The following is a 57397-nucleotide window of genomic DNA, read 5'->3' as shown; positions in this document are numbered from 1 at the left end:
CGGCTCGCGCGGGATGATCCCGAGGCTGTCGAGGGCGTGGCCGGACACCACGTCCACCACTTCGAGCAGCCACAACAGCGCGACCCAGCCCACCATCAGCTTGGCCGCGGCCTTCGCGCGGTCGCTCTGCGACCACTCCAACTCCGTACCGGACATGGCACCCCCCAGAGTCCACTCGTCCCCACAGAAGAACGCCCCGGCACCCTTGGCCGGTTCCCGTCCCGCGACGCCAGCTAGGCTCGGTGTCGTGAACCCAGTCAAGCCAGGAGAGACGCGGCGTACGCCTTGGATCGTAGGGGTGTCCGGCGCTTCCGGCACCCCATACGCGGCTGCCGTGCTGCGCGCGCTCCTCGACGCCGGCGAGAGTGTCGACCTCGTGGTGTCCCGCGCGTCCCGGCTCACGCTCCTCGACGAGACGGGGATCGCCTTCCGGGACGCGCACTGGCAGGACGACCTGCGGGAATGGCTGGCCCGCGGCGCCGACGGCAAGCCCGGCACCTTCCAGCCCGCCATCGACACCGATGCCGTACGGCACTGGAGCGCGGGCGACCTCGCGGCGGGGCCGTCCTCGGGGTCGTACCCCGCGAAGGGGATGATCGTCGTGCCCGCGTCGACCGCGTGTGTCGCCGGGATCGCCCTCGGGCTGAGCAAGGACCTGTTGCAGCGGGCGGCGAGCGTCACCCTCAAGGAGCGGCGCGCGCTGGTGGTCGCCGTACGCGAGACGCCGTTGAACGGGCAGACGCTGCGGCACCTCGTGACCCTGGACGACCTGGGCGCGGCCGTGGTGCCCGCCTCGCCCGGGTTCTACGCCGGGGCCACCCACATCCAGGACCTGGTGGACTTCGTCGCCGGGCGGGTCCTGGACTCGGCGGGTGTCGAGCACGACCTGTACCGGCGGTGGAAGGGCGACCTCGGCGCCGGCTTCCGCACCGCCGACACCACCAACTGACGTACGGCACCCGCTTATTCATCCATCCTCATCGGCATCACATTCTCGGCATCACCTTCATCGTCATCGTCATCACCGGAAGGCAATCGATCGCATGGACGCGGTGGACAGGCAGCTCATCCAGGCCCTGAGAGAGAACGGCCGGGCCTCCTACGCGGAGCTGGGGCGCCTCGTCGGCCTGTCGGGACCCAGTGTCACCGACCGCATCAACCGGCTGGAGGCGGCCGGTGTCATCACCGGCTACCGCGCGACCGTCGACTCGGCCTCCCTCGGCCTCGGCGTCATCGCCCTGATCGGCATCTCGCTCTCCGACGCCGCCGACCACGAGGACGTGGCGCGCCGTATGAAGGACCTCGGTGAGATCGAGGACTGCTGGTTCATCGCGGGCGAGGACTCGTACATGCTGAAGGTGCGGGCACCGGACGTGGACGGGCTGGAGAAGACCATCCGGCGGCTCAGCGGGACCAAGGGTGTGTCCCGGACCCGTACGACGATCGTGCTCTCCACGAAGTGGGAGAACCGGGTCGGAGAGCTGCCCGAAGAGGCGTGACGGCGTAGGCGTACGGTTTATCGAGACTGTCTTAGGAAGAGGTATGGGCATGGATGTCGGGCTCAAGCGCGAGCTGGAGCAGAAGGTCCGCTCCGGTGAGCGGCTGTCCCGTGAGGACGGCATCGCGCTGTACGAGTCGGACGACCTGGCCTGGCTGGGCGGACTCGCGCACGAGGTGCGGACGCGGAAGAACGGCGATGTCGTCCACTTCAACGTCAACCGCCACCTGAACATGACCAACGTGTGCACCGCGTCCTGCGCCTACTGCTCGTTCCAGCGCAAGCCGGGCGAGAAGGACGCGTACACGATGCGCATCGAGGAGGCCGTCCGGCTCGCGAAGGCGATGCAGGGCGAGAACCTCACCGAGCTACACATCGTCAACGGCCTGCACCCGAACCTCCCCTGGCGCTACTACCCCCGGTCGCTGAGCGAGCTGAAGAAGGCCCTCCCGGAGGTCTCCCTCAAGGCCTTCACGGCCACCGAGATCCACCACTTCGAGACCATCTCCGGGCTGAGCGCGAGCGAGATCCTCGACGAGCTCATCGACGCCGGCCTCGAATCCCTCACCGGCGGCGGCGCGGAGATCTTCGACTGGGAGGTCCGCCAGCACATCGTCGACCACCGGACGCATTGGGAAGACTGGTCGCGGATCCACCGGCTGGCGCACGAGAAGGGTCTGAAGACCCCGTGCACCATGCTCTACGGCCACATCGAGGAGCCGCGCCACCGCGTGGACCACGTGCTGCGGCTGCGTGAACTCCAGGACGAGACCGGCGGGTTCCAGGTCTTCATCCCGCTGCGCTACCAGCACGACTTCGTGGACATGAAGGACGGGAAGGTCCGCAACCGCCTTCAGGCGCGGACGCAGATGGCGACGGGTGCGGAGGCTCTCAAGACCTTCGCGGTGTCTCGTCTCCTCTTCGACAACGTTCCGCACGTCAAGGTCTTCTGGGTCATGCACGGCGTCCAGACCGCACAGCTCGCCCTCCAGCACGGCGCGGACGACATGGACGGCTCGGTCGTCGAGTACAAGATCACGCACGACGCCGACAACTACGGCACCCCGAACAAGCTCACCCGCGACGACCTCCTCGACCTGATCCGCGACGCCGGTTTCCAGCCGGTCGAGCGGAACACGCGCTACGAGATCATCCGCGAGTACGACGGCCCGGACCCGGCGCGGCGCGAGTCGCCGCAGCCGATGCGAGTGTGAAGAAAGCTCCATGGCACTGAGTTTTGAACTGGACCCCGCGATAACCCCCGCCCTGCGCGAGGAGATCCTCACCCTCTGGGCGGACGTCTCCAACGCGGGGGGCTCGGTCGGCTTCGTCGCACCGGTCGCGGTGGACGAGATACGGCCCGAACTGGTCCGGCACTTCGTCGCCATGGCGGAGGGCCGCACCCGGCTGCTGGTCGGCCGGGACGAGACGGGCACGGTCGCCGCGACCGTGTTCCTCGCGTTCAACACCCACCGCCTGATGCTGCACTGGCTGTGGCTCTACACGGTGATGGTCCACCCCCGCCACCAGGGCAGGGGCTACGGCCGCGACCTCCTCGCCGCCGCCGAGGAGGCCGCCCGCGGCATCGACGGCATCGAGGCGATCCGCCTCACCTGCCGGGGCGGCCACGGCCTGGAGCGGTTCTACGGCTCCTGCGGCTACAAGGAGGTCGGGCGGGTGCCCGGCGCGATCCGCGTCGCCCCCGGGGACGACCGGGACGACATCTTCCTGTTGCTGCCGCTGCTGTGACCCCCCTGCAAGATCCGTGCGGCATCGTGCTTCACTGATTGATGGCCTTGTCTTTGTTGCCCTTGTCCCGAATCGGAAGAGTGGATTGAGATGTTCCGCTACACACTGTGGCGTCTCGGAGTCTTCGCGGGCTGCCTCGGCGTCGTCTGGGGCCTCGTCTACCTCGGCGCCTTCCCGCGCGGCTTCGGCGAGTCCAACGGCATGTGGATCGTGCTGCTGGCGCTGGTGATCTCGGCGCCGATCAGCTTCGTGGTGCTGCGCGGGGTGCGGGACCGTGCCTCGGTGCAGATCGTCGAGCGGGTCGACCGGATGAAGGCCAACCTGGACGCCAACCGCAGCCAGGAGGACGAGACGGTGGACGCCGCCCAGCCGGCCTCCCATCCGCAGGGTCAGACTTCCTGACACCTGGGCCCAACTACCCTTGCCCCATGGGTGCCTTGAAGACCAAACGGATGCCGCGGGCGGTCCGTGAGCAGCAGATGCTCGACGCCGCCGTGCGGACCTTCGGGCAGCGCGGCTACATGGCCGCGTCGATGGACGAGATAGCCGAACTCGCGGGCGTGTCCAAGCCGTTGGTGTATCTCTACCTGAACTCGAAGGAAGACCTGTTCACCGCGTGCATCCGGCGCGAGGGCCAGGCGCTGACCGAGTCGGTACGGGCCGGTGTGGACACGGGGTCGCCCGCCGACCGCCAACTCTGGGACGGGCTGCGGGCGTTCTTCACCCACACCGCGCAACACCCGGACGGCTGGGCCGTGTTGCACCTCCAGGCCCGCACCCACGGCGAACCCTTCGCGGCCGAGGTGGCCGCGATGCGCGCCGAACTCGTCGCGTTCGTCACCGAGTTGATCGCGGTCGCCGCGCGCGAGGCGCACCGTGACCCGGACCTCCCCGAGCACGAGGTCGCCGGTCTGGCCGAGGCGCTGGTCGGCGCCGCCGAGTCCCTCGCGGCCTGGTCGAACGCGACCCCGGGCGTCACCGCCAAGCAGGCCGCCGCGACGCTGATGAACTTCGCGTGGGCGGGGCTGGGCCAGTTGATGGAGGGGCGGCCCTGGGCGCCGTAGCGCTCACAGGCTCTTGAGCTGGTGAGCGCTCGTCGGCTCATAAAGGGAGCGGTCGGACGAGCCCGTCCACGTGGGTCCGCTCGCCGCTCCGCAGGTGGAAACGGCCGCCTTCCGCCGCGTACTCCACCACCCCCGGCAACAGCACCGGCGCCCTGAACTCGGCCCGTACGTACGCCGATTCGGGCGTCCCGTGCGCGGCGAGGCACCGGGCCGCCGTCCACATGCCGTGCGCGATCGCGCGGGGGAAGCCGAAGAGGCGGGCGGTGAGGGGGGAGAGGTGGATGGGGTTGCGGTCGCCGGACGCGGCGCCGTAGCGCCGGCCGACGTCCTCGGCGAGGCGCCATTCCGCGAGGGTGGGCAACGGCTTCCGCGCTTCCCGTACTTCGCCCGCCTCCCGCTCCTCGGACGCCCGCGCGTCGGCGCGGTGGTGCCGGGCGAGATACGTGCTCCGCGACTCCCATACGACCCTGCCCGCGCCCCCGGACTCGCCGCCCACCCGCATCTCCGTCGTGACCGTCGCCTCCGTGCCACGCCGGTGCGGGGCCAACTCATCGACGTAGACGGTGAGTTCGTGGTCCCCTGTGGCCGGTACCGCCGCATGCCGGGTGATCTCCACCGACGTGTGGACCAGGCCGAGGAGGGGGAGCGGGAAGGCTCGGCAGCTCATCAGGCGCATGGCGAGCGGGAAGCCGAGGACGTGCGGGTACGTGATCGGGAGGGCGTCGTCGCCGGTCGCGAAGCCGCAGACGCGTTCGTAGGCGGCGAGTTTGGCCAGGTCGACGCGGACGCCGGGCAGGACCAGGCGGGTGCGGGGGAACTCGGCGTCGGAGCGGGGCCGTTTGAAGGGGGAGAGGAGGGCACCGCGGAGGAGGAGCGGGGTGAGTGCGGGGGTGTCGGTGAGGGGCGGATAGGGGTTGGCCATGTCCCACTCCCGGGTGGCGTCCTGGGCGGCTCTTTTCGGCTTACTTCGCAGTAAGGTTACCGCAGGTAAGGCCAAGTGGGGCGAGCCGGGCGGTCCATGGCGGGCGCATGGTCGACGCAGAGGTGACGCAGGGCTGACGTATGGCTGACAAAGCCGTGCGAACCCGCCGAGGTTGCACAGGCCCGGCTCCGTACCACCCCCGAACCAGCACGAAGTCCCCACGCGGGCCCCGTACGATCTTCGACCTAACCCGAGGTAACACCCCGGTCGCGGGCCGGGATGAACGCCTCGGTACGCACCATGCGTACCTAATGCAGCAGAGCGGTACAAGCTGCACGCCACAGGAGCTGCCATGTCCCTCGTCTATCCGTCCGGCTACGACTACGACGGCGCGCCCGTGCTCGTCGAGCCCGAGATCCGGCGGCTGGACGGCGTGGTGCGGGAGGTGTCCGTACCGCCGTTGGTGCCGCCGGCGACCCACGGCTCGCTCGCCGACCTGCCGTTCGAGAACGCGGCGGCGGCGCCGGAGCACGTGGTCCTCAGCAGGCAGGACGAGGACGGCAATTGGCGGGACGTGACGGCGACGGAGTTCGCCGAGCAGGTGAAGGCCGTCGCCAAGGGGATGATCGCGGAGGGGCTCGCGCCGGGCGACCGGATCGCGGTCATGGCGCGGACGTCGTACGAGTGGACGCTCCTCGACTTCGCCGCGTGGGCGGCCGGTCTGGTCACCGTCCCGGTGTACCCGACCTCCTCCCTCTTCCAGATCCGCTGGATCCTCCAGGACTCGGGCGCGGTGGCGATGGCCGCCGAGACGGTCGCGCAGGCGGCGGCGCTGGGTCCGGAGACGCCCCGGCTGCCCGACCTGCGCCACATGTGGGTCTTCGAGAAGGGACACCTGGACCGGCTGGCGGAACTCGGCCGGACCGTCCCGGACCAGGAAGTCTCCGTACGGCGTGGGGTGTTGCTGCCCGACACGCTCGCCACCGTCATCTACACCTCGGGCACCACGGGCCGCCCCAAGGGCTGCGCGATCACCCACGGCAACTTCCTCGCGGAGATCGACAACGCGATCGAACTCCTCTACGGCGTCTTCAAGAACAAGGCGGACGAAGAGCCCTCCACGCTCCTCTTCCTCCCCTACTCCCACGTCTTCGGCCGCATGGTCGCGGTCGCCTGCATCCGCGCCCGGGTCCGCCTCGGCCACGCCGCGAGCCTCAAGTCCGAGGACCTGCTGGCCGACCTGGCGAGTTTCCAGCCGACCTTCCTGCTGGCCATCCCGTACATGCTGGAGAAGGTCTTCAACAACGCCCGGGCGAAGGCCGAGAAGGGCGGCCGCGGCAAGGTCTTCGACCGCGCCACGAACGTCGCCCGCCGCTACGGCGAGGCACTGGAGGCCCGCCAGTCCGGCAAGGGGCCGGGCCCGACCCGCCCGTTGAAGACGGCCCGCGCCTTCTACGACCCGCTCGTCTACCGCAAGATCCGCAACGCCCTCGGCGGCAAGCTCCGTTACGTCATCTGCGGCGGCTCCCCGCTGGGCCGCCGCCTCGCCGCGTTCTACGCCGGCGCGGGCATCGAGATCTTCGAGGGCTACGGCCTGACCGAGACGACGGCGGCTGCCACCTGCACGCCGCCGCTCAAACCCCGGCTGGGGACGGTGGGTTGGCCGATGCCGGGCACCAAGGTCCGTATCGCGTCGGACGGCGAGATCCTGCTCGCCGGCGGCCAGGTCTTCCGGGGCTACTGGGACCCGCACGGCGACGGGGTGATCCCCGCGTCCCAGGACGGCTGGTTCGCGACCGGCGACATCGGGCGCCTCGACGACGAGGGCTACCTCACCATCACCGGCCGCAAGAAGGAGATCCTGATCACCGCGGGCGGCAAGAACGTGGCCCCGGCCCCGCTGGAGAACTGGCTCCGCTCCCACCCGTTGATCGCCCAGTGCATGGTCGTCGGCGACCGCCGCCCCTACGTCGCCGCCCTCATCACCCTCGACCTCGACGGCATCATCCACTGGCGCCAGATGAACGGCAAGCACCCGGTCCCCGCCGAACTCCTGGTCAACGACGAGGAGTTGATCGGGGTCCTGCAACGCGCGGTCGACGACGCGAACAAGCTGGTCTCCCGCCCCGAGTCCATCCGCCGCTTCAGCATCCTGCCGGTGGACTTCACGGAGGCGGCCGGCCATCTGACGCCGTCGATGAAGCTGCGGCGGGAGTTCGTCATGCAGGAGTTCGCGCGGGACATCGAGGCGCTGTACGCGAACTAGCCGTCTTTCAGGGTCATTTGGTGCGGACCTGGTCATTGACTTCCCAAGACCCCCGCGCGACATTCCCAGCCCATTCCCCGTCGGGCTGGAGCGGCCATGACCCCGAGCACGGACGGACAGGTACAACTCCCCGGTAGAAGACGTGTGTTGGCGGGTGGTGCGGTTGCGGCGCTCGGTGTCGCCGCCGGGGTGCGGCACGCGGCGCAGGCCGCCGATCTCCCTCTCCTCGGCACCTACGACGTCGTGGTGATCGGTGCGGGAGCGGCCGGGATGACGGCCGCGCTGACCGCCGCCAAGCAGGGCCTGAGCTGTGTGGTGGTCGAGAAGGCGCCGACGTTCGGGGGTTCGGCGGCGCGTTCCGGGGCCGGGATCTGGATCCCCAACAACCCGGTGATCCTGGCGGCCGGAGTCCCCGACACCCCCGCCAAAGCCGCCACTTACCTCTCCGCGGTCGTCGGCGCCGACGTCCCCGCCGACCGCCAGCAGTCGTTCCTCGCCCACGGCCCCGCCATGATCTCCTTCGTGATGGCGAACAGCCCGCTGCGCTTCCGCTGGATGGAGGGATACAGCGACTACTACCCGGAGTTGCCGGGCGGGCTCCCCAACGGCCGTTCCATAGAACCCGATCAGCTCGACGGCACCATCCTCGGCACCGAACTCGCCCACCTCAACCCGCCCTACCTGGCCGTCCCTTCGGGCATGGTCGTCTTCAGCGCCGACTACAAGTGGCTCGACCTGGCGGCGGTGAGCGTGAAGGGCGCGGCGGTCGCGACCGAGTGTCTGGCCCGGGGGACGAAGGCGGCGCTGCTCGGCCAGAAGCCGCTCACCATGGGCCAGTCCCTCGCCGCCGGCCTACGGGCCGGACTCCAGTCCGCGCAGGTGCCGGTGTGGCTCAACACCCCGCTCACCGACCTGTACTCGGAGGGCGGCGCCGTCACCGGGGCGGTCGTCACGCGCGCCGGAACCGCCGGGTTGGTGCGAGCCCGGCGCGGGGTCGTCGTCGGCTCCGGCGGCTTCGAGCACAACGCGGCGATGCGCGCCCAGTACCAGCGTCAGCCCATCGGCACGGACTGGACCGTCGGCGCGAAGGAGAACACCGGCGACGGCATCCAGGCGGGCCAACGGGCGGGCGCGGCCCTGGCGTTGATGGACGACGCCTGGTGGGGACCCACCATCCCGATCCCCGGCGACCCGTACTTCTGCCTCGCCGAACGCACCCTCCCCGGCGGCCTGTTGGTCAACCAGGCGGGTTCGCGCTTCGTCAACGAGGCCGCGCCGTACAGCGATGTCGTCCACATCATGTACGACCGCGACACCGCGGCCCCCGACATCCCGGCCTGGCTGATCGTCGACCAGAACTACCGCAACCGGTACCTCTTCAAGGACGTCCTGCCGACGTTCACGTTCCCGGACGACTGGTACAGCTCGGGCGCGGCGTACAAGGCATGGAGCCTGGACGCCCTGGCCACCTCGATCGGCGTCCCGGCGGCGGCCCTCCGCTCCACGGTGAGCCGCTTCAACTCCCTTGCGGCGAACGGCAAGGACACGGACTTCGGGCGCGGCGACAGTGCCTACGACCACTACTACACGGACCCGTCGATCCTCCCCAACTCCTGCCTCGCCCCCCTCTGGCTGCCCCCGTACTACGCCTTCCGCATCGTCCCCGGCGACCTTGGCACGAAGGGCGGCATGCGCACGGACGCACGGGCCCGGGTGCTGCGGGCGGACGGTTCGGTGATCCCCGGCCTGTACGCGGCCGGGAACGCGAGCGCGGCGGTGATGGGGCACAGCTACGCGGGCGCGGGCTCGACGATCGGGCCGGCGATGACGTTCGGGTATGTGGCGGGGATGGATCTGGCGGGGGCGCTGTAGGCGGCGGGTCGCAGCGGTCGTAGGGCTGCCGGTTCGGCCTGGTCATCACCCGGTCAAGGGATGGCCAGGTCGGTGTCAAGCGGCCGTATGCATTGCGCATGCAACGGGTCCGGAGGGCTGACATAGCCGGATTTGGGCCCTGGGTCGGTGGCTACTGTGATGGCGCGAATGTGTCCACAGCGACCATGACGACTCACGGGGAAGAGGAGACGGCGGTGGGGGAGCCGAACCGTTCACGCCTTCTTGACTACACGCAGGGGCCGGCGGCGGGGGTGCCCGAGGCGCGTCGGTCGCGTCTGCTCGACTATGCCGAGGCCGCGCCCCGGCCCGGTCCGGCAGCCGCCGGGCGGCCCGGACCCCGGCCCGGTGTCCCGCCGTACGAGACGCCCGTGTTCGTGCCCGCGCATCCCCGGTATGTCGACGCGGTGGACGAGGACGGGCGGGCGGTCCGGGTGCCGTTCGTCGTCTACGAGCTGTTCGAGCATCCGCCGCGGCGCACCGCGGCCTACGCCTTCAGTACGGTGGAGAAGCTGGTGGCCGCGTTCGGCGGGGCCCAGCCGTGGGTCGGGACCTCGATCGGACCGCTCGCCGAGGCGATGGGCGAGCGCGGCGGCACCGTCGTCCTCGACCCGAACGTCGCCCCGGGGCAGCCGAATTGGCGGCCCGCCGACCTGGCCGCCTTCGCGCGGGAGGTGCGCTGATGTCGGCCGACTTCAAGGCGGTGCTGAGCGACCTCACGTCGATGGCCACGACCCTCCACGACCAGGCCACCGACTACCGGAAGCTGCACCCCCAGGTCGCCCCGCCCGTGGTGAGCGGCGGGGACGCGGGGCTCGACGACGCCATCAAGGAGGTCGCCCATCTCATCCTCGGCCTGCACATCGGCTTCGCGGACCGGCTGGACGACCACGGCGACAAGGTCGCGTACGCGCGGGACTCCTTCCACCGGCACGACGTCGACGTCCACGGGGTGTTCGAGGACCTGATGGTCGGGGAGGACTGAGGACTCATGGGCGACAGCTGGGTCGGCGGTGACATCGGCGGGCTGCACACGATGGCCACGACGTACAAGAACGCGAAGGACCAACTCGACGACGTCGTCCGGCCGGTCACCAGTGCCGTCGAGACGCTCGTCGACGACGCGGGCTGGAAGGGCGACGCGGCGGAGGAGTTCCGCGCGAAGTGGAGCGAGGACGCGCTGACGGCGGGGGCGTTCGCCGGCATGGTGAGTGACGTGGGGGACATCCTCGGCACCCTGGCCGACGCGCTGTCCACGTGCGAGACGGCCTTGCAGAACGCGGAGCATGTCGCGACGGGCAAGGGCGTGTCCACGGACGACAAGGGCGTGCCGCTGCCCCTGGTCACGGCGAACCCGCCCGGTGCGGCGGACCAGAAGACGATCTCCGCGATGACCGAGTACGACACGGTCCGCAAGCAGGTCGCGCACACCGCACAGCACGCCCGGCTGGTCGCCGCGGACAAGCTGCGCGGGCTGTACGCCCAGGTCACCGCGCCGGTGTCGACCGGCGACAAGATCACCATCGCCGACGCGCTGCGCGGTCTGTACGCCTACGACGCGGAGGACGCGCGGGCCGGCGGCAAGAAGGCGCGCACCGAACTCGACGACGCGAAGGCCGCGGAGCAGACGGCGAAGAAAGAGATGCGGGCGGAACGCAAGGCATACCAGAAGGCGGGCCGCGGACTGCCCAAGGACCTGCCCGCCAAGGGCGCCTACCGTGACGCGGTCACGCAGGTCGACTCGCTGGAGGAGGCGATCGCCCGCGCGGACGTCGGTAGCGGCAAGCTTCCGTACGACCGGTTGCTGAACGTCAAACTCGCCGATGCGGCGGACGCGTTGAGGTTGGGCAGGGGGCTTGAGGCGCTGCCGGAGTTCCTCAAGGAGATTCCCGTGCTGGATGTTGCCGCGGCTGCTGCCTGTGGGCTGATCGAGGCGAAGGACGACCACGACAAGGGGTGGTCGTGGCAGCACTCGGTGACGGTGGATGTGGGTGCGGCCGCCGGTGGTGTGGTCGTCGGCGCTCTCGCGGTGGCCGCGGCGCCGGAAGTGGTGACCGCGGCCGGCGCGGCGCTGGTGGCGGGGGTCGGCGTCGGGTCGGCGATCCTCGCGACAGACATCCTCGACCACACCTTCCACGAGCACTGGAGCGAGGACATTCACGACCACGGGGTTGTCGGCGGCGTGCTGCACGGCGCCGGCAACGTCGCCTCGGACACCGTGGGCGACGTCGGACGACTCGGGAAGGACGTATGGCATGGCGTCACGAGCATCTTCTGAGGCTCATGCTCGCGGAACACCCACCGACATCCCGGCGCTGCCGAAGCTCGGCAGGACCTGGTACACGCGTGGCGCGCTCTACTGGCTGTGCCGCGCCCGCACGACCACCTTCCTGATCATCCTGATGGTCGTTGTCAGCGTTTTCGATGTCGTGCTCTACAACGGCTTCACCAGCGAGTGGCAGCCGACAGTGCGCGCGGTGTGGAACGGGGTGACGGCGGTCGCGTCCTGCGGGGCCCTCGTCTGGGGCTGGATGCAGCAGCGCCGGGAGCACCACAGGGCTCTCCTGGACCCGCCCACTCCCGCGCAGACCATCCGGGCCAAGCGCGACCACAACAGGCAGGCCCCCGGCAGGGCCTTCGCCAACCGTTGGATGGTGCTGCTCCTGGTGCCCGTCCTACCGGCCCTGGCCGCCTACACCATCGGCTGGCTCACCGCCTGGACCACCGTCCGCGAATACCCGAGCGAGGTCGGCGCCCGCCGCTGGATGCGGGAGCACCCGTCCGGAACATGACCCCCTCCGACATCCCGAACCTGCCCGGACTCGGCACCACCTGGTACGAGCGCGGCGCACGCTACTGGCTGCGCCGGGCTTCCGGAGCCCTCCTCTGGTCCGTCCTGCTGGCCTTCTTCTGCTACATCGCACTCGTCCTCTACGGCGGCTTCCGCACGAGGCTGCCGCCGACGGTGCGCACGGTGTGGGACTGGGCGCAGGTGGCCCTGTCCTTCGTCGCCCTGCTCTGGGGATGGCGGGTGCAGCGCCGGGACCATCACAAGAAGCTGCTCGACCCGCCCTCCCCCGACCAGGCCCACCAGGCCAAACGGGACGAGACCCGCCGCTCCACCGGGCCGGCCGTCGCGGGCCGCGCCCTCTGGCTGGTCGCGGCACCGGTCGCCCCGGCGCTGGCGGCGGGCTGCGTCGGCTGGGTGGCCGCCGCGTTCGCGGTCCGCGAGTACCCGAGCGAGGTCGGCGCCCGCCGAGCCCTAGAGCGCAACCGCAGCTCCAGCCACACCTTTGCGGGCCATCAGAAACGCCTGCGCTGACGACTCCCCGAGTTCCTCTTCCGCTTCCCGCACGGTCCGTGACCGCAGCGCGAACCCCGCGGCCTCCAGCAACTCGGCCATCGCTTCCGGTCGCCGGCGCTCGAAGTCCAGAGTCACCGGGTGACCGAAGGGACGGTCGAGGGTGAGGGGTCGGTCGCCGGCCTGGAAGGCGAGCAGCAGATACCCGCCCGGTGCGAGGATCCGGTGGAACTCCGCGAAGAGGAACGGGAGTCGGTCCACAGGCGTGTGGATGGACGAGTACCAGGAGACGGCCGCCGCCAGCGCCCCGTCGGGGATGTCCAGCTCCAGCATCGAACCCTGCCGGAAGCGCAACCCCGGGTTCTCGCGGCGCGCGATCCCAAGCATCGACTCGGACAGATCGAGCCCGAACACGTCCAGCCCCTGCGCGGCGAGGAACGCCGTGGACCGCCCCGGCCCGCACCCGAGATCGACCACCTGCCCACCCTCGCCCCCACCCCGACTCACCAACTCGGCGAAGCCCGCCATCACCGTCCAGTCCCGCGGCTTGGCGCTGCGCTCCCCGGCGAAATGCTCGGCGTAGTCCTCGGCGATGGCGTCGTAGAAGGTCCGGGTACTGGCCACGAAGTCGGCTTCGGATGAGGTGGAGTTGGAGGGCATCGATGTCATGGCCGCGGACCCTACCGACGCCCACTGACAACGGGCCGCCCTATCCACCCGCCCGGAGACAGCCGTCTGGACTTCCGCCGCCGGACGGCAACCCGCCGGGATCCCCGCGGCCCGCCCGACGACCCTCGACCGGGTTTTCCGCCACCCGCTCGGCGACCCCCGGCCGGGTTTTCCGCCACCCACCCCGCGACGACAAGCCCCGCCCAACCGCCGGAGGCAAAGGCAGGAGCCCCGTCGCCTTGCGGCGCGGGGCTCCTTGGGTCTTGCTATCCGTTCCGGATCAAAGCACCAGGCTCCGAGACCGAATGACTGCGATCAGGTGACTCAGACGGGGGTGACGTTCTCCGCCTGCGGGCCCTTCGGACCCTGGGTCACGTCGAAGGAGACCGCTTGGTTCTCCTCCAGCGAGCGGAAGCCGCTCGCGTTGATCGCGGAGTAGTGAACGAAGACGTCGGGGCCTCCGCCTTCTTGGGCGATGAAGCCAAAGCCCTTTTCGGCGTTGAACCACTTCACGGTTCCGGTAGCCATAAGCCCTCCTTGGGCCCAAAGGGTTGCCCTGCTCCAGAACCCTGCAAGTGTGAAAACAAGTCCCGCACTACTGCATACGTCTGAAAACGACAAGAGCCCGCGGTTACATGCTCCGCAGGCTCTGTACTGCAAGGGAAACCAAACTGCAACTTGCGGCGAGCCTAGCACTCGGGCAGCCGAAAGCAATAGAGGCCAAGATCACATCACTCGGACGTTTGAAGATCGCCGGAGGCTTGACTGTGGGGCCGAAGTATGGAGCGTACCTCATGAGGTCTAGCCTCACGTCGTGGACAATTCTCGCACCCGGCCGCGCGTCGGCCACATCCAGTTCCTGAACTGCCTGCCCCTGTACTGGGGGCTCGCGAGAACAGGCACGCTTCTCGACTTCGAGCTCACCAAGGACACCCCGGAGAAGCTCAGCGAGCAGCTGGTGCAGGGCGACCTCGACATCGGGCCCATCACGCTCGTCGAGTTCCTCCGCAACGCGGACGACCTGGTCGCCTTCCCCGACATCGCCGTCGGCTGCGACGGCCCGGTGATGTCCTGCGTGATCGTCTCGCAGGTCCCGCTGGACCAGCTCGACGGCCGCCGGGTCGCCCTCGGCTCGACCTCGCGGACCTCCGTACGCCTCGCGCAGCTCCTCCTCGCCGAGCGCTACGGCGTCCAGCCCGACTACTACACCTGCCCGCCCGACCTGAGCCTGATGATGCAGGAGGCCGACGCCGCCGTACTCATCGGTGACGCCGCCCTGCGCGCCAACCTGCTCGACGGGCCCCGCTTCGGCCTGGAGGTGCACGACCTCGGCTCGCTCTGGAAGGAGTGGACCGGGCTGCCGTTCGTCTTCGCCGTGTGGGCCGCCCGCCGCGACTACCTGGAGCGCGAGCCGGTCATCACCCGCAAGGTCCACGAGGCCTTCCTCGCCTCCCGCAACCTCTCCCTGGAGGAGGTCGGCAAGGTCGCCGAACAGGCCTCCCGCTGGGAGGACTTCGACGAGGAGGTTCTGGAGCGGTACTTCACCACCCTCGACTTCCGTTTCGGCGCGCCCCAGCTCGCCGCCGTCGCCGAGTTCGCCCGCCGCGTCGGACCCACGACCGGTTTCCCGGCCGACGTGAACGTGGAACTGCTCCAGCCGTAATAGCCGTATAGACAGAAGGTGGCGCACTACCCTGCTGGAAGTCGTACGGGGGAGGGGTGGACGGCATGCAGCCGCTCGGAGACGACGAACCCACGGTCGTGGGGCCCTACCGGCTGCTCGGCCGGCTCGGGTCCGGTGGGATGGGCCGGGTCTACCTCGGGCGCAGCGCGGGCGGTCGTACGGTCGCGGTCAAGATCGTGCATCCGCACTTCGCGCTCGACGAGGAGTTCCGCGCCCGCTTCCGCCGCGAGGTCGACGCCGCGCGGCGGGTGGGCGGTGCCTGGACGGCCCCCGTGCTGGACGCCGATCCCGAGGCCGCGGTGCCGTGGGTGGCTACGGCCTATGCCGCCGGGCCCTCCCTCTCCGCCGCCGTCGCGGACGGCGGGCCGCTGCCCACGGCCACCGTACGGGCGCTCGGCGCGGGGCTGGCCGAAGCGCTCACGGCAGTACATGAGTTGGGGCTCGTGCACCGGGACGTGAAGCCGTCCAACGTGCTTCTCACCCTCGACGGGCCGCTGTTGATCGACTTCGGGATCGCCCGCGCCACGGAGGGCACCGCCTCCCTCACCTCCACCGGCGTCTCCGTCGGCTCGCCCGGCTACATGGCCCCCGAGCAGATCCTCGGCAAGGGCGCGACAGGTGCGTCTGATGTCTTCTCGCTGGGGGCTGTGTTGGCTTACGCGGCCACGGGCACATCCCCCTTTCCCGGTGACTCCTCCGCCGCGCTCCTCTACAAGGTCGTCCACGAAGAGCCTCAACTCGGGGAGATGGACGGGGACTTGCGGGAGCTGGCGAGTGCCTGTCTGGCCAAGGACCCCGCCGCGCGGCCGACCCCGGGTGAGGTGGGGCGGTGGCTCGCTCCGGACGGGGCCGCCCGGCTGGTGGCCGGGGGGTGGCTGCCGGGGGCGTTGGTGGAACAGGTCAGCCGAAGTGCCGTACAGCTGCTGAATCTTGAGGCCGCGGGGGTGGCCGAGAGCGTGCCCTCGGGGCCGGTGGGGTTCAGCAGTCCGTCGGTGGGGGCGGGGGGCGGGGCCTTCGGGCCGGCGCCGGTGATGCCCAAGTCACCTGCGGGGCCGGCCGGGTTCGTACCCGAACCGCGTGACGCGGCCCCGTACGACACCGTCCCACCGGCCTCCGGGCGGCACCCCGGAAAGGTCTCCGTCTCCGTTGCCGCCACGGCGGCTCCCGGGCCCAACGGGCGTGGCCGCAGGGTCGGTTGTGCGGTGGCGCTCTCCATCGCCGGGGCGCTGGCGGTGGTGACGCTGGTGCCGGTGTTGTTGTACTGGATGCAGCCGGACGACAAGGGCAAGGACTCCTCGGCGGGCGCGATCCCGACCGCTTCCGCTACTTCCTCCGCCTCCGCCACGGCGAGCAGCGCGCCGAGCGCGGGCGACGGCTCCTCGCTCAAGTCCATCCCCGACCACTACCTGGGCACCTGGGAGGGCGAGGGCACCGCGCTGGGCGGCACGCTTCCCGACGGGACCTTCCGGATCACGATCGCCAAGGTGGGCGTGGGGCAGCGGTTGGGCATCCTCCGCCAGACCGACCAGCTCGGCGGGGTCTGCGACGACGTACTGACCCTGAAGCAGGTGACGAAGACCCGGCTCGTCGCCTCGGCGGCGGGCGCGACGTCGAACCGCGACGTCTGCAACCAGGCCGCCCACACCGTCACCCTCACCCCGGTCGGCGACGACCTCACGTACCTGTCGGACAGTTCCGCCGAGGGCTCCCCGACCGCGCGGTTGTCCAAGGTCAAGTAGCGGTCGGGGCCGCCGAGTGGACTACGACCAGCTGCTGATCGCCCTCGCGGGGGTGTGGGGCGCGGGTGCGGGAGCGGTGGTGGCGCGGGTCGGCCGGCGCGGCGCCGGTACCGCTCTCCTGGTCGTGCTGATGTGTGTCGCCCTCGCCGCCGCCACCGGGATCAGGCCCGAACTGGCGGTCTGGCTGCTGCTCGTGCCCGTCGCGGTCCTGTCCGCCGGTGCCGTCGGCCTGGCGCTTCCCCTCGCCGGTGCCACCCTCGCCCTCCTCGGTCTCGTCACCTTCCTGCCCGAGCACGCCGGGCACTGGACGACCGCGCTGCTCGGCGCCCTCGCGCTCGCCGGCGGGTACTTCGCGCTGAGCCGTATCGACTCCGGCAGTGGTGGTGGTCTGGGCATCGACGAGGTGAGGCTCGCGGTCGGGGCGGGGGTCGTGCTCGGGTGGTACGGGTGGCCGACGGTGATGCTGGGCGCGCTCGCGGGGTTCCTGCTGCGGGCGGTCTACGGCGGTTTCGCGGCCCGGAGACGCCGGGACGGCCGGGGGATCGTCGTCCCCTTTGGGCCGTTTCTGCTCGCCGGTGCCTTCCTCGGACTGCTGGTCGGCGCGTACACGGCCTGAGGTGCCTGAGGTCCGGGCGGAAAATCCGCTGGCGTAGGCTGGCGAGGTCCGTCAGCACCATCTGCCCGTCCGCAACCCTTGACGAAAGGGACCTCCCGGTGACCGAGAAGGCCGAGCTTCAGTCCGTCCTCGACCGTGCCGCCGAGGGCGGGCGCATCACCCCCGAAGAGGCGCTCGACCTCTACCGCGACGCCCCGCTGCACGCGCTCGGCGCCGCCGCCGACGCCGTACGCAAGCGTCGGTACGCGGGTACGGAGCACATCGCGACGTACATCATCGAGCGGAACATCAACTACACGAACGTGTGCGTCACGGCGTGCAAGTTCTGCGCGTTCTACGCCGCCCCCAAGGACACCGCGAAGGGCTGGACGCGGGACCTCGACGACATCCTGCGCCGGTGCGCCGAGACCGTCGAACTCGGCGGTACGCAGATCATGTTCCAGGGCGGACACCACCCGGACTTCGGCGTCGAGTACTACGAAGAGCACTTCGCCGCGATCAAGGGCGCGTACCCCCAGCTGGTCATCCACTCCCTCGGCGCGTCCGAGGTCGAGCACATGGCCCGCATCTCGAAGGTCACCGTCGAAGAGGCCATCACCCGCATCCACGCGGCCGGCCTCGACTCCTTCGCGGGCGCCGGTGCGGAGTTGCTCCCCGCGCGCCCCCGCAAGGCCATCGCGCCCCTCAAGGAGTCCGGCGAGCGCTGGCTGGAGATCATGGAGGCGGCGCACAACCTGGGCGTCGAGTCCACGTCGACGATGCTCATGGGCACCGGCGAGACCAACGCCGAGCGCATCGAGCACCTGCGGATGATCCGTGACGTGCAGGACCGCACCGGTGGCTTCCGCGCCTTCATCCCGTACACCTACCAGCCCGAGAACAACCACCTGAAGGGCCGCACGCAGGCCACGCTCTTCGAGTACCTGCGGATGATCGCCATCGCGCGTCTCTTCATGGACAACGTCGCCCACATCCAGGGCAGTTGGCTGACGACGGGCAAGGAGGTCGGCCAACTCTCCCTGCACTACGGCGCGGACGACCTCGGCTCGATCATGCTGGAGGAGAACGTCGTCTCCTCGGCCGGTGCCAAGCACCGCTCCAACCGCATGGAGATCATCGACCTCATCCGCAAGGCGGGCCGAGTCCCCGCCCAGCGGGCCACGACGTACGAGCACATCGTCGTCCACGACGACCCGGCGAACGACCCGGTCGACGAGCGCGTGATGTCCCACATCTCGTCCACCGCGATCGAAGGCGGCACGGCCCACCCGGAGTTGAAGCTCCTGTCGGCCAACTAGGCCTCCTGTGCTGACGATTCACACGGCGGACGAGGGCGGAGCCGTCGCCGTCGAGGGCGCCCGGGTGGTGGGTGTGGGGACGCTGGCGGAGATCCAGGACCGCTTTCCCGGCGCCCGGGTACGGAGTTGGCCGGGTGCGCTGGGTCCCGCCCGCGTCCACGAGGGCCCCCTCCCGGACGCCCCGAGCCCCCGCGAACGCATCCACGCCGTACTGAAAACGGGCGCGACCGCCGTCCTGGCACAACACGTCGACTCCCTCGAACTCCGGGCGGCGGCACAGCGGAACGACGTCATGGTCCTCGCCGCCCCACGCCCTACGACTCTTGTCGACTTGGGCCGAGCCGACCTCGCCGTATTCGACGAGGCCGGCACATGCATCGCAACGGTGTGTGCGGGCCGGTTGGTTCACCGACGCCGCTAAGGGCGTTTCTTTTAGGGGCGCGGGGCTGTGCCATTTTGCGGCTCCGCCGCGCAGTCCAACACCCCTTCTTTTAGGGGCGCGGGGAACTGCGCGACCAGCCACAACGCACCGTCACCCGACAACGCACCCGTCACCCGGCAAACGCTTCCCCGAACGCCCCCGCAGACTGCGTCACCCCACTGCAGTCCGTAGCCGCGTCGTCGTCCGAACTACCGCTCTCACACTGCTGATCCCGGAACGTCGACCACATCGACACCCACGCGATCTTCTTCGACTCGGCGAACGTCCGCACCTGCGCCGCGTCCGAGAGCGAGAACGTCTCCCCGGAGACATCGTTCACGCCCAGCATCGATGTGAGCGCCATCCCCTGCCAGGCCCCCGCGTCCGAGAGCCCGAACACCTTCTTCAACTGGGTGTGCGTGGCCGTAGCGGACGTGATCGCGTAGTCGCCCATGTCAGCGGTGTACGACTCGCCGTAGTTCATCGTCATGATGTTGACCGTGGAGACGGCCACCGCGTTGTCGTTGGCGGACTCCAGCAGCGCCAGGCTGTCGGAGTCGAGGCCGGACGGCATCACGGGCAGGGTGAAGGAGACCTTGAGGTCGGTGCGCTCCTTCTGGAGCAGGGCTATCGCCTTGGAGCGCAGGGCGACCGACGTGGAGTCGGTCAGCGCGTCACCCTCGATGTCGAAGTCCGCCTGCGTGGAGCCCGCCGCGTCCAGCGCCTCGCCGTACGCCTTCGCGAGGGCGGTCGCGCTGGTGCAGGTCTCCGCTAGCTCCTTGCCGGACGCCCCGCCGAAGGAGACCCGGACCGTGGCCCCGGAGGTCTTCAGCGCCGAAATCCTGGACTCCACCGCCGAGTTGTCGATCGCGGTCGTACCGTTCCACTCAGGCGTGCAGGTGCTGCCCTTGGCGATGGCGAAGGACAGGTTGTACGTCGACGGGGACCCCTTGCCGTCCATGTCCGAGGCCGTCGTGGCGCTGACGTACGGGGCGTAGGCCGTGCTCGACGACGAGCCCGACGAGGCGGACGACGACGGCGTCGACGACGGTGTGGACGTAGCGCTGTCCGTCCCTCCGGAGGACGAGTCCGACGAGTCACCGGAGCTGGAGGAGCATCCGGTGACCGCGAGGGCAAACAAGCAGGTGAGCCCGGCCGCCGGTTTCAGGAAACTCCTCATATGAGCATGCACCCTTTCCGTCTCGGGACGGTGATTTCTGTCTCAGGATGGAAACAGAGTCGGTTTCCGAAGGCTAAATGAAGCACATGGGGCTGTGTCTCACGAAGACAGAAAAAACATAGGAAACCCACGGGTATCGTTGCGCGAAACGGTCAAGCCGGGCGGCGAAGCGGAAAATTGGGGACACTACTGACACCGGCCGCTCATAAGGCTTTTCCTGGGTTCTCTAAGGGAAGGCACAGGTTGCGGCTTTTTTCTGGGCGGGCTCACAAGAGAATCAGAGTTTTGGTCACATAAAGGCGGCCTAATGTCTGGGGAATGCAATCCGAGTCCGCCATCGATAACCGCGCCTCTGCGCGGGGTCGCCGCCGCAAATCCGGCAACGGGTCCGCTGAAGGTCCCGTGTTCGTTGACAACTCCGGCCGCCGGTCAAAGGTGCTGCGCCGGATCGGCCTCCTCATGGGCACCGTCTGCCTCGGGTACGCGTTCGTACTCGGCATGGCGTTCATGGGCTGGGGCATCTCCGCCAACCCCTCCTCGCTGCTGCCCTTCGGCGGCGGCCAGGCCGGTTCCGCTCCCGGCGGCGGCAACGCCCCCGACGGAGGCAGAGGCGGTGTAGCGCCCTCCGGCGCTCCGTCCGGCGCTCCGACCGACATCCCCTCGGGCGCCCCCACCGGTGCGGCCCCGTCCGCCTCCGCCACCGCGAACTGACGGGAGTGCACGCGCAGTCATGACTACGACGACTCCCTCGCGCGGGCGCCGACGCGCCCCCACGCGGATGGCGCGGGCGCGCGGCAAGGCCTCCGCGCTCCAGCGGCCCCGAGTGATTCTCGCCCTGCTGCTTCTGCTCGGCCTCACCTGCGTGATGCTGCTCGACGGCTACCTGCGCGCGGAAGTCGGCGGCGACGAACGCGTCCGGGACGGCGCGAGCGCCAGCAAGGTTCCCGACAAGGTGCTCAACGGCGGCCCGATCCTGACCTTCCGGAACGGCAAGCCGGTCACCCAGACCGTCCCGAAGAAGACCATCGTCCTCACCTTCGACGACGGCCCGAACCCCACCTACACGCCCACGGTCCTGAAGATCCTCAAGAAGTACGACGTGCCCGCCACGTTCTTCCTGGTGGGCTCGATGGTCTCGCGCTACCCGGACATCGTGAAGCAGATGGTCGCGCAGGGCGAAGAGGTGGGCATCCACACCTTCACCCACGTCGACCTCTCCTACCAGAGCGACGCCCGCGTCAAGCGCGAGATGCAGCAGACGCAACTCGCGCTGGCGGGCGCGGCCGGCATCACGACGACGCTGTTCCGCGCGCCGTACTCCTCGGAGACGGACGCCATCGACAACTACAGCTACCCCGTCTACAAGAAGCTCGGCGCCGAGGGCTACACCAGCGTCTTCGTCGACACCGACAGCGACGACTGGAAGCAGCCCGGCGTCGCGAAGATCATCAAGTGGGCGACGCCGTCCGGGACTTCGGGTTCCTCGGTGCTGTTCCACGACGCCGGTGGTGTGCGTTCGCAGACCATGAAGGCGCTGCCCACGTACATCGCGAAGATGAAGGCGAAGGGCTACACGTTCACCACCGTGAGCGGCGCCATCGCCAAGAACAACTCCGCCGAGCGGGCGAACGGGGCCGGCGCGGGTGCCGGAGCGGGCGCGGCTGCCGGGACGAGCACCGGCAACGTCGAGGCCGGCGCCAAGCCGTCCGCGACACCTTCCGCCGCGCCGTCCGCCGCACCGGGCGGTACCGGTGGCACCGGCACGGGCAACGGCCAGACCCCGGTCGACTCGGCGGTCGGCGGCGCGGCGGCCGGCGGCACCGGGGGAGCGGGCGGCAACCGCTCCGGTACCGGCAACGGGCGGACCTCGGTCCTCCAGGGCGCCCACCGCGAGGCCACCGGCATGACCCTCTACGAGGGCAAGGCGCTCATCTACGCCGTCACCGTCGCCGAGTGGGTGGTGCCGGGACTCGCGGCGGGCCTCACCGTCGTCGGCGTCGCCGTCATGAGCCGCTTCGGGATGATGCTGATCCTCGCCCGGCGCCACTACAGACAGCGCAACAAACGCCGGTTCAGCTGGGGACCCACGGTCACCCGCCCGGTGACGGTGATCGTCCCTGCGTACAACGAGAAGGAGTGCATCGCCAACACCCTTGAGTCGCTGGCGAAGAGCACCCACCCGATCGAGGTCATCGTCGTCGACGACGGCTCCTCGGACGGCACCTCCGAGATCGCGCGCGAAGCCGCCCGTTCCTTCGGCATGACGAACGTCCGGGTCATCCGCCAGGAGAACGCGGGCAAGCCCGCCGCCCTCAACAACGGTGTGCGCAGCGCGAGTTACGACATCGTCGTGATGATGGACGGCGACACCGTCTTCGAACCCGACACCGTACGGCAGTTGGTGCAGCCCTTCGCGGACCCCGAGGTCGGCGCGGTCGCGGGCAACGCCAAGGTCGGCAACCGCAACACGATCATCGGCGCCTGGCAGCACATCGAGTACGTGATGGGCTTCAACCTCGACCGCCGCATGTACGACCTGCTGCGCTGCATGCCCACCATCCCGGGCGCGATCGGCGCGTTCCGCCGCGAGGCGGTCCTCCAGGTCGGCGGCATGAGCGAGGACACGCTCGCCGAGGACACGGACATCACCATCGCCATGCACCGCGAGGGCTGGCGGGTCGTCTACCAGGAGCACGCCAGGGCCTGGACCGAGGCCCCGGCCTCCCTCAAGCAGCTCTGGTCGCAGCGCTACCGCTGGTCCTACGGCACTATGCAGGCGCTGTGGAAGCACCGCAAGTCCCTTACGGACAAGGGTCCTTCGGGTCGCTTCGGCCGGGTCGGGATGCCCCTGGTGGTCATCTTCCAGATCATCACGCCGGTCTTCGCCCCGCTGATCGACGTCTTCACCGTCTACTCGATGATCTTCGTCGACTTCTGGGCGTCCCTCGCGATGTGGTTCGCGGTGCTCGGCATCCAACTCCTGTGCGCGGCCTACGCGTTCAGGCTCGACAAGGAGAAGTACCGCTACCTGCTGATGATGCCGCTCCAGCAGCTGGCCTACCGCCAGATGATGTACCTGGTCCTCATCCACTCCAGCATCACCGCCCTGACCGGCGGCCGGCTGCGCTGGCAGAAACTCAAGCGCACCGGCGAGGTCGGCACACCGGCGGGGGCGAGCTGATGAGCTGGGAACAACAGCAGGGATACGGGGGTGGCTACGGCCAACCGCAACAGCCCCAGCAGCCCCAACAGCCGTACGGCTACGACGGGTACGGGCAGCCTCAGCCGTACGGCCAGCCGCAGCAGCAGCCCTCGCCGTACCCGTATCAGCAGCAGCCGTACCAGCAACAGCCGTCGCACCAGCAACAGGCGCCGTATCCGCAGCAGTACGCGGGGACGGACTACGGGCAGGGTGCGGGGACGGGCGTCGTAGGAGAGACGGCGACGCTGCCCGCGGTGGAGCCGGAGGCCGAGCCGGAGCCGGTGGCCGAGAAGGCCGTGGACGAGGTTGTCGAGGAGCCCGCCGAGAAGGCCGCGCCCCAAAAGGCGGGCCGGGACCGGTACTTCGACACTCTGCGGGCCGTCGCGCTGGTCCGGGTCGTGACCTACCACACCTTCGGGTGGGCCTGGTGCGGGATGGTGTTCCCCTCGATGGGGATCATGTTCGGGCTGGCCGGGACGCTGATGGCGAAGTCGCTGGAGCGGCCCGCGCTGAAGGTGGTCAAGAGCCGGATGCGGAGGTTGCTGCCGCCGTTCTGGTTCTGGGGTTTCTTCGTGCTCGTCGCGATGATGATCCACGACTGGATGCCGGGCTGGCAGATCGTCTTCTGGATCGTGCCGGTCGGGGATCCGCCGGGCAACGCCTGGGGCACGCAGGCCTGGGAGATCCTCTGGTACCTGCGGACGTATCTGTGGTTCGTGATGCTGTCGCCGGTGCTGCTGTGGATCTTCCGCAAGGCGCCGATTCCGGTGCTGCTGCTGACGCTTGTGCCGATCGTCGTCCTCAAGTACGTGTGGGCGGGGCCGGACAACCGCTTCGGCAACGCGCTCTGGGACCTGTCGACGTACCTCTTCTGCTGGATCCTCGGCTTCGCGCACCGCGACGGCGTACTCCAGAAGCTGAAGCCGTTCCTGGTGGTCACGCTGTCGGTCGCCGCGATCGTCTTCGGCGGCTGGTACGCCTTCACGCACCAGGCCGAGGCTGGGACGTACGACCTGGACGAGAACCCGCTCGCCCAGACGTACTGGTCGGCCGGTTACGTCATGCTGCTGATGTGGGCCAAGGCCTACTTCAACATCGACTTCGCCTGGCTGACCCGGTTCAAGCGGCTCGACCGGATCGTCACGATCTTCAACTCGCGGGCCGTGACGATCTATCTCTGGCACGAGATCGCGCTGGTGCTCGCGGTGCCGCTGACCGACCAGTTCTGGAAGGTGCCCGCCTTCGAGAAGTGGCTGCCGCTGGGGAGCCAGTGGTTCATGTTCGGCATCGGCTGGATTCTCATCGCCGTCTTCATCGTGCTGTGCGGCTGGGTGGAGGACGTGGCGGCGAAGAAGAAACCGAGACTGCTGCCGTCGTGAGCAGGTGTTCGTGGGTGAGTGCGGGCCGGGCGCCTTCGGGATGCCCGGCCCGTACTGCCACAATGGGCCCGTGACCCGCGCATCCCTGGACAAGCAGCCGCACGAAGTCGCCTCGATGTTCGACGACGTGGCGGAACGGTACGACCTCACCAACGACGTGCTGTCGCTGGGCCAGGACCGCCGATGGCGCAAGGAGGTCACGAAGGCGGTCGACGCCCGCCCCGCGCAGAAGATCCTGGACCTCGCCGCCGGTACGGCGACCTCGTCCCTCCCCTTCGCCCGCAGCGGCGCCTATGTGGTGCCCTGCGACTTCTCCCTCGGCATGCTCCAGGTCGGCAAGAAGCGCCACCCCTGGCTGCCGCTCACGGCCGGCGACGCGACCAGACTGCCGTTCAAGGACGACACGTTCGACGCCGTGACCATCTCCTTCGGGCTGCGCAACGTGCAGGACACGGACACCGCGCTGCGCGAGCTGTACCGGGTGACCAAGCCCGGCGGCCGGGTGGTGATCTGCGAGTTCTCGCACCCGACCTGGGCGCCCTTCCGCACGGTCTACACCGAGTACCTGATGCGCGCGCTGCCGCCGGTCGCCCGGACCGTCTCCTCGAACCCGGACGCGTACGTCTACCTCGCCGAGTCCATCCGCGCCTGGCCCGACCAGCCCGCACTGGCCGAGCGGCTCCGCAAGGCCGGCTGGTCGAAGGTCGCGTATCGCAACCTCAGCGGGGGGATCGTGGCCCTGCACCGGGGTTTCAAGGACAGCGTGGGCTCCGCTACCTGATCACCGTCTCGAAGAACGCGTCGCCCGGCGGCTCGTCCAGCTCGCGCTGCATTCCGCCGCTCGGCGGCCGGGGGATGCGCGGCTCGCGCATACCGCCTCCGCCGTCCCCCTCGCCGAAGTCGAACCAGACGTAGATCACGGAGTCCCGCGGCACCTCGGCGTCGGGCTGCGGGTACTGCCGTACGACGTAGTCGACGACGGCGAGATGGAAGTCGGGCCGGTCCGGAGAGTTGATGAACAGCCCGCGCGACTGGGCCGTCTCGCGCGCGTCCACGGCCATCAGGCCGACGAGCCGTGGCACGCGCACTTCAGGTGTTTTGGGCGTTATACGCACAGATGTCACCCCCAGCGGTACGGGAAGGGTAACCCCGGTCCGGTCCCGACCGGAAGCGTCAAGTGTCGTTCTGTAGCGGATGGTTACTCTGGGTTACAGGTCGAGCCGGTAGCAGTGGCCCTCCTCCTCGCGCGAGGGCGTGGTGAAGACCTCGGCGAGGTGCATGCCCAGCCGCTGGGTCACCGCGATGGACCGGGTGTTGCGGGCCAGGACCATCGCCACCACGCTCGGCACCCCGGCCGCCCGCACCCGCTCCAGGGTCGTCTCCGCGGCCGCCGTGGCATACCCCTGGCCCCAGAACTCCCGCCCCAGCCGCCAGCCGATCTCGATCTCACCCTTCGGTCCCCAGTCCTGCGGCCACGGCTGGGCGCCGGTGAAGCCGATGACCCGGTCCTCGGCGTCGAGCATCGTCCACAGGCAGAAACCGCGCTCCGCGTCGTGCCGGCGCTGGCGGGCGGTGAGTTCCTCGTAGACGGACAGCTCCGCGGCTTTCCCGCCGTGGAACTCCATGACGTCCGGGTGGGCGAAGGCCCGGTGCCAGGCCACGGCGTCCTCGTCGGTCGGGACGCGCAGCCGTACTGCGGGGAGAGCTCGGTTCACGGGGCAGCCCTTCAGCCTGGTGATCAGTGGCGCTGAATAGACTGCCCATGTCCAGTGCCGGTCGGCACGCAGATTCCGAACTTGGGGAGATCCCGCCGTGACCGAGCCCCTCTCCGAAAACACCGCCGATGTGATCGTCGTCGGCGCGGGGCCAGCCGGCTCCGCCACCGCCTACCACCTCGCCAAGTCCGGACTCGACGTACTCCTGCTGGAGAAGACCGAGTTCCCGCGCGAGAAGGTGTGCGGCGACGGACTCACCCCGCGCGCCACCAAGCAGCTCGTGGCCATGGGCATCGACATCTCCGAGGAGGCCGGCTGGCTGCGCAACAAGGGCCTGCGCATCATCGGCGGCGGGGTCCGCCTCCAGCTGGACTGGCCGGAACTCGCCTCCTTCCCGGACTACGGCCTCGTCCGAAAGCGCGACGACTTCGACGAACAGCTCGCCCACAACGCCCAGAAGGCCGGCGCCCGTCTCTACGAGCGCTGCAACGTCGGCGCCCCGATCGTCGACGAGCGCACCGGCCGGATCACCGGCGTCAACGCCAAGCTCGGCGAGGAGAAACGCGAAGTCACCTTCCACGCGCCCCTGGTGGTCGCCGCCGACGGCAACTCCACCCGCCTCTCCCTGGCGATGGGCCTGCACCGCCGCGAGGACCGCCCGATGGGCGTGGCGGTCCGGACGTACTTCACCTCGCCCCGCCACGAGGACGACTACCTGGAGTCCTGGCTGGAACTGTGGGACCGCCGTGGCGCCGAGGACCGCCTGCTACCCGGCTACGGCTGGATCTTCGGCATGGGCGACGGCACCTCGAACGTCGGCCTCGGTGTCCTCAACACCTCTGATTCCTTCAAGGAGTTGGACTGGCGCGAGGTGCTGAAGGCCTGGTGCGCGTCCATGCCCGAGGACTGGGGCTACACCCCCGAAAACATGACCGGCCCGATCCGCGGCGCCGCCCTCCCGATGGCCTTCAACCGCCAACCCCACTACACGAAGGGGTTGTTGTTGGTCGGCGACGCCGGCGGCCTGGTGAACCCGTTCAACGGCGAGGGCATCGCCTACGCCATGGAGTCCGGCCAGATCGCCGCCGACGTCATCGTCCAGGCCCACGCCCGCCCCACCCCCGCGAGCCGCGAACTCGCCCTCCAGCGCTACCCGCAGGTCCTCAAGGACACCTACGGCGGCTACTACACGCTGGGCCGCGCCTTCGTGAAGCTCATCGGCAACCCGAAGGTCATGAAGATCGCGGCCCAGCGCGGCCTGACGCACCCCTTGCTGATGAAGTTCACCCTGAAGATGCTGGCCAACCTCACCGACCCCACGGGCGGCGACGCGATGGACCGCATCATCAACGGGCTGAGCAAGGTGGCGCCGAAGGCGTGACCGTGGGTGCGATCAGCCGCTGAGCGCGGCTGTCTTGGCGGCCCGGCGGGCGAACACCTCGTCACGCCGGTCCGTCACCTGCCGCAGCGCCTCCTTGCGGTCCCGCTTGGAGAGCCGGTCCAGATACACCTGGCCGTTGACGTGGTCGGTCTCGTGGGCGAGGCAGCGGGCGAAGTACCCCGTGCCCTCGATCACCAGCGCGGTGCCGTCCTTGTCGAGCCCGCGCACCACGGCCCGGTCCGGACGCGGTACGTCCATCACGGCGCCCGGCACCGACAGGCAGCCCTCGCCCTCGTCGAGCAGCCGGCGCCCGGCCGGGTCGAGCGGGTCCAGCACCGGATTGATGATGTGTCCGACATGCCGGACACCGTCGTCGTCGGGGCAGTCGTACACGAACAGGCGCAGATCGACGCCCACTTGGTTGGCCGCGAGGCCGGCTCCGTCGGCGACGTACATGGTGAGGAACATGTCGTCGATGAGCGCGGCGAGGTCGGGCCCGAACTCGGTCACGTCCCGGCTCGGCCGATGCAGGACCTCTTCGCCGACCTCGGTGACGCGCCGCACGGAACCGCGTCCGGCCTCGGGCGCGGGCCGGGGGTAGGAGTCGACGGGGCGGCCCTGGACGAAGACACGTGGCATGAGTTGCTCTCCTCGGGTTTGGCGTCCGGCCGTCTGGTTAGCCGAACTTGAGAACCTTGAGAAGAGAGCCTTTCAGGAGAGCCGCGAACTCCGGTAGTGGGAACACCCCGTGGGTCCGGGGTACCGGAGGACACGCCGAGGGGACCGCTGCCCCCGAGGCAGCGGCCCCATGCTCACGGCGTCGTGCGCGGGTTCAGAGCACCCGCACCGCGCCGGTCGGCATGTCGTACGACAGGGGCCGCTCCACGATGCCGGTGGAGGGGTTCTGCGCGCCGACGAACATGCCGTCGCCCACGTACACCGCCACGTGATAGGCGCTGCCCGCGCTGCCCCAGTACAGGATGTCGCCGGCCTGAAGGTTGCTCAGGGACACCTGAGTACCCGCGGTCGACTGATCCTGGGAGACGCGCGGCAGGCTGACGCCGACCTGCTTGAAGGCGGCCCCGACGAGCCCGGAGCAGTCGTAGGCGCTGGGGCCGGTGGCGCCCAGGACATAGGACTTGCCGATCTGGGCCTTCACGAAGGCCACGATGGTCGCGGCCGAACCGGTCGCCGTCGACGAGCTGGTGCTCGTGGAGGCGCTCGTGGTCGCCGTAGAGGCCAGGGTGGTCCTCTCGGAGCTGCGTGAGGCCGCCTTCGCCGCAGCCTCCTTGCGAGCGGCCTCCTGAGCCTTCTTCTTGGCCTCCGCCTTCTTCTTGGCGACCGCGAGGTCCGCCTTGGCCTGCTTCGCGGCGTTTGCGGCTGCCGTGTCGCGCTCGGCCTGTAGCTGGTAGTTCGCCGCGGCCTGCTGCGTGGCCTCGGCGGACTGGGCGACCTGTGTGGACAGATCGGCGGTCAGGGTGGGCAGTTGCAGGGTCTGCGTTGTCTCGGCGGCATTGGCCGAGGCTGCACCAGCCGCCGCCATGCTGAGAACGCCACCGGCAACTCCGGCCCGCACGGCGATGTTCGTCGTCGCGCTGCGGCGGGGTTTCCGGTGGCTGCGTATGTGAGCGGTGTGGGACATGAGACCAACCGGTATCAGGGGCTCCTCCATACCTTCAAGAAACGTGTGCTGCGCCACAATTGTTCAACGGGCCCCATCAACCCCGGGTGTGTCGTTCCTTATTGACGCCGTAACGGACATTGCGGACCTGGGCGATCAGGCCCGTGATCACGGTCTTTCGTCGGTACGCCCGAATTGCCCGCGACCTACCACCTGTTGGGACAGGTGGCCAAGCCCCGTTCTCATGCGCCTCTCATGAGTGTGGCGGAGGTCACGGAACGGTTACCGGAATGCGTGCGTCCTGCGTGGGTACCGCGGACGGGTGACTTCGTGAACGCGTGCACGCGTCCACACCGTGCCGCGCGCCTCCCTCTGATGTGTGAACGGGCCTCCACTATCAAGCGGTCCCGTCCAACTCCAATTTGCATGCAAGGGAAGCCTCTTGATATTGAGATGCCGCCCTCGGCCTGCGATGACGAGCGGAAATGTCACCTCTGGTGATCAGTCGGACGCTTCACGTGCGAAGATCGCCGCTCGCCTGGCTTGATGATCCACGGTCAGGTGGTGGAGATCACAAAGCTTGTGTAATACCCCGTGTCGCAGATCACAGAGCGCCGGGCATAAGATGCGAGGCAGTTGGGCTTGTGACCTGCTTCACATGTTCTCGATCTTCGTTGGGACGAACGGGGGTTGGGCGGCGCGTGAGCCGGAAACGGACCCGATGCCATCGCCAGCAGTCAGTGCCGACTGAGAGGAGCGAGGAGCGGTGAACGCGTATGCGCCCATCCTCGTACTGGGAGCCCTCGGGGCAGGCTTTGCGATCTTCTCCGTGGTCATGGCCACGCTGATCGGTCCGAAGCGGTACAACCGGGCCAAGCTCGAAGCGTACGAGTGCGGCATCGAGCCGACCCCCACGCCGGCCGGCGGCGGGCGCTTCCCCATCAAGTACTACCTGACGGCGATGCTCTTCATCGTCTTCGACATCGAGATCGTCTTCCTCTACCCCTGGGCCGTCACCTTCGACGCCCTGGGTGTTTTCGGGCTCGTGGAGATGCTGCTCTTCGTGCTCACCGTCTTCGTCGCGTACGCGTACGTATGGCGGCGCGGCGGCCTGGAATGGGACTGAGGGGCCTTTAACTCATGGGACTCGAAGAAAAGCTGCCGAGCGGTTTCCTGCTGACCACCGTCGAGCAGGCCGCGGGCTGGGTACGCAAGGCGTCCGTCTTCCCGGCCACGTTCGGACTCGCCTGCTGCGCCATCGAGATGATGACGACCGGCGCCGGACGCTACGACCTCGCGCGCTTCGGCATGGAGGTCTTCCGCGGATCACCCCGCCAGGCGGACCTGATGATCGTCGCGGGCCGGGTCAGCCAGAAGATGGCGCCGGTCCTGCGGCAGGTCTATGACCAGATGCCGAACCCCAAGTGGGTCATCTCCATGGGCGTTTGCGCCTCGTCGGGCGGCATGTTCAACAACTACGCGATCGTGCAGGGCGTCGATCACATCGTCCCGGTCGACATCTACCTCCCGGGCTGCCCGCCACGCCCCGAGATGCTGATCGACGCGATCCTCAAGCTCCACCAGAAGATCCAGTCCTCCAAGCTCGGTGTGAACGCCGAGGAGGCGGCCCGTGAGGCGGAGGAAGCGGCGCTCAAGGCACTGCCCACCATCGAGATGAAGGGCCTGCTGCGGTGAGTGACGCGAACGGCACCAACGGAGCCGACCCGGAGCAGGATCCGGGCGCCTCCAACCTCCCCGGCCAGCGCGGCGAGGGCGAGGAGATCCGCGTCCAGCGCGGCATGTTCGGCGCCAACAACGGCGGCGACACCTCCGGTTACGGCGGCCTGGTCCGCTCGGTCCGCCTGCCGGGCGAGGCGAGCCGGCCCTACGGCGGTTGGTTCGACGAGGTCGCCGACGAGCTGGAGGGCGCCCTGGAAGAACAGGGCCTGCTGCCCGGCAACGCGATCGAGAAGACGATCGTCGACCGCGGTGAACTCACCTTCCACATCGAACGCGAGCACCTGGTCCGCGTCGCCCAGACCCTGCGCGACGACCCGGCCCTGCGCTTCGAACTCTGCACCGGCGTCAGCGCGGTCCACTACCTGCACGACAAGGGCCGCGAGCTGCACGCCGTCTACCACCTGCGCTCGATCACCCACAACCGGTTGATCCGCCTCGAAGTCAGCGCCCCGGACAGCGATCCGCACATCCCGTCCCTGGTCCCGGTCTATCCGACCAACGACTGGCACGAGCGCGAGACCTACGACTTCTTCGGCATCGTCTTCGACGGTCACCCGGCCCTGACGCGGATCATGATGCCGGACGACTGGCCGGGCCACCCGCAGCGCAAGGACTACCCCCTCGGCGGCATCGCCGTCGAGTACAAGGGCGCCCAGATCCCGGCTCCGGACCAGCGGAGGTCGTACTCGTGAGCACGCAGTCAGCATCCGCTCGGGAAACCACCGAGGGCACCGTATATACGGTCACCGGTGGTGACTGGGACGAGGTGGTCCAGTCCGCGGCCAAGGCCGACGACGAGCGCATCGTCGTCAACATGGGGCCCCAGCACCCCTCCACGCACGGTGTGCTCCGTCTGATCCTGGAGATCGACGGCGAGACGGTCACCGAGGCCCGCTGCGGCATCGGCTACCTGCACACCGGTATCGAGAAGAACCTCGAATACCGCACGTGGACGCAGGGCACCACGTTCGTGACGCGCATGGACTATCTGACGTCCTTCTTCAACGAGACCGCCTACTGTCTCGCCGTCGAGAAACTCCTCGGCGTCGAGGACCAGATCACCGAGCGGGCGAAGATCATCCGGGTACTCCTGATGGAGCTGAACCGGATGTCCTCCCACCTGGTGTGCATCGCCACCGGCGGCATGGAACTCGGCGCCACCACGATCATGATCTACGGATTCCGCGATCGTGAAATGATTCTCGACATCTACGAGCTCATCACGGGCCTGCGGATGAACCACGCGTACATCCGCCCCGGCGGACTCGCCCAGGACCTGCCGCCCGGCGCGGTGGACCAGATCCGCGAGTTCGTCAAGAAGATGAAGAAGAACCTCCCCGAGTACGACAAGCTCGCCACCGGGAACCCCATCTTCAAGGCCCGTATGCAGGACGTCGGTTACCTCGACCTGGCCGGCTGCATGGCCCTCGGTGCCACCGGCCCGATCCTTCGCTCCACGGGTCTGCCGCACGACCTGCGCAAGGCGCAGCCGTACTGCGACTACGAGACGTACGACTTCGACATCCCGACCGCGGACACCTGCGACTCCTACGGCCGCTTCCTCATCCGCCTGGAGGAGATGCGGCAGTCGCTCAGGATCGTCGAGCAGTGTCTGGACCGGCTACAGCCCGGTCCGGTCATGGTCGCCGACAAGAAGATCGCCTGGCCCGCCCAACTCGCCCTCGGGCCTGATGGGTTGGGCAACTCGCTCGACCACATCAAGCAGATCATGGGCACCTCCATGGAGGCCCTGATCCACCACTTCAAGCTGGTGACCGAAGGCTTCCGCGTCCCGCCGGGACAGGCGTACGCGGCGGTCGAGTCGCCCAAGGGCGAACTCGGGGTGCACGCCGTGTCCGACGGAGGCACCCGCCCCTACCGGGTCCACTTCAGGGACCCGTCCTTCACCAACCTTCAGGCCATGGCGGCGATGTGCGAGGGCGGCCAGGTCGCCGACGTCATCGTCGCCGTCGCGTCCATCGACCCCGTGATGGGAGGCGTCGACCGGTGACCACCAGTTCTTCGGAGCAGGGCGTCAGTCTGGGCATGCCCCAACTGCCCGCGCCCGCCTACCCGGACGACGTCCGGGCCCGACTGGAGGCCGACGGGCGGGAGATCATCGCCCGCTACCCGGACTCCCGCTCGGCCCTCCTGCCGTTGCTGCATCTCGTGCAGGCGGAGGAGGGTCATGTCACGCGCACCGGGCAGCAGTTCTGCGCGGCCCTGCTGGGCCTGACGACGGCGGAGGTCGCCGCGGTGGCGACCTTCTACTCCATGTACCGGCGCCGGCCGAGCGGTGACTACCAGGTCGGGGTCTGCACCAACACCCTGTGCGCGGTGATGGGCGGCGACGCGATCTTCGAGTCGCTCCAGGAGCACCTGGGCGTCGGCAACGGTGAGACCACCGACGACGGCAAGGTCACCCTGGAGCACATCGAGTGCAACGCGGCCTGCGACTTCGCGCCGGTGGTGATGGTCAACTGGGAGTTCTTCGACAACCAGACCCCGGCCAGCGCCCGTCGCCTCGTCGACGACCTGCGCACGGGCGCTCCGGTGGAGCCCACGCGCGGGGCGCCGATGTGCACCTTCAAGGAGACCGCGCGGATCCTCGCCGGCTTCCCCGACGAGCGGCCAGGGGCCGTCGAGGCAAGTGGCGGTGCGGGACCCGCGTCGCTGGTGGGCCTCCGCCTGGCCAGGGGAGAGACCGCACCCGCGCGCGTGGTCCATCCGCGGGGCTCCGGTGCACCGCAGGACACGTCGCCGACGACCGAGCACCTCAGTTCGCACGATGCGCCGCAGGACACGTCGGCCTCGGATCCCGCCCACCCGGCGGGGCCTGTCGCCGAGGAGGGGGAGTGATGACCTTGGCACCCGAACTGAAAGACCACAGCCCCGAGAAGCTGCTCGCACCCGTGCTGTCGGCCTTCTGGGACGAGGACAAGTCCTGGAGTCTGGACGTCTACAAAAGGCACGAGGGATACGAGGGGCTCCGCAAGGCGCTCGCCATGTCGCCGGACGACCTCATCGCGTATGTGAAGGACTCCGGTCTGCGCGGTCGCGGCGGCGCCGGCTTCCCCACCGGAATGAAATGGCAATTCATTCCCCAAGGGGATGGAAAACCGCACTATCTAGTTGTCAACGCCGACGAGTCGGAGCCGGGCACCTGTAAGGACATCCCGCTCCTTTTCGCCAACCCGCATAGCCTCATCGAGGGCATTGTCATCGCGTGTTATGCCATCAGGTCGTCGCATGCCTTCATCTATCTGCGTGGTGAAGTCGTCCCCGTTTTGCGGCGGTTGCACGAGGCCGTACGCGAGGCGTACGAGGCGGGCTACCTCGGCGAGAACATCCTGGGCAGCGGGCTCGATCTCCAGCTCACCGTGCACGCGGGTGCGGGCGCGTACATCTGCGGTGAGGAGACCGCGCTGCTCGACTCGCTCGAAGGCCGCCGTGGTCAACCGCGGCTCCGTCCCCCTTTCCCTGCGGTCGCGGGCCTCTATGCGTGCCCGACTGTTGTGAATAACGTCGAGTCGATCGCGTCAGTTCCCGCCATTCTGCAAAAAGGCAAGGAATGGTTCAGGTCGATGGGCAGCGAGAAGTCCCCGGGCTTCACGCTCTACTCGCTCAGCGGCCATGTCACCAGTCCCGGTCAGTACGAGGCGCCGCTCGGCATCACCCTCCGCCAACTGCTCGACATGAGCGGCGGGATCAGGGCCGGTCATCGCCTCAAGTTCTGGACGCCGGGCGGGTCTTCCACGCCGATGTTCACCGACGAGCACCTCGACGTCCCTCTTGATTACGAGGGAGTGGGTGCCGCGGGTTCCATGCTCGGCACCAAAGCTCTGCAATGTTTCGACGAGACGACCTGCGTCGTGCGTGCCGTCACCCGCTGGACCGAGTTCTACGCCCACGAGTCCTGCGGCAAGTGCACACCGTGCCGTGAAGGGACGTACTGGCTCGTGCAGTTGCTGCGCGACATCGAGGCCGGCAAGGGCGCCATGTCCGACCTCGACAAGCTGAACGACATCGCCGACAACATCAACGGCAAGTCCTTCTGCGCCCTCGGCGACGGTGCCGCCTCGCCGATCTTCTCCTCGCTCAAGTACTTCCGCGAGGAGTACGAGCAGCACATCACGGGCCGGGGCTGCCCCTTCGACCCGGCCAAGTCCACGGCCTGGGCCGACCGCACGGAGGTGAACGCATGACGGTGACCACGAACGCCCCCTCCGGAGGGGGTGAAGCGGCGGTCCCGCCCGAGGATCTCGTCTCGCTGACGATCGACGGTGCCGAGATCAGCGTGCCCAAGGGCACCCTGGTCATCCGCGCCGCCGAGCAACTCGGCATCGAGATCCCCAGGTTCTGCGACCATCCCCTCCTCGACCCGGTCGGCGCCTGCCGGCAGTGCATCGTCGAGGTCGAGGGCCAGCGCAAACCGATGGCGTCCTGCACGATCACGTGCACCGACGGCATGGTCGTCAAGACCCAGCTCACCTCGCCGGTCGCGGAGAAGTCCCAGCACGGTGTGATGGAGCTGCTCCTCATCAACCACCCGCTGGACTGCCCGGTCTGCGACAAGGGCGGCGAATGCCCGCTTCAGAACCAGGCGATGTCCCACGGCAACGCCGAGTCCCGCTTCGAGGGCAAGAAGCGGACCTACGAGAAGCCCGTCCCGATCTCCACCCAGGTACTGCTGGACCGCGAGCGGTGCGTGCTGTGCGCGCGCTGCACCCGGTTCTCCAACCAGGTCGCGGGCGACCCGATGATCGAGATGGTCGAGCGGGGCGCGCTCCAGCAGATCGGCACCGGTGAGGGCGACCCCTTCGAGTCGTACTTCTCCGGGAACACCATCCAGATCTGCCCGGTGGGCGCGCTCACCTCGGCGGCGTACCGATTCCGCTCGCGCCCCTTCGACCTGGTCTCCACGCCCTCGGTGTGCGAGCACTGCTCCGGTGGCTGTGCGACCCGCACCGACCACCGGCGCGGCAAGGTCATGCGGCGCCTGGCCGCCGTGGACCCCGAGGTCAACGAGGAGTGGATCTGCGACAAGGGGCGCTTCGGCTTCCGGTACGCGCAGCAGCGCGACCGGTTGCAGACGCCCCTGGTGCGCAACGCGGACGGCGTCCTGGAGCCCGCGTCCTGGCCGGAGGCCCTGGAGGCCGCCGCCCAGGGACTGTCGGCGGCGCGGGGCCGGACCGGAGTCCTGACCGGCGGCCGCCTCACCATCGAGGACGCCTACGCGTACAGCAAGTTCGCGCGCGTGGCGCTCGACACCAACGACATCGACTTCCGCGCACGCGTGCACAGCAGCGAGGAGGCCGACTTCCTGGCCGCCCGGGTCGCCGGACGCGGCCGGGACCTCGACGGCAACGGCGTCACGTACACCTCCCTGGAGAAGGCGCCCGCCGTCCTGCTGGTCGGGTTCGAGTCCGAGGAGGAGGCGCCCGGCGTCTTCCTGAGGCTGCGCAAGGCCTCGCGCAAGCACGGGCAGCGGGTGTTCTCGCTCGCTACCCACGCCACGCGCGGACTGGACAAGGCGGGCGGCATCCTGCTGCCGGCCGCTCCCGGCACCGAGACCGAGTGGCTGGACGCGCTCGCCAGCGGGTTCGGTCTGGAGGACGACGGCGCCCGCGCCTCCGAGGCGCTGCGCACCGAAGGCGCCGTGATCGTCGTCGGGGAGCGGCTGGCCGCCGTCGCCGGTGGTCTCACCGCCGCCGTACGGGCCGCGTTCGCCACCGGTGCCCGGCTGGTGTGGATTCCGCGCCGGGCCGGGGAGCGCGGGGCGATCGAGGCGGGCGCGCTGCCGTCGCTGCTCCCGGGCGGACGTCCGGCCACCGACCCACGCGCGCGTGACGAGGTCGCCGTCGCCTGGGGCGTCGCCGAACTCCCGCACCGCTACGGCCGCGACGCCGGCCAGATCGTCGAGGCCGCCGCCGGTGGTGAACTCCGGGCGCTGCTCGTCGCCGGTGTGGAGCCGGGCGACCTGTCCGACCCGGCACGCGCGCGTGCGGCACTGCACGAAGTCGGCTTCCTGGTGTCGCTCGAACTGCGGCCCAGCGAGGTCACCGAACACGCAGACGTCGTCCTCCCGGTCGCGGCGGTCGCCGAGAAGGCGGGCGCCTTCCTCAACTGGGAGGGCCGGGTCCGCTTCTTCGACGCCGCGCTCAAGCCCGACCAGATGACCCGCACCCTCGCCCCGACCGACGCGCGTGTGCTGCACATGCTGGCCGACGCCATGGACGTCCACCTGGGTCTGCCCGATCTGCGCACCACGCGCGCGGAGTTGGACCGGCTCGGGCCCTGGGACGGGCCGCGGGCCAGCGATCCGCTGGAGACCGCGGGCGTGCTGCCTCGGCCGGCCGCCGGGGAGGCCGTGCTCGCCGGGCACCGGCTGCTGCTCGACCAGGGTGCGCTCCAGGAGGGCGACGAAGCACTCGCCGGCACCCGGCACGCCGCCCACGCGCGCGTGTCGGCCGCCACGGCCGCCGAGGCGGGCGTCAAGGACGGTGACGCGCTCGCCGTGACCGGCGGCTCCGGAACCGTCGAACTCCCGCTGCGGATCACCGAGATGCCCGACCGCGTGGTCTGGCTCCCGCTGAACTCCACCGGCGGGGGCGTCGCCTCCGACACCGGGGCGCTGCCCGGCGCACTCGTCCGCATCGGCCCGGCCACGCTCGCGGGCGAGGCCCCCAAGGAGGTGGAGGCATGAGCCCGTACCCGTACCCGTACCTCGCTGCCGAAGACCTCTCCATGTTCGGCCGCGACCCCTGGTGGCTGGTCGTCGTCAAAGCGGTGTTCTGCTTCGCGTTCCTGATGATCACCGTGCTGTTCTCGATCGTCTGGGAACGCAAGGTCGTCGCCTGGATGCAGCTGCGCATCGGCCCCAACCGGCACGGCCCCTGGGGCATGCTCCAGTCGCTCGCCGACGGCGTGAAGCTGATGCTCAAGGAAGACCTGATCGTCAAGCGCGCGGACAAGCTGATCTACGTCCTCGCGCCGATCATCGCGGCCATCCCGGCCTTCATGGCGATCGCGGTGATCCCCTTCGGGCCCGCCGACAACGAGGTCTCGATCTTCGGCCAGCGCACCACGATGCAGCTCACCGACCTGCCGATCGCGATGCTCTACATCCTCGCGGTCGCCTCGGTCGGCATCTACGGCATCGTCCTGGCGGGCTGGAGCTCCGGCTCCACCTACCCGCTGCTGGGCGGTCTGCGCTCCTGCGCGCAGATGATCTCCTACGAGATCGCGATGGGCGCCGCGTTCGCCTCGGTGTTCCTCTACTCCGGGTCGATGTCGACCTCGACGATCGTTGAACAACAGCACGACCGCTGGTACATCGTCCTGCTGCCGGTCTCCTTCATCATCTACATCATCACGATGGTCGGCGAGACCAACCGCGCTCCCTTCGACATGCCGGAGTCCGAGGGCGACCTGGTCGGCGGCTTCAACACCGAGTACTCGTCGATCAAGTTCGCGCTCTTCATGCTCGCCGAGTACGTGAACATGGTGACGGTCTCCGCGGTGTCGACCACGCTCTTCCTGGGCGGCTGGCGGGCCCCGTGGCCGATCAGCTCCTTCTGGGAGGGCGCGAACCACGGCTGGTGGCCGATGCTCTGGTTCGTCATCAAGGTCCAGCTGCTGCTGTTCTTCTTCATCTGGCTCCGCGGCACGCTCCCGCGCGTGCGCTACGACCAGTTGATGAAGCTCGGCTGGAAGGTCCTCATCCCGGTCTCCGTGGTCTGGCTGATGCTCGTCGCGACCGTACGGACCCTGAAGAACGAGAACTACGACTTCGCCGACATCGCCCTCTACATCGGCGGTGGTGTGCTCGTCCTGCTGTTGCTGTCCTTCATCGCGGACATGTTCCGCCAGAAGGCCAAGGACGACGCGCGACTGGCCGAGGAACCCGCCGGGTTCGACGCGATGGCGGGCGGATTCCCCGTACCGCCGCTGCCGGGACAGGAGTTGCCACCGGTGCCTCGACGCCCCTCGCGCCGCGAGCGGGAGTTGATTGTCAGTGGTGGGTCGGACACTGGCAGTGACGGATCTCTGGATGGAAAGGAGGCGTCCGATGGCTGAGGAGCCAGAGGAGACCGGGCAGACGAAGCCTGGCTTCCAGAACCCCGTGGCCGGCTTCGGCGTGACCTTCAAGGCCATGTTCAAGAAGCGGCTGACCGAGCAGTACCCGGAGCAGGAGAAGACCACAGCCCCCCGGTTCCACGGACGGCACCAGCTCAACCGCCATCCGGACGGCCTGGAGAAGTGCGTCGGCTGCGAGTTGTGCGCCTGGGCCTGCCCCGCCGACGCCATCTATGTGGAGGGCGCCGACAACACCGACGAGGAGCGCTACTCGCCGGGCGAGCGGTACGGGCGCGTCTACCAGATCAACTACGCCCGCTGCATCCTGTGCGGCCTGTGCATCGAGGCGTGCCCCACGCGCGCGTTGACGATGACCAACGAGTTCGAGCTGGCCGACACCAGCCGCGCGAACCTCATCTACACCAAGGAACAGCTGCTGGCGGGCCTCGACGACACCATGGTCGACAGCCCGCACGCCATCTACCCGGGGATGGACGAACAGGACTACTACCGGGGCCTGGTGACGGAGGCCGCGCCCGGCACGGTGCCCCAAGTCGCCGTCTCCAAGGGCGAGAAGCCCGAGGAAGAGGAGGTGGAGGCATGAGCGCGCAGTTCGCCGCCGCCTACTCCACCTCCACCGGCGAGGCCTTCCAGTTCTGGGTCCTCGGCACGGTCGCGGTGATCGGCGCCCTGTCCACCGTCCTCATGAGGAGGGCGGTGCACAGCGCCCTCTCGCTCGCCGGGACCATGATCATCCTGGCGGTGTTCTACCTCGCCAACGGCGCCTACTTCCTGGGCATCGTGCAGATCGTCGTCTACACGGGCGCGATCATGATGCTGTTCCTCTTCGTGGTGATGCTGGTCGGCGTCACGGCCGCGGACTCCCTGACGGAGACCATCAAGGGCCAGCGCTGGCTGGCCCTTCTCTGCGGGCTCGGCTTCGGCATCCTGCTGTTCGCGGGCATCGGCAACGCCTCGCTCACGCAGTTCGACGGCCTGGGCACGGCCAACGCGAACGGCAACGTGGAGGGCCTCGCCGCCCTCATCTTCACGAAGTACGTGTTCGCCTTCGAGATCACGGGCGCCCTGCTGATCACGGCCGCCGTCGGCGCCATGGTGCTCACGCACCGCGAGCGCACCGAGCGGCCCAAGACCCAGCGCGAGCTGTCCGAGCAGCGCGTCCGCGAGGGCAAGCACCTCCCGCCGCTCCCGGCCCCCGGTGTCTACGCCCGGCACAACGCGGTGGACGTCCAGGGCCTGCTGCCCGACGGCACCCCGTCCGAGCTCACGGTCAGCAAGACGCTCCGTGACCGCGGTCAGATCCGCGACGTGTCCAGCGAGGCGCTGAACGACCTGCGGGCCCTGGAGCAGCGCGCCGAGGAGCGCCTGGAGCGCACCGAGATCGCGCCGGCGAACCTCAAGCGGACCGAGGAGGCGTCGAAGTGAACCCCGTCAACTACCTCTATCTCTCCGCCCTGTTGTTCACGATCGGCGCGACCGGCGTGCTGATCAGGCGGAACGCGATCGTCGTCTTCATGTGCATCGAGCTGATGCTCAACGCCTGCAACCTCGCGTTCGTCACCTTCTCCCGGATGCACGGCAACCTCGACGGTCAGGTCATCGCCTTCTTCACGATGGTCGTCGCCGCCGCGGAGGTCGTGGTCGGGCTCGCGATCATCGTGTCGCTGTTCCGTTCCCGCCACTCGGCCTCGGTCGACGACGCCAGCCTGATGAAGCTCTGAGGGGTCGCTGAATCGTGGAGAACCTGATTGCGCTGCTGGTAGCGGCGCCTCTGCTCGGAGCGGTCGTCCTGCTGTGCGGCGGCCGACGGCTCGATGCCGTCGGCCACTGGATCGGCACGATCCTGTCGTCCGCCTCCTTCGTGATCGGTGTCGTCCTCTTCACCGACCTGCTGGGGAAGAACGCCGAGCACCGGACGCTCATGCAGCACCTGTGGACCTGGGTCCCCGTCGAGGGCTTCCAGGCGGACGTCACCTTCCGCCTCGACCAGTTGTCGATGACCTTCGTCCTGCTGATCACCGGTGTCGGCTCGCTGATCCACCTGTACTCGGTCGGGTACATGGAGCACGACGAGCGCCGGCGCCGCTTCTTCGGCTATCTGAACCTGTTCCTCGCGGCGATGCTGATCCTCGTCCTCGCCGACAACTACCTTCTGCTGTACGTCGGTTGGGAAGGCGTCGGTCTCGCCTCCTACCTGCTGATCGGCTTCTGGCAGCACAAGCCCAGCGCGGCCACCGCCGCCAAGAAGGCCTTCCTGGTCAACCGGGTCGGCGACATGGGCCTGTCGATCGCCATCATGCTGATGTTCACGACGTTCGGGACCTTCGCCTTCGGCCCGGTCCTCAGCCACGTCGGTGACGCCTCCGAGGGCAAGCTCACGGGCATCGCCCTGATGCTGCTGCTCGCCGCCTGCGGCAAGTCCGCCCAGGTGCCGCTGCAGTCCTGGCTCGGCGACGCCATGGAGGGCCCGACCCCGGTCTCGGCCCTCATCCACGCGGCGACCATGGTGACCGCGGGCGTGTACCTGATCGTCCGCTCCGGAGCGATCTTCAACGCCGCACCGGACGCACAGCTCGTCGTCACCGTCGTCGGAGCCGTCACGCTCCTGTTCGGTGCGATCGTCGGTTGCGCGAAGGACGACATCAAGAAGGCCCTCGCAGGCTCGACCATGTCGCAGATCGGCTACATGGTGCTCGCCGCGGGACTCGGCCCCATCGGCTACGTCTTCGCGATCATGCACCTGGTGACGCACGGCTTCTTCAAGGCCGGGCTGTTCCTCGGCGCCGGTTCGGTCATGCACGGCATGAACGACGAGGTCGACATGAGGAAGTACGGCGGCCTCAGGAAGTACATGCCGGTCACCTTCATCACCTTCGGCCTCGGCTACCTCGCCATCATCGGCTTCCCGGGCCTGTCCGGCTTCTTCTCCAAGGACAAGATCATCGAGGCCGCCTTCGCGAAGGGCGGCACCGAGGGCTGGATCCTCGGCGGCGCGGCCCTGCTGGGCGCGGCCATCACGGCGTTCTACATGACGCGCGTGATGCTGATGACGTTCTTCGGCGAGAAGCGCTGGCAGCCCGACGAGAACGGCAACGAGCCGCACCCGCACGAGTCCCCGAAGACGATGACGATCCCGATGATCGTGCTGGCCTTCGGATCGGTCTTCGCCGGCGGCATCTTCGGCATCGGCGACCGCTTCCTGCACTGGCTGGAGCCCATCACCGGCCACGAGGAGGGCAACTCCCCGGTCAGCGCCCTGACGGTCACCCTGGCCACCATGGTCGTCCTGGTCATCGGCGTCGGGATCGCCTGGGCGCAGTACGGGCGCAAGCCGGTCCCGGCCGTCGCCCCGCGCGGGTCGCTGCTCACCCGGGCCGCCCGCCGCGACCTCCTCCAGGACGACTTCAACCACGTCGTCCTGGTGCGCGGCGGCGAGCACCTCACCCGCTCCCTGGTCTACGTCGACCACACCCTGGTCGACGGCGTCGTCAACGGCACGGCGGCCTCCATGGGCGGCCTCTCCGGAAGGCTGCGCAAGCTGCAGAACGGCTACGCGCGGTCGTACGCGGTCTCGATGTTCGGCGGTGCGGCCATCCTCGTCGCCGCGACCCTGCTGATGAGGGCGGTCTGATACCGATGTCCTTTCCCCTCCTGACAGCGACGGCGGCGCTCCCGGCCCTCGGGGCGGTGGCCACGGCCGCCGTCCCGGCCGCCCGGCGCACCGCCGCGAAATGGCTGGCGCTGATCGTCTCGCTGGCGACGCTCGCGCTGGGCATCACGATCCTGGTGCGCTTCGACCCGGGCGGCGACCGCTACCAACTCACCGAGTCCCACGCCTGGATCGCCGACTTCGGGGTCCGCTACGAGCTGGGTGTGGACGGCATCGCGGTCGCGCTCATCGGGCTCACGGCGCTGCTGATTCCGTTCATCATCCTCGCGGGCTGGCACGACGCCGACCCCCTGGAGACGGGCAACAAGCGCTGGCGGCCCACCCAGGGCTTCTTCGCTCTCATCCTTGCGGTGGAGGCGATGGTGATCATCTCCTTCGAGGCCACCGACGTCTTCCTCTTCTACATCTTCTTCGAAGCCATGCTGATCCCGATGTACTTCCTCATCGGCGGCTTCGGGGACAGCGCGCACGAGCACGGCGACGAGGCGGCGGCCACCCAACGGTCGTACGCCGCCGTCAAGTTCCTGCTCTACAACCTGGTCGGCGGGCTCATCATGCTGGCGGCTGTGATCGGCCTCTACGTAGTGGCCGGGAACTTCTCGCTCGCGGAGATCGCGCAGGCGCGGGCCAACGGCACGCTGCACATGGCGACCAACACCGAACGCTGGCTGTTCCTCGGCTTCTTCTTCGCCTTCGCGGTGAAGGCACCCCTGTGGCCGCTGCACACCTGGCTGCCCAACGCGATGGGCGAGGCGACGACGCCGGTCGCCGTACTGATCACGGCAGTTGTCGACAAGGTCGGCACCTTCGCGATGCTCCGCTTCTGCCTCCAGCTGTTCCCGAACGCGAGCAAGTGGGCCACGCCCGTGATCCTCGTCCTCGCGGTGATCAGCATCATCTACGGTGCGCTGCTCGCGGTCGGACAGCGGGACATCAAGCGGCTGGTGGCGTACGCGTCGATCTCGCACTTCGGGTTCATCGTGCTGGGCATTTTCGCGATGACCAGCCAGGGCCAGTCCGGCGCGACGCTCTACATGGTCAACCACGGTATTTCCACGGCCGCGTTGATGCTCGTCGCCGGATTCCTGATCTCGCGGCGCGGCTCGCGTCTGATCGCCGACTACGGAGGGGTGCAGAAAGTCGCCCCGGTGCTCGCGGGCACCTTCCTGATCGGCGGTCTGGCCACGCTGTCGCTGCCGGGACTCGCGCCCTTCGTGAGCGAGTTCCTGGTCCTGGTCGGCACGTTCTCGCGCTACCCGGCGATCGGGATCATCGCGACCTTCGGCATCGTCCTCGCCGCGCTGTACACCCTCGTCCTCTACCAGCGGACGATGACCGGCCCGGTGAAGCCCGAGGTCGCCTCGATGCCGGACCTGCGCCCGCGTGAACTCCTGGTCGTCGCCCCGCTGATCGTGCTCTTGATCTTCCTGGGCGTCTACCCGAAGCCCGTCACGGACATCGTTAACCCGTCGGTCAAGCAGACCTTGTCCGACGTGCACAAGAAGGATCCCAAGCCCTCGGTGGAGGCGGCCAAGTGAGCGCAACAGCCGTCCACAGCCTGTGGACAACGGCGGCAACCGCGGCCGACCCGATCTCGAAGATCGACGCGCCGAAGATCGAGTACGGGCAATTGTCGCCCACCTTGATCATCCTCGGCGCGGCCCTCATCGGGGTGCTGGTCGAGGCGTTCGTCCCGCGCAAGTCCCGTTACTACGCCCAGGTGTTCGTGTCCGCCGTAGCGCTCTGTGCCGCCTTCGCGGCGGTCGTGGCGCTCGCGGCGGACGGCTACGGCACCACCAAGGCGCACATCGCGGCGATGGGCGCGATCGCGGTCGACGGACCGGCCCTGTTCCTTCAGGGCGTGATCCTGCTGTCCGGACTGGTCGGCCTGTTCACCTTCGCGGAACGCCGACTCGACCCCGAGGCGCACGGCAACCGCGTCGACTCCTTCGCCGCACAGGGCGCGTCCGTGCCCGGCAGCGACAGCGAGAAGGCGGCGGTCAAGGCCGGGTTCACCACCACGGAGGTCTTCCCGCTCCTGCTCTTCGCGGTCGCCGGCATGCTCGTCTTCCCGTCGGCCAACGACCTGTTGACCCTGTTCGTCGCCCTGGAAGTCTTCTCGCTCCCGCTCTACCTCCTGTGCGCACTGGCCCGCCGCAAGCGGCTCCTGTCGCAGGAGGCCGCGGTCAAGTACTTCCTCCTGGGTGCCTTCGCCTCCGCGTTCACCCTGTTCGGCATCGCGCTGCTCTACGGCTACGCGGGCTCGATGTCGTACTCCACGATCGCGCAGGTCGTCGACGGCTCCATCACCAACATCAACCCGGCCCTCGCCGACACCATGGGCAACGACGCGCTGCTCCTCATCGGCGGCGCGATGATCGTCATGGGGCTGCTCTTCAAGGTGGGCGCGGTCCCGTTCCACATGTGGACGCCCGACGTCTACCAGGGCGCGCCGACCCCGGTCACCGGCTTCATGGCGGCCGCGACCAAGGTGGCCGCCTTCGGAGCGCTGCTCCGGCTGCTCTACGTCGTGCTGCCGGGCCTGCGCTGGGACTGGCGGCCCGTCATGTGGGGCGTGGCCATCATCACGATGCTGGGCGGCGCGATCGTCGCGATCACCCAGACCGACATCAAGCGGCTGCTGGCGTACTCGTCGATCGCGCACGCGGGATTCATCCTCGCGGGTGTCATCGCGACCACCCGGGACGGCGTCTCGTCCGTCCTCTTCTACCTGGGTGCCTACTCGTTCGTGACGATCGGCGCGTTCGCGGTCGTCACCCTCGTACGGGACGCCGGCGGCGAGGCGACGCACCTGTCGAAGTGGGCGGGGCTCGGGCGGAGGTCGCCGTTGGTCGCGGCCGTGTTCGCGGTGTTCCTGCTGTCCTTCGCGGGCATTCCGCTGACGGCCGGTTTCGCCGGGAAGTTCGCCGTGTTCAAGGCGGCGGCGGCCGGCGGCGCGGCCCCGCTGGTCGTGGTCGGTGTGCTCTCCTCGGCGATCGCGGCGTTCTTCTACATCCGCGTGATCGTGCTCATGTTCTTCAGCGAGCCGAGGCCCGACGGTCCCACCGTCGCGGTCCCGTCCCCGCTGACCATGGCGACGATCGGGGTGGCCGTGGCGGCCACGCTCGTCCTCGGTGTGGCCCCGCAGTACTTCCTGCACCTGGCCAACCAGGCCGGGGTGTTCGTGCGCTGAGCACAGGCCGATGAGCCCATGCGCAAGGCCCCGGTTCCCTTCGAGGGAGCCGGGGCCTTCGCGTAGGTGCGGTCAGGCCGTCGGGCAGACGACGTCGGGGTTCCACGCGGCGAACACGCCCGCCGAGTTGGGCTTGTAGAGCCAGGCGTGCAGGGTGAAGTAGCCGGGCAGCTGGTCCTTCTGGAAGGTCTGCCCGAACAGCGTCGGCGCGGCCTGGCCCGAGTCCTTCACGACCCACTCCACCGCGACCAGCTTGCGCGGGTCGCCGCCGGACGTGCCCGTGTACTCGTTCGTGAACCCGTCCGCGTACACGAGGGCCGCCGGCTTCTGCGGATCGACCGAGCCGATGTTCGCCGGGTTGACGTAGTGGTAGCCCATGCCGCCCTCGGCCGGGTCGGCGACGCAGGTGTCGGTGCGGGCGTATCCGCCGCTCGCCGCGAGCCCCTCGTACCCGTACTTGGCGGTGGCCCGGGTCGTCCTGCTCAGCTCGGTCCACACGGACGGGTCGGGGTCGGGCGCCGCGTGGGCCGGGGCGGCGGTCAGTGCGAAGGCCGCGGCCGTCGCCACCGTGATCGCGGTCGTGACGGCGCTCCGCAGGGACCGAGGGGACCGGGAGAACCGTGAGGACCGAGGGGACATGGCGGGGCTCCTTGGACTTTCGGGAGGCGTCCGCACGCACGGCGCGCCGTCCGTTCGGGGCGTGGCGGGCCTCCGCGGTCCCGCCCGAGCAGCATGTTCCGGCCGTGTCCGTCGCGCCATGTGACGGGAGCCAATCGAATGACCACATTCGGTCACCGCCACCAGCCTGTGGATAACTCCGACGCTGTCAGCGCGGAGCCCTATCGTGGACGCAGTGGTCGAGGGACGACGTACGGGGGACGAGCGATGCACGGGATGGGCGGGACGGTTGTGACGACCGAAGTACGGACGCCGGCGGCACAGGGCGAGAGCGAGGCGCTGGCCACGCTCCACCGCGTCTTCGGCTACGACAGCTTCCGCGGCGAGCAGGAAGAGGTCATCGAGCATGTGGTGGCGGGCGGAGACGCCGTCGTCCTCATGCCGACCGGCGGCGGCAAGTCGTTGTGCTACCAGATTCCGTCCCTGGTCAGACCCGGTACGGGAGTTGTCGTCTCGCCGCTGATCGCGCTGATGCAGGACCAGGTGGACGCGCTGCGGGCGCTCGGGGTGCGCGCCGGGTTCATGAACTCGACGCAGGACTTCGACGAGCGGCGTGTGGTCGAGGCGGAGTTCCTGGCGGGCGAGCTGGACCTGATCTATCTCGCGCCCGAGCGGCTGCGGCTCGACAACACGCTGGACCTGCTGTCGCGCGGCAAGATCTCGGTGTTCGCGATCGACGAGGCGCACTGTGTGTCGTCCTGGGGTCACGACTTCCGCCCCGACTATCTGTCCCTCTCGGTGCTCGGCGAGCGGTGGCCGGACGTCCCGCGGATCGCGCTCACGGCGACGGCCACGGACGCGACGCACAAGGAGATCACCCAGCGGCTGAACATGCCGAGCGCCCGGCACTTCGTGGCGAGCTTCGACCGGCCCAACATCCAGTACCGGATCGTGCCGAAGGCCGACCCCAAGAAGCAGCTGCTGAGCTTCCTGCGGGAGGAGCACGCGGGCGACGCGGGCATCGTGTACTGCCTGTCGCGCAAGTCCGTGGACACGACGGCGGAGTTCCTGTCGCGCAACGGCATCGAGGCGGTGCCGTACCACGCGGGCCTGGACTCGGGCACGCGCGCGGCACACCAGTCCCGGTTCCTGCGCGAGGACGGCCTGATCGTCGTCGCGACCATCGCCTTCGGCATGGGCATCGACAAGCCGGACGTACGGTTCGTCGCCCACCTCGACCTGCCCAAGTCGGTGGAGGGCTACTACCAGGAGACGGGTCGTGCCGGGCGTGACGGATCGCCCTCCACGGCGTGGATGGCGTACGGCCTGAACGACGTCATACAACAGCGCAAGATGATCCAGTCCAGCGAGGGCGACGAGGCGTTCCGCCGCCGGGCCGCCTCTCACCTGGAGGCGATGCTCGCGCTGTGCGAGACCGCGCAGTGCCGGCGTGGCCAACTGCTCGCCTACTTCGGGCAGGACCCGGACGCGGCGGGCTGCGGCAACTGCGACACCTGCCTCACCCCGCCCGAGACCTGGGACGGCACGGTCGCCGCGCAGAAGGTGCTGTCGACGGTGGTGCGGCTCCAGCGGGAGCGGGGCCAGAAGTTCGGAGCCCTGCAGATCGTCGACATCCTCATGGGGCGCCGGTCGGCCAAGGTGATCCAGTTCGACCACGACCAGCTGTCCGTGTTCGGCATCGGCGAGGATCTGGCCGAGGGTGAATGGCGGGGCGTCGTACGGCAGTTGCTGGCACAGGGGCTGCTCGCGGTCGAGGGGGAGTACGGCACGCTGGTGCTCACCGAGGCGAGCGGCACGGTGCTGCGGCGCGAGCGCGAGGTGCCGCTCCGCAAGGAACCGAAGAAGCCTGCGGGCTCCTCGCGGTCGGGGTCCTCGTCCTCGGGCCGGGGCGAGCGCAAGGCCAAGGCCGCGGCGGTGGAGTTGCCCGAGGCGTTGCAGCCCGCCTTCGAAGCGCTGCGGGCCTGGCGTGCGGAGCAGGCGCGTGAGCAAGGGGTTCCGGCGTACGTCATCTTCCACGACGCCACGCTCCGGGAGATCACGACGATCTGGCCGACGTCGGTGGCGCAGCTCGGCGAGATCAGCGGCGTCGGCGAGAAGAAGCTGGCGACGTACGGGGAGGGCGTGATCGGGGTGCTGGCGGGGCTGGGTGAGGCTCCGGCCGTGGCTCCGGCTCCGGCTCCGGCTGCGGTGGAAGCGCCGGCGCCGGCCTCTGCACCGGCACCTGCGCGGGCAAAGGCGCCGGCAACCGCGTCGGGTCGGGCGGCGAAGGATGTTGACCCGGGTGCGGATTACTGGCCGGAGATGGATGAGGAGCCGGAGCCCGAGGACTGGATGTAGGGGGCGGGACTGGGGTGTTGGGGCCCGGACAGGGGCGTGGGTAGTCCCCGGTAGGGTCCTCGGCCCAGGGCGGTCAGGCTGGGGGCGTCAGCGCAGGGCCGTGAGCCCAGGCTCCTCGGGCCAGGCTCCTCGGATCAGGCCCCGCAGCGCCGGGGCCGTAGCTCAGTGCGTTCGGGTGGGTGCTGTCGGGCCGTCCCGTTGGGCGAGTGCGTCGGGTGGGAGCGCCGGCCCGCTGCCGTGAGGCCGGGGCTGCCTGCCGTTGCCGTCAGTCGCTGAGGTCGGGCCGTTGTCGTCAGGTCGGCGGTGCCGGCCGTTGCCGCCGGACACCGCTGTCGGGTCGCTGCCGTCTGCCCTGTGCCGTCGGCCGACTGCGGTCAGCCACGCCGATCGTTGCCCCGGGGCCACCTACCCAGTGCCGCCGGCCCGGGTGCGCCGCCGCAGGACCGTGAGCCCAGGTTCTCGGGCCCGGGGTGCAGGGAGCCCGCTACGGCCGGCGGCCCCAGGGCTGTGGGCGTTTGGCGCTCGGCCCAGGACCGTGAGCCCGGGTTCCTCAGCCCAAGGCCGTAAGTCCCGGTGCGAAGACGATCAGCAGGGGCAGCAGCGGGACCAGGGTCGCCACCGTCGTCGTCAGGGCGCGGTGACGGCGGCCCAGCCTCGGGTGGGGGTCCAGGAGGCGGTTGACGCGTTCGCCGAGGAGGCGGTGGCTGGAGGCGCAGGAGAGGACGCCTCGGTGGTTGTTGAGCTCGATCAGGGCCAACGCCGTTGTCAGGTGGCCGCATTGGCGGGAGGCCGTGTCGTCGGCGGCCAACTCGACCAGGCGGTGGGTCTGGTCGCAGAAGTGGGCGAACAGGGGGACGTGCGGGAAGCCCGAGGCCAGTGCGGTCGAGAGGTGCAGGAGCCAGTCGTGGTGGGCGCGGGCGTGGCCGCGTTCGTGGGTGAGGACCGCGTCGAGCTGGTGACCGGTGAGGCGGTGCAACGCGCCTGTGGTGACCACGAGTTGGGGCGGGTGGCCGGGCATCCACCAGGCGTCCGGGTACTCGTCCTCCAGGACGAGCAAGGGGCCGCGCGCCGGGGGCAGGCCCGCCGGTAGGTCGGGGGCGCGTTCGCGGAGGTGGGCGCGGGCCTGGCCTCTGCGACGGCGGGCCTCGGCGAGTTCGCGGGCCAGCATCGCGGTGGTCCAGGCGGCGCCGCAGGCCAGTGACAGCGTGAGGGCGACCGCCCAGACGGGGGCGGCGGAGAGGTCGTAGGCCGCAGTGACGGCCGGGGGAGCGGGGGCGAAGACATGGTCACGGACGGTGTGGAAGACGGCGGCGGCGCCCAGGACGAGGGCGGCCAGGCAGCACAGCAGGACCGTGGCGACCAGGCACTGCCACACCCACAGGCCGATCACGGGTTCCCGTTCGGGCCACAGCGCCCGGGTCAGCGCGCGCGGAGCCGGTACGGCGGCCGAGAGGGCGACGACGCTCAGCAGGAGCAGGCAGACAGTCATGCCATGGGCTCCGGATCCTGGTCAGCGGAACGAACAGAAGGAACGGGAGGAACGCAACGAACAGCAGGCGCGGGTGCGGCTGTACCCGAGGGCGGGGACACGACGTGTGTGCCGCCCGCCGTCAGTATGACTGCACGGGCGGCTGGAGTCAGGTGTACAGGGACCACCGGACTCATCACACCCACCGGCCCCCGCGCCGCAGGCCCCGCCGGCCGCGCCACCCCTCGCGTCTCAGCTCCGCGCCACGATCCGCCCGGTGACCTCGCCCAGACCCACCCGTGTGCCGTCCGCGCCCGGCGCCCACGCCGACAGGGTCACGACATCCCCGTCCTCCAGGAACGTCCGCTTGCCGTCCGGGAGTTCGAGGGGGTCGCGGCCGTTCCAGGTCAGTTCCAGGAGCGAACCCCGCTCACGTTCCGTCGGGCCGCTGACCGTGCCGGAGCCGTAGAGGTCGCCGGTGCGGAGGGAGGCGCCGTTGGCCGTCATCTGGGCGAGTTGCTGGGCGGCCGTCCAGTACATGGTGGAGAACGGCGGCTCGGACACCGTGTGGCCGTTGATCGCGACGGTGATGCGGAGGTCGTAGCCGCCGGGTTCCTCGGCCGAGTCGTCCAGGTAGGGGAGGAGGTCGTGGGTGCGCTCCGGCGGGGTTGCTCGCGACTCCTCCAGCGCGTCCAGCGGGGTGATCCACGCCGACACCGACGTGGCGAAGGACTTGCCGAGGAACGGGCCGAGGGGGACGTACTCCCAGGCCTGGATGTCGCGGGCCGACCAGTCGTTGAGGAGGCACAGGCCGAAGACGTGTTCGCGGAAGTCGGCGAGCGGCACCGGCCTGCCCATCGTCGACGGCGCGCCGACCACGAAGCCGACCTCCGCCTCGATGTCCAGGCGGACCGACGGGCCGAAGACCGGCGCGGGGTCGGCCGGGGACTTGCGCTGGCCGGACGGTCGTACGACATCCGTGCCCGAGACCACGATCGTGCCGGCGCGGCCGTGGTAACCGATCGGCAGGTGCTTCCAGTTGGGGGTCAGGGAGTCGGGGGCGTCGGGGCGGAAGATGCGGCCGACGTTCCGGGCGTGGTTCTCGGAGGCGTAGAAGTCGACGTAGTCCGCGACCTCGAAGGGGAGGTGCAGGGTCACCGACGAGAGCGGGTGGAAGTACGGGGCGATCGTGTCCTGGTGGGACGGGACCGTCACCCACGCGGTCAGCGCGCGCCGGACGTCCGACCAGGCCGTGTGGCCCGCGGCGAGCAGCGGGTCGAGGGTGGGGTGCGCGAGGAGGGAGACGTACGGCGAGCCGAGTGCCTCCGCTGCCGCGCCCGCGTCGAGCACGTGGTCGCCGAGCCGGACGCCGACGGTCCGTTCGGCCGAGCCGACGGGCGAGAAGACGCCGTAGGGAAGGTTGTGCGGGCCGAAGGGGTCGCCCTCGGGAAGATCGAAGGGGGGCACGGGTGCTGCCTCACTCTCGTACGTACTCGCATGTGGCCGCGCCACACGTTACGGGTGAGTTGCGGGAACCGGCAGTGTCTAAAGAGTTCGCAATGTCCGAATAGGTCTTGTCGGAAGCGGCAATTCCGGCTTAGCGTCCTTTGGGGGACACGGACGGGGTGGGTCCGGTCCGTAGGGGGGACACGTGGGGGGACCCGTGGCCAAGCGCACCAGCAGTGTGCCTTTCGAGGCGGACCGCGAAGTGCCGGGCCTGATCGTGAAGTTCGGCCACTATCCACTGCATCACGGCGGGGTGGGTGCGATCCGGAGTCTGGGGCGCCTCGGCGTGCCGATGTATGCGATCACGGAGGACCGTTACACGCCGGCGGCCGCGTCCCGTTATCTGGAGCGCGCGTTCGTGTGGCCGACGACCGGCACGGAGGAACCCGGTCGACTGGTGGAGGGTCTGCTGCGCGTCGGGCGCCGTATCGGCCGGCCCGCCGTCCTCATCCCCACCGACGAGGAGGCCGCCGTCCTGATCGCCGAGCACCAGGACGTGCTCGGTTCCCGCTTCCTCTTCCCGCGTGTGGAACCGAAGTTGCCGCGTCGCCTCGCGAGCAAGCAGGGGCTGCACGAACTCTGTGTGGAACACGGCATCCCCAGCCCCGCGGCGGCCTTCCCGCAGTCGTACGACGACATCGTCGACTTCGCCGAGAAGGCCCGCTTCCCGATCGTGGCCAAGAACAGGGAGGCATTCGTACGGCGCTCCCGGCCGGCCGTCAACGGGACGACGAGGATCGCGACCCGCGAGGGGCTGCTCACGCTCGCCCGGGACTGGGGCGAGCACCCCGGGGTGATCCTCCAGGAGTATCTGCCGAGGGAGGACGCCGAGGACTGGATCGTGCACGCGTACTTCGACCAGGACTCGACCCCGCTCGCCATGTTCACCGGCGTGAAGGTGCGCTCCTGGCCGCCGCACGCGGGCATGACGGCAAATGCGTATGTCGTGGACAATCCGGAACTCGCGGACCTCGCCGCACGTTTCATCAAACAGATCGGCTTCACCGGAATCATCGACCTCGACCTGCGCTTCGACCGGCGCGACGGTCAGTACAAACTGCTCGACTTCAACCCCCGCATGGGCGCCCAGTTCCGGCTCTTCGAGAACGAGTCGGGGGTGGACGTGGTCCGCGCCATGCACCTCGACCTGACCGGCCGCTCCGTCCCGGAGGGGGAGCAGCGCGCCGGCCACCGGTACATCGTGGAGAACATCGACCTGCCCGCCCTCCTCGCCTACCGCCGCAGCGGCTATACGACGCCGCACGCACCGGCGCGGGCGAGCGGGACGGAGCTGGCCTGGCTCGCGGGTGACGACCTGCGGCCGTTCTTCACGATGCTGGCCCGCTTCGTGCGGCCGGGCGCGAAGCATCTGTATCAACTGTGGCGCACCAACCGGCGTGGCAGCAGCACCAGTAGCGGCAAGCAGTAACTCCAGCAGTGAGCAAGTAGCGCAAGGGGCACGCGAGTTCGAGCAGCGGCCCCAGCACGAAGTGACGAATTGACGTCCTGGGGAGGGACTTCGTGATTCAACCGGTAGCAGTCATCGGCGCCGGGCCGTTCGGCCTGTCCACCGCCGCGCATCTGCGGGCGCGTGGCATTCCGGTCCGTGTCTTCGGCGAGCCCATGGTCAGTTGGCGTGACCACATGCCCGCCGGGATGCTCCTGAAGTCGACTCCGGCCGCCTCCAGCCTCGACGCCCCGCAGCCAGGCCACAACCTCGTCGACTACTGCGACGCGGCCGGCATCCCCCGCCTGGTCACCGACGAGGACATCATCCCCGTGGAGACCTTCATCGCCTACGGCGAGTGGTTCCAGCAGAAGCTGGTGCCCGAGCTGGAGCGGGTGCGAGTCGTCTCCGTCGACCGGAAAGCGGATCGGAACGGGGACCGTGGCAAGGGCGGCGGCTTCGAACTCAAGCTGGACTCGGGGGAGTTGTTCACGGCGAGGGCGGTCGTGGTCGCGACCGGGCTGTACGGACTGGCCCACCTCCCGCCGGAGTTGGCCGCCGCGGCGGTCGACGGGCCCGCGCCCACCGGTCCCGTCTCGCACAGTTCCCAGCACCACGACCTGAGCGCGTTCAAGGGCAAGGAGCTGATCGTCGTCGGCGCCGGTCAATCCGCCCTGGAGACTGCGGTGTTGGCGGCGGAGGCGGGTGCGAACGTGCGGATCGTCTCGCGCGGGCACGGCCGGGTCGCCTTCGGCGCACCCCCGTGGAAGCAGCCGAAGCTGCGCCCCGAGTCGCCGTTCGGGCGGGCGTGGTCGCTGTGGGCGCTGAGTTACCACCCCCAGCCGTACCGCCACCTCCCCGAGCAGACCCGGCACTACCTGGTCCGCCGGGTGCTCGGGCCGCTCGGGGCGTGGTGGCTGCGCGAGCGGTTCGAGGGGAAGGTACAGGTCAGCGAGGTCGAGCGGATCGTACGGGCGGAGGCGGCAGGCGGCGCGGGCGCGGCGAACGGCGGCCCGGTGCTCACCGTCGCGACGCCGGGCGGGAGCACGCAGCAACTCACCGCCGATCACGTCATATCCGCGACGGGCTACCGGGTCGACATCGCGGCGATGGACTTCCTCGGGCACGAGCTGCGCACCCAGCTGGCGGTGAGCCGGGGCACGCCGAAACTCGGCGCCGGGTATGTGTCGTCCGTGCCGGGCGTGTACTTCACGGGGCTTCCGTCGGCGTCGTCGTACGGGCCGGTGATGCGGTTCGTGTGCGGGACGGAGTTCGCGTCGCCGAGGTTGGTGAAGCATCTGGCGGCAGCGCACGGGTAGTTGGCGACCGGGTGGTTGCGACGGGGGCTCAGCTCGTGACGGACCGGGCGACGCGGAAGCCCACGTCGTCCACCCGGAACGTCGGGTGGCTTCGGCGGCGTACGGAGGCGCGGCAGCTCCAGTGCTCGTCGAACCACCCGCCGCCGCGCAGGACGCGGTACGTGCCGTAGACCTCGGGGTCGTAGAGGTCCCAGCACCACTCCCACACGTTGCCCAGCATGTCGTGCAGGCCCCACGGGTTGGGGAGTCGGGCGCCCGGTTCGTGGGGGCGTTCGTCGGAGTTGCCGCGGTGCCAGGCGATGTCGTCGAGGGGGCCGTAGCGGGGGCCGCTCGTCCCCGCCCGGCACGCGTACTCCCACTCGGCTTCGGTGGGGAGGCGGTAGCCGTCGGTCGAGGGTCCCCGTAGGAGGGGTTCGCCTTCGGCGTCGAAGTCGTACGCCGGGGTCAACTCTTCTTGCTGGGACAGGGAGTTGCAGAAGAGGACCGCCTCCCGCCACGACACGGTCTCCACGGGGAGGTGGCCGCTGCCCTGTGCGGTGCTCGGGTGTTCGCCGGTGACCTGGGCGTACTGCTCCTGGGTGACGGGGAGGGTGCCGAGGTGGAAGGGGGCGAGGTCGACCGTCCAACTGCGTTGCGTGCGGCGGTCGGTGAGGGTGACCTGGCCGGGTGGGATCGGAGTGAGGTCGATGTGTGAGGGCGTGGCCATGCGTCAGGTCAGCTCCGTGAGCATCGGGCGTATGCGGGTGGCGAGTTCGGGGTCGGAGTGGTCGAGTTCCGCTGCCGTGGCGGTGATTGTCGCGGTGAGCGCGCGGCGGAGTTCGGGGGCCGTGAGGGAGCGGATGAGGGTGGATTCCAGTGGGGCGGTGATTTCGTCCGGGAGCAGGTGGGCGCCCTTCGAGTAGGCGGTGGGGAGGTCGAGGCGTAGGCAGGCCAGGGTGATCAGTTGGTCGCGCAGGGCGTTGATCCAGTGTGCTGCTTGCCAACTGCGGCCCCGTTCAAGGCAGATGTGGGCGTGCAGGGCGTGGTGCCAGGCGAAGCCGATCACGGTGTTGCGGTCGGGCGGGGGGAACGGCGGCTGGGCGTGCGGGGTGCCGAAGAGTGTTTGCCAGGCTGGACCCCGGGCGCCGAACTCCGTCTCCGGGGCGAAGGTGATGTCCAGCTCCACCCAGCCGGGCAGCAGGAACAGCCGGACGACGCTCGCACCCGGCACCGGCAGGTCCCAGTGGTGCCGGGTGTCGAACTCGCAGTAGATCCACGCCGTCCACCGGTTCACCGTCTCGGCGATGTCACCGTCGACCGCCAGCACGATGTCCGTGTCCGACCAGCGGTCGCCGGTGCCGGTGGCGTGCGAGCCGGTGTGGGCGAAGCCGGTGATCGAGTCGTCGGACTCGGCGCGGGCGAGGAGTCGGGCGCGGGTGCGGTCGCGTTGTTCGGGGGTGAACATGCCTCGATGATGCATTCCGAGGGGCCATGCGGGTGTGTGGGTGCGTGGCTGTTTTCCGTCGCGGAGGATGCGGTTTCGGCTGCTTCCCGTCGGATTTCCTGGTGCTTGCGTGCCAGTGCCCATCCTTGAGCCGCGGGGGACGGCGAGCGGAGGTGGGCGTGAGATGGGTTTCTCTGCGGCGGAGGAGCGGGACGGGTTCGATCCGGTGGTGTGTCTGGAGGAGCTTCTGGCGCCGTTGGGTCTTTCCACGGCTGACACCGGCGGTGAGGTGACGTTCGCGGGCCAGGACCCGATCGTGCCCGATCGGATTCGGCTGGGTGCCGCCATCGGTATCCCGATGATGGCCGCGGCGGTGGGTGCGGCGGCGCTGCACCGCATCCGGTCGGGCGTCGGACAGGACCTGCGTCTGGACCTGCGGCAGGCCATCCACCATGTCACCCCGCACGCCTTCTGGCATCCGACGCTGGCCGGTGAGCTGCCCGAGCACTCGCTGATCTTCGACAACCCGTTCCTGCTCGACAGTTACCGCACCCGGGACGGGCGGACCGTCATGGCGTCGGGTGTCTATCCGCATCTGGCGGCGAAGTGGTGCCGCTTCCTGGACGTTCCGCCGGACCGGGACAAGGTCGCCGCGGCGTTCGCGAAGTGGGACGCGTTCGAACTGGAAGAGGCGGCCAACGCTGTTGACCTGCCCCTGTGCGTGGCGCGCACCGCGCAGGAGTGGGCGGCACATCCGCAGGGTGCGCTGCTGGCTTCGCAGCCGGTCGTCGGGCTGGAGCGGATCGGCCCGGCCCCCGTGAAGAAATTCTCCGCCTCCGACCGCCCCCTGGACGGGGTCAAGGTGCTGTCGTTCACGCACGCGGTGGCGGGTCCGACCGTCGGCCGGACGATGGCGGAGCAGGGCGCCGACGTCCTGTGCGCGACCCGGGCCAACGACTA

General features: G+C 69.4%; 55 protein-coding genes (2 of these 55 only partly in view). 41 read left to right on the top strand and 14 right to left on the bottom strand.

All coding sequences use genetic code 11. The features are described from left to right. Window positions 1-156, bottom strand: the start of a protein-coding gene (locus OG194_RS19480; RefSeq protein ID WP_327402102.1) for a rhomboid family intramembrane serine protease. It extends 450 nt beyond the left edge of the window; only the first 156 of its 606 coding nucleotides appear in the window; it begins with the start codon at window positions 154-156; its stop codon lies off the left edge, out of view. Window positions 157-247: 91 nt separating this feature from the next. Here OG194_RS19480 and OG194_RS19475 point away from each other — a divergent pair, with 91 nt between their 5' ends. From OG194_RS19475 to OG194_RS19450, 6 genes are all read left to right on the top strand, one after another. Further along, window positions 248-949, top strand: a complete 702-nt coding sequence (locus OG194_RS19475) for a UbiX family flavin prenyltransferase (protein WP_327402101.1) — start codon at window positions 248-250, stop codon at window positions 947-949. Window positions 950-1043: 94 nt separating this feature from the next. Beyond that, entirely contained in the window at window positions 1044-1499 is a 456-nt protein-coding gene (locus tag OG194_RS19470; RefSeq protein WP_327402100.1) for an Lrp/AsnC family transcriptional regulator, read from the top strand. Between the two features lie 49 nt (window positions 1500-1548). Continuing rightward, entirely contained in the window at window positions 1549-2712 is a 1164-nt protein-coding gene (mqnE, locus tag OG194_RS19465) for an aminofutalosine synthase MqnE (RefSeq protein WP_327407132.1), read from the top strand. Window positions 2713-2722: 10 nt separating this feature from the next. Then, window positions 2723-3247, top strand: coding sequence for a GNAT family N-acetyltransferase (locus OG194_RS19460; RefSeq protein ID WP_327402099.1), 525 nt, complete (start codon window positions 2723-2725; stop codon window positions 3245-3247). Window positions 3248-3337: 90 nt separating this feature from the next. After that, window positions 3338-3649, top strand: a complete 312-nt coding sequence (locus tag OG194_RS19455) for a DUF4229 domain-containing protein (protein ID WP_327402098.1) — start codon at window positions 3338-3340, stop codon at window positions 3647-3649. Between the two features lie 26 nt (window positions 3650-3675). Further along, on the top strand, window positions 3676-4311 hold the full coding sequence (locus OG194_RS19450) for a TetR/AcrR family transcriptional regulator (RefSeq protein ID WP_327402097.1): 636 nt from the start codon (window positions 3676-3678) through the stop codon (window positions 4309-4311). Between the two features lie 37 nt (window positions 4312-4348). Here the strand turns inward: OG194_RS19450 and OG194_RS19445 are convergent, their stop codons facing one another. Next, window positions 4349-5233 carry a MaoC family dehydratase gene (locus OG194_RS19445; RefSeq protein WP_327402096.1) on the bottom strand — a complete coding sequence of 295 codons (885 nt, stop codon included), beginning with the start codon at window positions 5231-5233 and terminating at the stop codon, window positions 4349-4351. A gap of 352 nt (window positions 5234-5585) precedes the next feature. Between OG194_RS19445 and OG194_RS19440 the strand changes: the two genes are divergently transcribed. The 7 genes from OG194_RS19440 (at window position 5586) to OG194_RS19410 (ending at window position 12711) form a co-directional block, all read left to right on the top strand. Beyond that, window positions 5586-7499, top strand: a complete 1914-nt coding sequence (locus tag OG194_RS19440) for an AMP-dependent synthetase/ligase (RefSeq protein ID WP_327402095.1) — start codon at window positions 5586-5588, stop codon at window positions 7497-7499. Window positions 7500-7595: 96 nt separating this feature from the next. Further along, entirely contained in the window at window positions 7596-9371 is a 1776-nt protein-coding gene (gene kstD / locus OG194_RS19435; RefSeq protein WP_327402094.1) for a 3-oxosteroid 1-dehydrogenase, read from the top strand. A 185-nt stretch (window positions 9372-9556) separates the two neighbouring features. Next, the gene (locus OG194_RS19430) at window positions 9557-10072 is read left to right on the top strand and encodes a hypothetical protein (protein WP_327402093.1); all 516 of its coding nucleotides are present in this window, start codon (window positions 9557-9559) and stop codon (window positions 10070-10072) included. Further along, on the top strand, window positions 10072-10374 hold the full coding sequence (locus OG194_RS19425) for a DUF6317 family protein (protein ID WP_327402092.1): 303 nt from the start codon (window positions 10072-10074) through the stop codon (window positions 10372-10374). The genes OG194_RS19430 and OG194_RS19425 overlap by 1 nt, the downstream gene beginning before the upstream one ends. A 6-nt stretch (window positions 10375-10380) precedes the next feature. Further along, the gene (locus tag OG194_RS19420) at window positions 10381-11667 is read left to right on the top strand and encodes a WXG100 family type VII secretion target (RefSeq protein ID WP_327402091.1); all 1287 of its coding nucleotides are present in this window, start codon (window positions 10381-10383) and stop codon (window positions 11665-11667) included. Further along, window positions 11645-12181: a hypothetical protein gene (locus OG194_RS19415; protein ID WP_327402090.1), complete on the top strand. Its 537-nt coding sequence runs from the start codon at window positions 11645-11647 to the stop codon at window positions 12179-12181. Before OG194_RS19420 ends, OG194_RS19415 begins: the two co-directional genes overlap by 23 nt. Further along, window positions 12178-12711: a hypothetical protein gene (locus OG194_RS19410; protein ID WP_327402089.1), complete on the top strand. Its 534-nt coding sequence runs from the start codon at window positions 12178-12180 to the stop codon at window positions 12709-12711. The genes OG194_RS19415 and OG194_RS19410 overlap by 4 nt, the downstream gene beginning before the upstream one ends. Here OG194_RS19410 and OG194_RS19405 read toward each other — a convergent pair. Then, on the bottom strand, window positions 12652-13350 hold the full coding sequence (locus OG194_RS19405; protein ID WP_327407131.1) for a class I SAM-dependent DNA methyltransferase: 699 nt from the start codon (window positions 13348-13350) through the stop codon (window positions 12652-12654). The genes OG194_RS19410 and OG194_RS19405 overlap by 60 nt on opposite strands. A gap of 333 nt (window positions 13351-13683) precedes the next feature. Then, complete coding sequence (locus tag OG194_RS19400) at window positions 13684-13887, bottom strand: cold-shock protein (protein ID WP_003998944.1); 204 nt, start codon at window positions 13885-13887, stop codon at window positions 13684-13686. Window positions 13888-14173: 286 nt separating this feature from the next. Here OG194_RS19400 and OG194_RS19395 point away from each other — a divergent pair, with 286 nt between their 5' ends. The 5 genes from OG194_RS19395 to OG194_RS19375 all read left to right on the top strand — a co-directional run bounded on the left by OG194_RS19395 (window position 14174) and on the right by OG194_RS19375 (window position 19117). Continuing rightward, on the top strand, window positions 14174-15022 hold the full coding sequence (locus tag OG194_RS19395; RefSeq protein ID WP_327402088.1) for a menaquinone biosynthetic enzyme MqnA/MqnD family protein: 849 nt from the start codon (window positions 14174-14176) through the stop codon (window positions 15020-15022). A 65-nt stretch (window positions 15023-15087) separates the two neighbouring features. Next, window positions 15088-16782 carry a serine/threonine-protein kinase gene (locus OG194_RS19390; protein ID WP_327402087.1) on the top strand — a complete coding sequence of 565 codons (1695 nt, stop codon included), beginning with the start codon at window positions 15088-15090 and terminating at the stop codon, window positions 16780-16782. 16 nt (window positions 16783-16798) lie between these two features. Beyond that, window positions 16799-17398 carry a hypothetical protein gene (locus tag OG194_RS19385; RefSeq protein ID WP_327402086.1) on the top strand — a complete coding sequence of 200 codons (600 nt, stop codon included), beginning with the start codon at window positions 16799-16801 and terminating at the stop codon, window positions 17396-17398. Window positions 17399-17496: 98 nt separating this feature from the next. Beyond that, the gene (gene mqnC, locus OG194_RS19380; protein ID WP_327402085.1) at window positions 17497-18696 is read left to right on the top strand and encodes a cyclic dehypoxanthinyl futalosine synthase; all 1200 of its coding nucleotides are present in this window, start codon (window positions 17497-17499) and stop codon (window positions 18694-18696) included. 7 nt (window positions 18697-18703) lie between these two features. Beyond that, window positions 18704-19117, top strand: a complete 414-nt coding sequence (locus tag OG194_RS19375; protein WP_327402084.1) for an imidazolonepropionase-like domain-containing protein — start codon at window positions 18704-18706, stop codon at window positions 19115-19117. Window positions 19118-19247: 130 nt separating this feature from the next. Here the strand turns inward: OG194_RS19375 and OG194_RS19370 are convergent, their stop codons facing one another. Beyond that, window positions 19248-20297 (bottom strand): chitinase, encoded by a 1050-nt coding sequence (locus OG194_RS19370; protein WP_327402083.1) that lies wholly within the window; start codon window positions 20295-20297, stop codon window positions 19248-19250. A 402-nt stretch (window positions 20298-20699) separates the two neighbouring features. Here OG194_RS19370 and OG194_RS19365 point away from each other — a divergent pair, with 402 nt between their 5' ends. The 4 genes from OG194_RS19365 to OG194_RS19350 all read left to right on the top strand — a co-directional run bounded on the left by OG194_RS19365 (window position 20700) and on the right by OG194_RS19350 (window position 25659). Then, the gene (locus OG194_RS19365; RefSeq protein WP_327402082.1) at window positions 20700-21008 is read left to right on the top strand and encodes a hypothetical protein; all 309 of its coding nucleotides are present in this window, start codon (window positions 20700-20702) and stop codon (window positions 21006-21008) included. 19 nt (window positions 21009-21027) lie between these two features. After that, window positions 21028-23478, top strand: a complete 2451-nt coding sequence (locus tag OG194_RS19360) for a bifunctional polysaccharide deacetylase/glycosyltransferase family 2 protein (protein ID WP_327402081.1) — start codon at window positions 21028-21030, stop codon at window positions 23476-23478. Beyond that, window positions 23478-24878 carry an acyltransferase family protein gene (locus OG194_RS19355; protein WP_327402080.1) on the top strand — a complete coding sequence of 467 codons (1401 nt, stop codon included), beginning with the start codon at window positions 23478-23480 and terminating at the stop codon, window positions 24876-24878. The genes OG194_RS19360 and OG194_RS19355 overlap by 1 nt, the downstream gene beginning before the upstream one ends. Before the next feature lie 70 nt (window positions 24879-24948). Continuing rightward, entirely contained in the window at window positions 24949-25659 is a 711-nt protein-coding gene (locus tag OG194_RS19350; RefSeq protein ID WP_026151058.1) for a demethylmenaquinone methyltransferase, read from the top strand. On the opposite strand, the gene OG194_RS19345 is transcribed toward OG194_RS19350, so the two are convergent. After that, entirely contained in the window at window positions 25652-25966 is a 315-nt protein-coding gene (locus OG194_RS19345; protein WP_318018114.1) for a PASTA domain-containing protein, read from the bottom strand. The two genes, OG194_RS19350 and OG194_RS19345, sit on opposite strands and share 8 nt — an antisense overlap. Before the next feature lie 120 nt (window positions 25967-26086). Next, a complete protein-coding gene (locus OG194_RS19340; protein WP_327402079.1) occupies window positions 26087-26593 on the bottom strand; it encodes a GNAT family N-acetyltransferase in 507 nt (168 codons plus the stop codon). A gap of 97 nt (window positions 26594-26690) precedes the next feature. Here OG194_RS19340 and OG194_RS19335 point away from each other — a divergent pair, with 97 nt between their 5' ends. Next, the gene (locus tag OG194_RS19335) at window positions 26691-27974 is read left to right on the top strand and encodes a geranylgeranyl reductase family protein (RefSeq protein ID WP_019061216.1); all 1284 of its coding nucleotides are present in this window, start codon (window positions 26691-26693) and stop codon (window positions 27972-27974) included. A 12-nt stretch (window positions 27975-27986) separates the two neighbouring features. Here OG194_RS19335 and def read toward each other — a convergent pair whose 3' ends face one another. Further along, window positions 27987-28613 carry a peptide deformylase gene (gene def / locus OG194_RS19330; protein WP_327402078.1) on the bottom strand — a complete coding sequence of 209 codons (627 nt, stop codon included), beginning with the start codon at window positions 28611-28613 and terminating at the stop codon, window positions 27987-27989. A gap of 193 nt (window positions 28614-28806) precedes the next feature. Continuing rightward, window positions 28807-29616 carry a C40 family peptidase gene (locus tag OG194_RS19325; RefSeq protein ID WP_327402077.1) on the bottom strand — a complete coding sequence of 270 codons (810 nt, stop codon included), beginning with the start codon at window positions 29614-29616 and terminating at the stop codon, window positions 28807-28809. A gap of 745 nt (window positions 29617-30361) precedes the next feature. Here OG194_RS19325 and OG194_RS19320 point away from each other — a divergent pair. From OG194_RS19320 to nuoN, 14 genes are read left to right on the top strand one after another with little or no spacing between them, the layout of a single operon-like run. Then, window positions 30362-30721, top strand: coding sequence for an NADH-quinone oxidoreductase subunit A (locus OG194_RS19320; RefSeq protein WP_007383963.1), 360 nt, complete (start codon window positions 30362-30364; stop codon window positions 30719-30721). A gap of 14 nt (window positions 30722-30735) precedes the next feature. After that, window positions 30736-31290 carry a NuoB/complex I 20 kDa subunit family protein gene (locus OG194_RS19315; RefSeq protein WP_006382209.1) on the top strand — a complete coding sequence of 185 codons (555 nt, stop codon included), beginning with the start codon at window positions 30736-30738 and terminating at the stop codon, window positions 31288-31290. Then, a complete protein-coding gene (locus tag OG194_RS19310) occupies window positions 31287-32027 on the top strand; it encodes an NADH-quinone oxidoreductase subunit C (RefSeq protein WP_327402076.1) in 741 nt (246 codons plus the stop codon). Before OG194_RS19315 ends, OG194_RS19310 begins: the two co-directional genes overlap by 4 nt. After that, window positions 32024-33346: an NADH-quinone oxidoreductase subunit D gene (locus tag OG194_RS19305; protein WP_327402075.1), complete on the top strand. Its 1323-nt coding sequence runs from the start codon at window positions 32024-32026 to the stop codon at window positions 33344-33346. Before OG194_RS19310 ends, OG194_RS19305 begins: the two co-directional genes overlap by 4 nt. Further along, the gene (gene nuoE / locus OG194_RS19300) at window positions 33343-34194 is read left to right on the top strand and encodes an NADH-quinone oxidoreductase subunit NuoE (protein WP_327402074.1); all 852 of its coding nucleotides are present in this window, start codon (window positions 33343-33345) and stop codon (window positions 34192-34194) included. The genes OG194_RS19305 and nuoE overlap by 4 nt, the downstream gene beginning before the upstream one ends. Then, window positions 34194-35540, top strand: a complete 1347-nt coding sequence (gene nuoF / locus OG194_RS19295; protein ID WP_399397453.1) for an NADH-quinone oxidoreductase subunit NuoF — start codon at window positions 34194-34196, stop codon at window positions 35538-35540. Before nuoE ends, nuoF begins: the two co-directional genes overlap by 1 nt. After that, window positions 35537-38041 (top strand): NADH-quinone oxidoreductase subunit G, encoded by a 2505-nt coding sequence (locus OG194_RS19290; RefSeq protein ID WP_327402072.1) that lies wholly within the window; start codon window positions 35537-35539, stop codon window positions 38039-38041. The genes nuoF and OG194_RS19290 overlap by 4 nt, the downstream gene beginning before the upstream one ends. After that, window positions 38038-39414, top strand: a complete 1377-nt coding sequence (gene nuoH, locus OG194_RS19285) for an NADH-quinone oxidoreductase subunit NuoH (protein ID WP_327402071.1) — start codon at window positions 38038-38040, stop codon at window positions 39412-39414. The genes OG194_RS19290 and nuoH overlap by 4 nt, the downstream gene beginning before the upstream one ends. Beyond that, a complete protein-coding gene (gene nuoI / locus OG194_RS19280; RefSeq protein ID WP_327402070.1) occupies window positions 39407-40018 on the top strand; it encodes an NADH-quinone oxidoreductase subunit NuoI in 612 nt (203 codons plus the stop codon). The genes nuoH and nuoI overlap by 8 nt, the downstream gene beginning before the upstream one ends. Then, entirely contained in the window at window positions 40015-40860 is an 846-nt protein-coding gene (locus OG194_RS19275) for an NADH-quinone oxidoreductase subunit J (RefSeq protein WP_327402069.1), read from the top strand. The genes nuoI and OG194_RS19275 overlap by 4 nt, the downstream gene beginning before the upstream one ends. Further along, window positions 40857-41156: an NADH-quinone oxidoreductase subunit NuoK gene (nuoK, locus tag OG194_RS19270; protein WP_016437642.1), complete on the top strand. Its 300-nt coding sequence runs from the start codon at window positions 40857-40859 to the stop codon at window positions 41154-41156. The genes OG194_RS19275 and nuoK overlap by 4 nt, the downstream gene beginning before the upstream one ends. A 14-nt stretch (window positions 41157-41170) precedes the next feature. Next, a complete protein-coding gene (nuoL, locus tag OG194_RS19265) occupies window positions 41171-43066 on the top strand; it encodes an NADH-quinone oxidoreductase subunit L (RefSeq protein WP_019061205.1) in 1896 nt (631 codons plus the stop codon). Between the two features lie 5 nt (window positions 43067-43071). Further along, window positions 43072-44643 carry an NADH-quinone oxidoreductase subunit M gene (locus tag OG194_RS19260; protein ID WP_327402068.1) on the top strand — a complete coding sequence of 524 codons (1572 nt, stop codon included), beginning with the start codon at window positions 43072-43074 and terminating at the stop codon, window positions 44641-44643. Further along, window positions 44640-46298, top strand: coding sequence for an NADH-quinone oxidoreductase subunit NuoN (gene nuoN / locus OG194_RS19255; protein WP_327402067.1), 1659 nt, complete (start codon window positions 44640-44642; stop codon window positions 46296-46298). Before OG194_RS19260 ends, nuoN begins: the two co-directional genes overlap by 4 nt. 72 nt (window positions 46299-46370) lie before the next feature. On the opposite strand, the gene OG194_RS19250 is transcribed toward nuoN, so the two are convergent. Next, on the bottom strand, window positions 46371-46937 hold the full coding sequence (locus OG194_RS19250) for a hypothetical protein (RefSeq protein WP_327402066.1): 567 nt from the start codon (window positions 46935-46937) through the stop codon (window positions 46371-46373). Window positions 46938-47192: 255 nt separating this feature from the next. Here OG194_RS19250 and recQ point away from each other — a divergent pair, with 255 nt between their 5' ends. Further along, window positions 47193-49274 (top strand): DNA helicase RecQ, encoded by a 2082-nt coding sequence (recQ, locus tag OG194_RS19245; protein WP_327402065.1) that lies wholly within the window; start codon window positions 47193-47195, stop codon window positions 49272-49274. Window positions 49275-49824: 550 nt separating this feature from the next. Here the strand turns inward: recQ and OG194_RS19240 are convergent. Both OG194_RS19240 and fahA read right to left on the bottom strand, forming a co-directional pair. Then, complete coding sequence (locus OG194_RS19240) at window positions 49825-50763, bottom strand: M56 family metallopeptidase (protein WP_327402064.1); 939 nt, start codon at window positions 50761-50763, stop codon at window positions 49825-49827. A gap of 231 nt (window positions 50764-50994) precedes the next feature. Continuing rightward, complete coding sequence (fahA, locus tag OG194_RS19235; RefSeq protein WP_327402063.1) at window positions 50995-52209, bottom strand: fumarylacetoacetase; 1215 nt, start codon at window positions 52207-52209, stop codon at window positions 50995-50997. 196 nt (window positions 52210-52405) lie between these two features. On the opposite strand from fahA, the gene OG194_RS19230 reads away from it, so the two are divergent. Further along, the gene (locus OG194_RS19230; protein ID WP_327402062.1) at window positions 52406-53677 is read left to right on the top strand and encodes a carboxylate--amine ligase; all 1272 of its coding nucleotides are present in this window, start codon (window positions 52406-52408) and stop codon (window positions 53675-53677) included. A 92-nt stretch (window positions 53678-53769) separates the two neighbouring features. Further along, window positions 53770-55014 (top strand): NAD(P)-binding domain-containing protein, encoded by a 1245-nt coding sequence (locus OG194_RS19225; protein ID WP_327402061.1) that lies wholly within the window; start codon window positions 53770-53772, stop codon window positions 55012-55014. Window positions 55015-55042: 28 nt separating this feature from the next. On the opposite strand, the gene OG194_RS19220 is transcribed toward OG194_RS19225, so the two are convergent. Together OG194_RS19220 and OG194_RS19215 are read right to left on the bottom strand one after the other, a co-directional pair. After that, entirely contained in the window at window positions 55043-55720 is a 678-nt protein-coding gene (locus tag OG194_RS19220) for a formylglycine-generating enzyme family protein (RefSeq protein WP_327402060.1), read from the bottom strand. Window positions 55721-55723: 3 nt separating this feature from the next. Then, on the bottom strand, window positions 55724-56458 hold the full coding sequence (locus OG194_RS19215) for a hypothetical protein (RefSeq protein ID WP_327402059.1): 735 nt from the start codon (window positions 56456-56458) through the stop codon (window positions 55724-55726). 163 nt (window positions 56459-56621) lie between these two features. On the opposite strand from OG194_RS19215, the gene OG194_RS19210 reads away from it, so the two are divergent. Continuing rightward, window positions 56622-57397, top strand: the 5' portion of a protein-coding gene (locus tag OG194_RS19210; protein ID WP_327402058.1) for a CoA transferase. Its footprint extends 661 nt past the window's final position; 776 of the gene's 1437 nt are visible here — the first part of the coding sequence; its start codon is at window positions 56622-56624; the stop codon falls past the right edge of the window.

This window comes from Streptomyces sp. NBC_01288, assembly GCF_035982055.1.
GTDB lineage: Bacteria > Actinomycetota > Actinomycetes > Streptomycetales > Streptomycetaceae > Streptomyces.
This window is presented reverse-complemented; position numbering and strand designations above follow the sequence as displayed.

Coding starts and splice junctions, on each gene's coding strand:
- kstD (WP_327402094.1), top strand. CDS start 7,596: ATGACCCCGAGCACGGACGGACAGGTACAACTCCCCGGTAGAAGACGT.
- OG194_RS19450 (WP_327402097.1), top strand. CDS start 3,676: ATGGGTGCCTTGAAGACCAAACGGATGCCGCGGGCGGTCCGTGAGCAG.
- OG194_RS19460 (WP_327402099.1), top strand. CDS start 2,723: ATGGCACTGAGTTTTGAACTGGACCCCGCGATAACCCCCGCCCTGCGC.
- nuoI (WP_327402070.1), top strand. CDS start 39,407: ATGGCTGAGGAGCCAGAGGAGACCGGGCAGACGAAGCCTGGCTTCCAG.
- def (WP_327402078.1), bottom strand. CDS start 28,613: ATGCCACGTGTCTTCGTCCAGGGCCGCCCCGTCGACTCCTACCCCCGG.
- OG194_RS19240 (WP_327402064.1), bottom strand. CDS start 50,763: ATGACTGTCTGCCTGCTCCTGCTGAGCGTCGTCGCCCTCTCGGCCGCC.
- OG194_RS19455 (WP_327402098.1), top strand. CDS start 3,338: ATGTTCCGCTACACACTGTGGCGTCTCGGAGTCTTCGCGGGCTGCCTC.
- nuoH (WP_327402071.1), top strand. CDS start 38,038: ATGAGCCCGTACCCGTACCCGTACCTCGCTGCCGAAGACCTCTCCATG.
- OG194_RS19275 (WP_327402069.1), top strand. CDS start 40,015: ATGAGCGCGCAGTTCGCCGCCGCCTACTCCACCTCCACCGGCGAGGCC.
- OG194_RS19430 (WP_327402093.1), top strand. CDS start 9,557: ATGACGACTCACGGGGAAGAGGAGACGGCGGTGGGGGAGCCGAACCGT.
- OG194_RS19470 (WP_327402100.1), top strand. CDS start 1,044: ATGGACGCGGTGGACAGGCAGCTCATCCAGGCCCTGAGAGAGAACGGC.
- OG194_RS19355 (WP_327402080.1), top strand. CDS start 23,478: ATGAGCTGGGAACAACAGCAGGGATACGGGGGTGGCTACGGCCAACCG.
- OG194_RS19390 (WP_327402087.1), top strand. CDS start 15,088: ATGCAGCCGCTCGGAGACGACGAACCCACGGTCGTGGGGCCCTACCGG.
- OG194_RS19250 (WP_327402066.1), bottom strand. CDS start 46,937: ATGTCCCCTCGGTCCTCACGGTTCTCCCGGTCCCCTCGGTCCCTGCGG.
- OG194_RS19415 (WP_327402090.1), top strand. CDS start 11,645: ATGGCGTCACGAGCATCTTCTGAGGCTCATGCTCGCGGAACACCCACC.
- OG194_RS19360 (WP_327402081.1), top strand. CDS start 21,028: ATGACTACGACGACTCCCTCGCGCGGGCGCCGACGCGCCCCCACGCGG.
- OG194_RS19315 (WP_006382209.1), top strand. CDS start 30,736: ATGGGACTCGAAGAAAAGCTGCCGAGCGGTTTCCTGCTGACCACCGTC.
- mqnE (WP_327407132.1), top strand. CDS start 1,549: ATGGATGTCGGGCTCAAGCGCGAGCTGGAGCAGAAGGTCCGCTCCGGT.
- OG194_RS19220 (WP_327402060.1), bottom strand. CDS start 55,720: ATGGCCACGCCCTCACACATCGACCTCACTCCGATCCCACCCGGCCAG.
- OG194_RS19215 (WP_327402059.1), bottom strand. CDS start 56,458: ATGTTCACCCCCGAACAACGCGACCGCACCCGCGCCCGACTCCTCGCC.
- OG194_RS19405 (WP_327407131.1), bottom strand. CDS start 13,350: ATGCCCTCCAACTCCACCTCATCCGAAGCCGACTTCGTGGCCAGTACC.
- OG194_RS19325 (WP_327402077.1), bottom strand. CDS start 29,616: ATGTCCCACACCGCTCACATACGCAGCCACCGGAAACCCCGCCGCAGC.
- OG194_RS19370 (WP_327402083.1), bottom strand. CDS start 20,297: ATGAGGAGTTTCCTGAAACCGGCGGCCGGGCTCACCTGCTTGTTTGCC.
- OG194_RS19445 (WP_327402096.1), bottom strand. CDS start 5,233: ATGGCCAACCCCTATCCGCCCCTCACCGACACCCCCGCACTCACCCCG.
- OG194_RS19425 (WP_327402092.1), top strand. CDS start 10,072: ATGTCGGCCGACTTCAAGGCGGTGCTGAGCGACCTCACGTCGATGGCC.
- OG194_RS19290 (WP_327402072.1), top strand. CDS start 35,537: ATGACGGTGACCACGAACGCCCCCTCCGGAGGGGGTGAAGCGGCGGTC.
- nuoF (WP_399397453.1), top strand. CDS start 34,194: ATGACCTTGGCACCCGAACTGAAAGACCACAGCCCCGAGAAGCTGCTC.
- OG194_RS19410 (WP_327402089.1), top strand. CDS start 12,178: ATGACCCCCTCCGACATCCCGAACCTGCCCGGACTCGGCACCACCTGG.
- OG194_RS19400 (WP_003998944.1), bottom strand. CDS start 13,887: ATGGCTACCGGAACCGTGAAGTGGTTCAACGCCGAAAAGGGCTTTGGC.
- OG194_RS19260 (WP_327402068.1), top strand. CDS start 43,072: ATGTCCTTTCCCCTCCTGACAGCGACGGCGGCGCTCCCGGCCCTCGGG.
- OG194_RS19440 (WP_327402095.1), top strand. CDS start 5,586: ATGTCCCTCGTCTATCCGTCCGGCTACGACTACGACGGCGCGCCCGTG.
- OG194_RS19420 (WP_327402091.1), top strand. CDS start 10,381: ATGGGCGACAGCTGGGTCGGCGGTGACATCGGCGGGCTGCACACGATG.
- recQ (WP_327402065.1), top strand. CDS start 47,193: ATGGGCGGGACGGTTGTGACGACCGAAGTACGGACGCCGGCGGCACAG.